58 protein-coding genes and 1 tRNA gene (2 of these 59 cut by a window edge) are annotated in these 54,832 nt (G+C 62.0%); 34 read left to right on the top strand and 25 right to left on the bottom strand.

What is annotated here, in order from left to right; all coding sequences use genetic code 11:
- The 19 genes from GA0061103_RS22485 to GA0061103_RS22395 form a co-directional block, all read left to right on the top strand.
- A protein-coding gene (locus tag GA0061103_RS22485) for an AraC family transcriptional regulator (RefSeq protein ID WP_342587990.1) crosses the window boundary here: on the top strand, nt 1–316 show its 3' end. 674 nt of this gene lie to the left of the window's left edge; the window shows 316 of its 990 coding nt (coding positions 675–990); its start codon lies beyond the left edge, outside the window; it ends in the stop codon at nt 314–316.
- A gap of 146 nt (nt 317–462) precedes the next feature.
- Nucleotides 463–1,440, top strand: a complete 978-nt coding sequence (locus tag GA0061103_RS22480) for a LysR family transcriptional regulator (protein WP_245304841.1) — start codon at nt 463–465, stop codon at nt 1,438–1,440.
- A gap of 124 nt (nt 1,441–1,564) precedes the next feature.
- Nucleotides 1,565–3,547 carry a conjugal transfer protein TraG gene (locus GA0061103_RS22475; RefSeq protein ID WP_092715067.1) on the top strand — a complete coding sequence of 661 codons (1,983 nt, stop codon included), beginning with the start codon at nt 1,565–1,567 and terminating at the stop codon, nt 3,545–3,547.
- A 10-nt stretch (nt 3,548–3,557) separates the two neighbouring features.
- Nucleotides 3,558–4,022 carry a ribbon-helix-helix domain-containing protein gene (locus GA0061103_RS22470; RefSeq protein ID WP_092715065.1) on the top strand — a complete coding sequence of 155 codons (465 nt, stop codon included), beginning with the start codon at nt 3,558–3,560 and terminating at the stop codon, nt 4,020–4,022.
- 142 nt (nt 4,023–4,164) lie between these two features.
- Nucleotides 4,165–5,148, top strand: coding sequence for a P-type conjugative transfer ATPase TrbB (gene trbB / locus GA0061103_RS22465; RefSeq protein ID WP_092715064.1), 984 nt, complete (start codon nt 4,165–4,167; stop codon nt 5,146–5,148).
- The gene (locus tag GA0061103_RS22460; protein ID WP_092715062.1) at nt 5,145–5,477 is read left to right on the top strand and encodes a TrbC/VirB2 family type IV secretion system protein; all 333 of its coding nucleotides are present in this window, start codon (nt 5,145–5,147) and stop codon (nt 5,475–5,477) included. The genes trbB and GA0061103_RS22460 overlap by 4 nt, the downstream gene beginning before the upstream one ends.
- A complete protein-coding gene (locus GA0061103_RS22455) occupies nt 5,477–5,755 on the top strand; it encodes a VirB3 family type IV secretion system protein (RefSeq protein ID WP_092715060.1) in 279 nt (92 codons plus the stop codon). Before GA0061103_RS22460 ends, GA0061103_RS22455 begins: the two co-directional genes overlap by 1 nt.
- 13 nt (nt 5,756–5,768) lie before the next feature.
- Nucleotides 5,769–8,219 carry a conjugal transfer protein TrbE gene (gene trbE / locus GA0061103_RS22450; protein ID WP_092715059.1) on the top strand — a complete coding sequence of 817 codons (2,451 nt, stop codon included), beginning with the start codon at nt 5,769–5,771 and terminating at the stop codon, nt 8,217–8,219.
- Entirely contained in the window at nt 8,216–8,986 is a 771-nt protein-coding gene (gene trbJ / locus GA0061103_RS22445; RefSeq protein ID WP_092715057.1) for a P-type conjugative transfer protein TrbJ, read from the top strand. Before trbE ends, trbJ begins: the two co-directional genes overlap by 4 nt.
- Before the next feature lie 10 nt (nt 8,987–8,996).
- A complete protein-coding gene (gene trbK-alt, locus GA0061103_RS22440; protein ID WP_020011486.1) occupies nt 8,997–9,284 on the top strand; it encodes a putative entry exclusion protein TrbK-alt in 288 nt (95 codons plus the stop codon).
- 3 nt (nt 9,285–9,287) lie between these two features.
- Nucleotides 9,288–10,652 (top strand): P-type conjugative transfer protein TrbL, encoded by a 1,365-nt coding sequence (gene trbL, locus GA0061103_RS22435; protein ID WP_092715055.1) that lies wholly within the window; start codon nt 9,288–9,290, stop codon nt 10,650–10,652.
- Nucleotides 10,649–11,338: a conjugal transfer protein TrbF gene (trbF, locus tag GA0061103_RS22430; RefSeq protein ID WP_092715054.1), complete on the top strand. Its 690-nt coding sequence runs from the start codon at nt 10,649–10,651 to the stop codon at nt 11,336–11,338. Before trbL ends, trbF begins: the two co-directional genes overlap by 4 nt.
- On the top strand, nt 11,335–12,291 hold the full coding sequence (trbG, locus tag GA0061103_RS22425; RefSeq protein ID WP_092715052.1) for a P-type conjugative transfer protein TrbG: 957 nt from the start codon (nt 11,335–11,337) through the stop codon (nt 12,289–12,291). The genes trbF and trbG overlap by 4 nt, the downstream gene beginning before the upstream one ends.
- Nucleotides 12,288–13,436, top strand: coding sequence for a TraB/TrbI/VirB10 family type IV secretion system protein (locus tag GA0061103_RS22420; RefSeq protein WP_092715051.1), 1,149 nt, complete (start codon nt 12,288–12,290; stop codon nt 13,434–13,436). Before trbG ends, GA0061103_RS22420 begins: the two co-directional genes overlap by 4 nt.
- A gap of 2 nt (nt 13,437–13,438) precedes the next feature.
- A complete protein-coding gene (locus tag GA0061103_RS22415) occupies nt 13,439–13,654 on the top strand; it encodes a DUF2274 domain-containing protein (RefSeq protein ID WP_092715050.1) in 216 nt (71 codons plus the stop codon).
- A 153-nt stretch (nt 13,655–13,807) separates the two neighbouring features.
- Complete coding sequence (locus GA0061103_RS22410) at nt 13,808–14,131, top strand: hypothetical protein (RefSeq protein WP_092715213.1); 324 nt, start codon at nt 13,808–13,810, stop codon at nt 14,129–14,131.
- Nucleotides 14,128–14,481, top strand: coding sequence for a toxin-antitoxin system TumE family protein (locus GA0061103_RS22405; protein WP_092715049.1), 354 nt, complete (start codon nt 14,128–14,130; stop codon nt 14,479–14,481). Before GA0061103_RS22410 ends, GA0061103_RS22405 begins: the two co-directional genes overlap by 4 nt.
- Nucleotides 14,478–14,867 carry an HVO_A0114 family putative DNA-binding protein gene (locus tag GA0061103_RS22400; protein WP_092715048.1) on the top strand — a complete coding sequence of 130 codons (390 nt, stop codon included), beginning with the start codon at nt 14,478–14,480 and terminating at the stop codon, nt 14,865–14,867. Before GA0061103_RS22405 ends, GA0061103_RS22400 begins: the two co-directional genes overlap by 4 nt.
- Nucleotides 14,864–16,519, top strand: coding sequence for a recombinase family protein (locus GA0061103_RS22395; protein ID WP_092715047.1), 1,656 nt, complete (start codon nt 14,864–14,866; stop codon nt 16,517–16,519). The genes GA0061103_RS22400 and GA0061103_RS22395 overlap by 4 nt, the downstream gene beginning before the upstream one ends.
- Here GA0061103_RS22395 and GA0061103_RS22390 read toward each other — a convergent pair.
- The 3 genes from GA0061103_RS22390 to GA0061103_RS22380 all read right to left on the bottom strand — a co-directional run bounded on the left by GA0061103_RS22390 (nt 16,490) and on the right by GA0061103_RS22380 (nt 20,391).
- Nucleotides 16,490–16,566: transfer RNA gene (locus tag GA0061103_RS22390), tRNA-Arg, on the bottom strand. The genes GA0061103_RS22395 and GA0061103_RS22390 overlap by 30 nt on opposite strands.
- A 125-nt stretch (nt 16,567–16,691) precedes the next feature.
- Nucleotides 16,692–18,212, bottom strand: a complete 1,521-nt coding sequence (locus GA0061103_RS22385; RefSeq protein WP_092715046.1) for a sensor histidine kinase — start codon at nt 18,210–18,212, stop codon at nt 16,692–16,694.
- 172 nt (nt 18,213–18,384) lie between these two features.
- Nucleotides 18,385–20,391, bottom strand: a complete 2,007-nt coding sequence (locus GA0061103_RS22380; protein WP_092715045.1) for a HAMP domain-containing methyl-accepting chemotaxis protein — start codon at nt 20,389–20,391, stop codon at nt 18,385–18,387.
- A gap of 419 nt (nt 20,392–20,810) precedes the next feature.
- Between GA0061103_RS22380 and rpmH the strand changes: the two genes are divergently transcribed.
- From rpmH to yidC, 3 genes are read left to right on the top strand one after another with little or no spacing between them, the layout of a single operon-like run.
- Nucleotides 20,811–20,945: a 50S ribosomal protein L34 gene (gene rpmH / locus GA0061103_RS22375; RefSeq protein WP_041677194.1), complete on the top strand. Its 135-nt coding sequence runs from the start codon at nt 20,811–20,813 to the stop codon at nt 20,943–20,945.
- A 25-nt stretch (nt 20,946–20,970) separates the two neighbouring features.
- Nucleotides 20,971–21,372 (top strand): ribonuclease P protein component, encoded by a 402-nt coding sequence (rnpA, locus tag GA0061103_RS22370; RefSeq protein ID WP_092715044.1) that lies wholly within the window; start codon nt 20,971–20,973, stop codon nt 21,370–21,372.
- Nucleotides 21,372–23,174 (top strand): membrane protein insertase YidC, encoded by a 1,803-nt coding sequence (gene yidC / locus GA0061103_RS22365; RefSeq protein WP_092715043.1) that lies wholly within the window; start codon nt 21,372–21,374, stop codon nt 23,172–23,174. The genes rnpA and yidC overlap by 1 nt, the downstream gene beginning before the upstream one ends.
- A gap of 59 nt (nt 23,175–23,233) precedes the next feature.
- On the opposite strand, the gene GA0061103_RS22360 is transcribed toward yidC, so the two are convergent.
- The 3 genes from GA0061103_RS22360 to GA0061103_RS22350 form a co-directional block, all read right to left on the bottom strand.
- Complete coding sequence (locus GA0061103_RS22360) at nt 23,234–24,208, bottom strand: alpha/beta hydrolase family protein (protein ID WP_208603551.1); 975 nt, start codon at nt 24,206–24,208, stop codon at nt 23,234–23,236.
- A 103-nt stretch (nt 24,209–24,311) separates the two neighbouring features.
- Complete coding sequence (locus GA0061103_RS22355) at nt 24,312–25,139, bottom strand: AraC family transcriptional regulator (protein ID WP_092715042.1); 828 nt, start codon at nt 25,137–25,139, stop codon at nt 24,312–24,314.
- Nucleotides 25,140–25,254: 115 nt separating this feature from the next.
- The gene (locus GA0061103_RS22350; RefSeq protein WP_092715209.1) at nt 25,255–25,542 is read right to left on the bottom strand and encodes a hypothetical protein; all 288 of its coding nucleotides are present in this window, start codon (nt 25,540–25,542) and stop codon (nt 25,255–25,257) included.
- Nucleotides 25,543–25,661: 119 nt separating this feature from the next.
- On the opposite strand from GA0061103_RS22350, the gene yihA reads away from it, so the two are divergent.
- Nucleotides 25,662–26,321, top strand: a complete 660-nt coding sequence (yihA, locus tag GA0061103_RS22345; RefSeq protein ID WP_092715041.1) for a ribosome biogenesis GTP-binding protein YihA/YsxC — start codon at nt 25,662–25,664, stop codon at nt 26,319–26,321.
- 73 nt (nt 26,322–26,394) lie between these two features.
- Here yihA and GA0061103_RS22340 read toward each other — a convergent pair whose 3' ends face one another.
- The 3 genes from GA0061103_RS22340 to GA0061103_RS22330 all read right to left on the bottom strand — a co-directional run bounded on the left by GA0061103_RS22340 (nt 26,395) and on the right by GA0061103_RS22330 (nt 28,311).
- Nucleotides 26,395–26,952, bottom strand: coding sequence for a fasciclin domain-containing protein (locus GA0061103_RS22340; protein ID WP_092715040.1), 558 nt, complete (start codon nt 26,950–26,952; stop codon nt 26,395–26,397).
- Between the two features lie 109 nt (nt 26,953–27,061).
- The gene (locus tag GA0061103_RS22335) at nt 27,062–27,775 is read right to left on the bottom strand and encodes an anti-sigma factor (protein WP_092715039.1); all 714 of its coding nucleotides are present in this window, start codon (nt 27,773–27,775) and stop codon (nt 27,062–27,064) included.
- Nucleotides 27,772–28,311 (bottom strand): sigma-70 family RNA polymerase sigma factor, encoded by a 540-nt coding sequence (locus GA0061103_RS22330; RefSeq protein ID WP_092715038.1) that lies wholly within the window; start codon nt 28,309–28,311, stop codon nt 27,772–27,774. Before GA0061103_RS22330 ends, GA0061103_RS22335 begins: the two co-directional genes overlap by 4 nt.
- A gap of 285 nt (nt 28,312–28,596) precedes the next feature.
- Between GA0061103_RS22330 and argB the strand changes: the two genes are divergently transcribed.
- A complete protein-coding gene (argB, locus tag GA0061103_RS22325) occupies nt 28,597–29,484 on the top strand; it encodes an acetylglutamate kinase (RefSeq protein WP_069611182.1) in 888 nt (295 codons plus the stop codon).
- Between the two features lie 66 nt (nt 29,485–29,550).
- On the opposite strand, the gene GA0061103_RS22320 is transcribed toward argB, so the two are convergent.
- The gene (locus GA0061103_RS22320; RefSeq protein ID WP_092715037.1) at nt 29,551–30,321 is read right to left on the bottom strand and encodes an isocitrate lyase/PEP mutase family protein; all 771 of its coding nucleotides are present in this window, start codon (nt 30,319–30,321) and stop codon (nt 29,551–29,553) included.
- A gap of 215 nt (nt 30,322–30,536) precedes the next feature.
- Between GA0061103_RS22320 and GA0061103_RS22315 the strand changes: the two genes are divergently transcribed.
- Entirely contained in the window at nt 30,537–31,241 is a 705-nt protein-coding gene (locus GA0061103_RS22315; protein WP_092715036.1) for a pyrimidine 5'-nucleotidase, read from the top strand.
- A 173-nt stretch (nt 31,242–31,414) separates the two neighbouring features.
- On the top strand, nt 31,415–32,128 hold the full coding sequence (locus GA0061103_RS22310) for an EF-hand domain-containing protein (RefSeq protein WP_092715035.1): 714 nt from the start codon (nt 31,415–31,417) through the stop codon (nt 32,126–32,128).
- A 69-nt stretch (nt 32,129–32,197) separates the two neighbouring features.
- On the opposite strand, the gene GA0061103_RS22305 is transcribed toward GA0061103_RS22310, so the two are convergent.
- A complete protein-coding gene (locus tag GA0061103_RS22305; RefSeq protein WP_092715034.1) occupies nt 32,198–33,070 on the bottom strand; it encodes an LOG family protein in 873 nt (290 codons plus the stop codon).
- 215 nt (nt 33,071–33,285) lie between these two features.
- Here GA0061103_RS22305 and dapD point away from each other — a divergent pair, with 215 nt between their 5' ends.
- From dapD to GA0061103_RS22290, 3 genes are all read left to right on the top strand, one after another.
- Nucleotides 33,286–34,143 (top strand): 2,3,4,5-tetrahydropyridine-2,6-dicarboxylate N-succinyltransferase, encoded by an 858-nt coding sequence (dapD, locus tag GA0061103_RS22300; protein WP_092715033.1) that lies wholly within the window; start codon nt 33,286–33,288, stop codon nt 34,141–34,143.
- A gap of 159 nt (nt 34,144–34,302) precedes the next feature.
- On the top strand, nt 34,303–35,496 hold the full coding sequence (gene dapE / locus GA0061103_RS22295) for a succinyl-diaminopimelate desuccinylase (RefSeq protein WP_092715032.1): 1,194 nt from the start codon (nt 34,303–34,305) through the stop codon (nt 35,494–35,496).
- The gene (locus tag GA0061103_RS22290) at nt 35,483–36,082 is read left to right on the top strand and encodes a hypothetical protein (protein ID WP_092715031.1); all 600 of its coding nucleotides are present in this window, start codon (nt 35,483–35,485) and stop codon (nt 36,080–36,082) included. Before dapE ends, GA0061103_RS22290 begins: the two co-directional genes overlap by 14 nt.
- 15 nt (nt 36,083–36,097) lie before the next feature.
- Here the strand turns inward: GA0061103_RS22290 and truA are convergent, their stop codons facing one another.
- The 5 genes from truA to def form a co-directional block, all read right to left on the bottom strand.
- Complete coding sequence (truA, locus tag GA0061103_RS22285) at nt 36,098–36,901, bottom strand: tRNA pseudouridine(38-40) synthase TruA (protein WP_092715030.1); 804 nt, start codon at nt 36,899–36,901, stop codon at nt 36,098–36,100.
- Nucleotides 36,901–37,848: a methionyl-tRNA formyltransferase gene (gene fmt, locus GA0061103_RS22280; protein WP_092715207.1), complete on the bottom strand. Its 948-nt coding sequence runs from the start codon at nt 37,846–37,848 to the stop codon at nt 36,901–36,903. Before fmt ends, truA begins: the two co-directional genes overlap by 1 nt.
- 72 nt (nt 37,849–37,920) lie before the next feature.
- Nucleotides 37,921–38,343: a type II toxin-antitoxin system VapC family toxin gene (locus tag GA0061103_RS22275; RefSeq protein ID WP_092715029.1), complete on the bottom strand. Its 423-nt coding sequence runs from the start codon at nt 38,341–38,343 to the stop codon at nt 37,921–37,923.
- Nucleotides 38,340–38,621 carry a plasmid stabilization protein gene (locus tag GA0061103_RS22270; RefSeq protein ID WP_141694455.1) on the bottom strand — a complete coding sequence of 94 codons (282 nt, stop codon included), beginning with the start codon at nt 38,619–38,621 and terminating at the stop codon, nt 38,340–38,342. Before GA0061103_RS22270 ends, GA0061103_RS22275 begins: the two co-directional genes overlap by 4 nt.
- A 65-nt stretch (nt 38,622–38,686) precedes the next feature.
- Complete coding sequence (gene def / locus GA0061103_RS22265; RefSeq protein WP_092715027.1) at nt 38,687–39,202, bottom strand: peptide deformylase; 516 nt, start codon at nt 39,200–39,202, stop codon at nt 38,687–38,689.
- A gap of 186 nt (nt 39,203–39,388) precedes the next feature.
- On the opposite strand from def, the gene GA0061103_RS22260 reads away from it, so the two are divergent.
- The 3 genes from GA0061103_RS22260 (at nt 39,389) to GA0061103_RS22250 (ending at nt 44,107) form a co-directional block, all read left to right on the top strand.
- On the top strand, nt 39,389–40,567 hold the full coding sequence (locus tag GA0061103_RS22260; protein WP_092715205.1) for a DNA recombination protein RmuC: 1,179 nt from the start codon (nt 39,389–39,391) through the stop codon (nt 40,565–40,567).
- Nucleotides 40,568–40,668: 101 nt separating this feature from the next.
- Complete coding sequence (locus tag GA0061103_RS22255) at nt 40,669–41,568, top strand: ribokinase (RefSeq protein ID WP_092715026.1); 900 nt, start codon at nt 40,669–40,671, stop codon at nt 41,566–41,568.
- A gap of 193 nt (nt 41,569–41,761) precedes the next feature.
- Nucleotides 41,762–44,107: a methyl-accepting chemotaxis protein gene (locus GA0061103_RS22250; protein ID WP_092715203.1), complete on the top strand. Its 2,346-nt coding sequence runs from the start codon at nt 41,762–41,764 to the stop codon at nt 44,105–44,107.
- Between the two features lie 69 nt (nt 44,108–44,176).
- On the opposite strand, the gene GA0061103_RS22245 is transcribed toward GA0061103_RS22250, so the two are convergent.
- On the bottom strand, nt 44,177–45,121 hold the full coding sequence (locus GA0061103_RS22245; protein ID WP_092715025.1) for a nucleoside hydrolase: 945 nt from the start codon (nt 45,119–45,121) through the stop codon (nt 44,177–44,179).
- A 231-nt stretch (nt 45,122–45,352) separates the two neighbouring features.
- Here GA0061103_RS22245 and GA0061103_RS22240 point away from each other — a divergent pair, with 231 nt between their 5' ends.
- Nucleotides 45,353–45,784, top strand: a complete 432-nt coding sequence (locus tag GA0061103_RS22240) for an Hsp20 family protein (protein WP_092715024.1) — start codon at nt 45,353–45,355, stop codon at nt 45,782–45,784.
- A gap of 158 nt (nt 45,785–45,942) precedes the next feature.
- Nucleotides 45,943–46,200, top strand: a complete 258-nt coding sequence (locus tag GA0061103_RS22235; RefSeq protein WP_075855396.1) for a BQ00720 family protein — start codon at nt 45,943–45,945, stop codon at nt 46,198–46,200.
- 161 nt (nt 46,201–46,361) lie between these two features.
- On the opposite strand, the gene trmB is transcribed toward GA0061103_RS22235, so the two are convergent.
- From trmB to miaB, 8 genes are all read right to left on the bottom strand, one after another.
- Complete coding sequence (gene trmB / locus GA0061103_RS22230) at nt 46,362–47,063, bottom strand: tRNA (guanine(46)-N(7))-methyltransferase TrmB (protein WP_092715023.1); 702 nt, start codon at nt 47,061–47,063, stop codon at nt 46,362–46,364.
- A complete protein-coding gene (metK, locus tag GA0061103_RS22225; protein ID WP_092715021.1) occupies nt 47,060–48,313 on the bottom strand; it encodes a methionine adenosyltransferase in 1,254 nt (417 codons plus the stop codon). Before metK ends, trmB begins: the two co-directional genes overlap by 4 nt.
- Before the next feature lie 187 nt (nt 48,314–48,500).
- Nucleotides 48,501–48,920: a helix-turn-helix domain-containing protein gene (locus GA0061103_RS22220; RefSeq protein ID WP_092715201.1), complete on the bottom strand. Its 420-nt coding sequence runs from the start codon at nt 48,918–48,920 to the stop codon at nt 48,501–48,503.
- Nucleotides 48,921–49,071: 151 nt separating this feature from the next.
- A complete protein-coding gene (gene lnt / locus GA0061103_RS22215; protein ID WP_092715019.1) occupies nt 49,072–50,673 on the bottom strand; it encodes an apolipoprotein N-acyltransferase in 1,602 nt (533 codons plus the stop codon).
- Nucleotides 50,674–50,751: 78 nt separating this feature from the next.
- Entirely contained in the window at nt 50,752–51,924 is a 1,173-nt protein-coding gene (locus GA0061103_RS22210; RefSeq protein WP_092715017.1) for a hemolysin family protein, read from the bottom strand.
- A 25-nt stretch (nt 51,925–51,949) separates the two neighbouring features.
- Entirely contained in the window at nt 51,950–52,456 is a 507-nt protein-coding gene (gene ybeY, locus GA0061103_RS22205; protein WP_092715015.1) for an rRNA maturation RNase YbeY, read from the bottom strand.
- Nucleotides 52,457–52,474: 18 nt separating this feature from the next.
- Nucleotides 52,475–53,527, bottom strand: coding sequence for a PhoH family protein (locus GA0061103_RS22200; RefSeq protein WP_069611161.1), 1,053 nt, complete (start codon nt 53,525–53,527; stop codon nt 52,475–52,477).
- 30 nt (nt 53,528–53,557) lie between these two features.
- Nucleotides 53,558–54,832, bottom strand: partial view of a tRNA (N6-isopentenyl adenosine(37)-C2)-methylthiotransferase MiaB gene (gene miaB / locus GA0061103_RS22195; RefSeq protein ID WP_092715013.1) — the 3' portion only. Its footprint extends 138 nt past the window's final position; the window shows 1,275 of its 1,413 coding nt (coding positions 139–1,413); its start codon lies beyond the right edge, outside the window — the gene reads right to left on this strand; it ends in the stop codon at nt 53,558–53,560.

Here is a 54,832-nt window from a genome sequence, read left to right as displayed (position 1 = left end):
AACCGGCATGTCGTTCATTCGCTGGCGCCAGCAACTGCATATCGGTCTGGCGCTGCAGCGCCTCGCGCAAGGCGAACTGGTTACGAACATCGCCATCGATCTCGGCTATGAGAGTGTCAGCGCTTTCATCTCGATGTTCAGGCGAATGCTGGGAACAACACCCGCGCGGTATTTCGGTGAAGCCGTTTCGGCGGCCTCGGATCGCGGTGACCGAAAGACGCTCGCCCGCGACGAACGTGATCACGACATCGCGAAAGCGGCCAAAACAGCGCCGAATGTCGTCCCGCTAAGATCGCAGCCGCTTCAGCACAAATAGCCCGGAGGAATCATACCGGCGGCGAATGACCGGCGCTGCATGTGATCATTCGGCTCGCGGGTCCATCCCTAGAGAGGATCGCGCCATTACAATTCTTTCAGTAGGGACTAGAAATGCGCCGTCGGAAACTGAGCAAGATGCCTCAAATGCCAGCAAACCCATTGCTGCTTGGCGGTCGTATTCCGATGATGTCACTTGTACAGACACTCGCTGTCGCTGAGCATCTGAATTTCCGTCACGCGGCCAATGCGCTTGGAGTTACTCAATCGAGTGTCAGCGAGCGCGTGAAAATGCTGGAAGAAGAACTTGGTATTCTTCTCTTCGAACGCCACACGCGAGGCGTGCGCATCACACAAGCGGGCCGGCACTTTATCGAAGGCGTTGCTTTGGCAATCGATCAACTCGACCAGACTGTTAGAACCGCCGGCATGTTCTCGCGCGGTGAGCAGGGGCGTCTTCGAGTCGGTATTCACGCTCTGATCCCTGGCGGCTTCCTCGCTACTCTTTTGCAACATTATCGAGAGCGGCATCCAGGCATTGAGATAGAGATCACCGAAGGCACTGCGCGCGAGGCGGTAATGCAGCTCCGCGCTGCCCACTTGGACATAGCATTCGTAGCAGGAACACCCGACCCTCCGGATTGCCACTCACGACAGATATGGACCGAAGCGCTGATGGCAGCGCTACCAACAAACCATCCGCTTGCCGAGCGCTCCTACGTCACGTGGTCAGATCTGGCAGCGGAGACGTTCCTCGTCCGATACAGTGGCGCCGGGCCGCAAGTTTATGACCATATCGTGGCGCGCCTAGCCGGTCGCTGGTCCGCCCCCTCAATCCTCCGTTTCGATGTCGGGCAAACCACGTTGCAATCAATGGTCGAGCAAGGATTCGGCATCACCATTGTCGGGCAGGCCGCGTCGCTTTTGCCAACTTCCGGCTTGGTCTTTCTTCTCATTGCAGACGAACCTGTGTCGGTTTCATTTTCCGCAGTCTGGTCGCCGCATCACCGCGGCGCGGCGCTGCGGAACCTACTTGCACTCGCTGACGAAATGGGGCGCTCAGCCCAGCTCACTCAGGTTCTCAGCGGCTCGACTCCACAATCCCGCGAACAAACCAAGGCATAACGCAAACCTATCCGATTTGTACGCCAGAGTATCCGACCGCCCTCCCGTTTCATCTTTTTTGTTGCCTGTCCCGAAAACACCCATTCTCTGATCGGCTCCGACATTTTTGCCGATTGGAGCCTGTATGCGTGGCGGCCGAATCCTCTGGGGTCAGATCACCGTCGTTCTGACCATAGTTCTCGTCATGACCTGGGCGGCGACGCAATGGACCGCGTGGCGGCTCGGCTTTCAGCCGCAACTCGGTCAGCCTTGGTTCGAGCTGGCGGGCGTTCCGATCTACTACCCGCCGGCCTTCTTCTGGTGGTGGTTTTCCTACGACGCCTATGCGCCGTCGATCTTCACCGAAGGCTCGATCATCGCCGCATCCGGCGGCTTCATCGCCATCGCCGCCGCGATTCTCATGTCCCTCATCCGCGCGCGCGAAGCCCGCAACGTCGCGACCTACGGTTCGGCGCGATGGGCCGAGAAGGAGGAGGTGCTTGTGGCGGGCCTGCTCGGCCTTGATGGCGTCGTGCTCGGAAAATACGAACGGGACTATCTGCGCCATGACGGCCCGGAGCATGTCCTGTGCTTCGCGCCGACGCGATCCGGCAAGGGCGTCGGCCTCGTCGTACCGACGCTGCTGACCTGGCCGGGAAGCTGCATCGTCCACGACATCAAGGGTGAGAACTGGACGCTGACGGCGGGCTTTCGCGCCAGGCACGGCCGCGTGCTGCTGTTCGATCCGACCAATGCCCGATCGTCGGCCTACAATCCGCTGCTCGAAGTTCGGCAGGGGGAATGGGAGGTCCGCGACGTGCAGAACATCGCGGACATTCTGGTCGATCCCGAAGGCAGTCTCGACAAGCGCAATCACTGGGAAAAGACCAGCCACAGTCTGCTTGTCGGGGCGATCCTGCACGTCCTCTACGCGGAGAAGGACAAGACGCTGGCGGGCGTCGCCAATTTCCTCTCCGATCCGCGCCGCCCGGTAGAAGCCACCCTGCGGGCGATGATGGACACGCCGCATCTCGGCGAAGCCGGCGTCCATCCCGTCATTGCATCGTCGGCGCGCGAGCTGCTGAACAAATCCGACAACGAACGCTCCGGCGTGCTCTCGACCGCCATGTCGTTTCTCGGCCTCTACCGCGATCCCGTCGTGGCCCGCGTCACGGCGCGCTGCGACTGGCGCATCGCCGATCTCGTCGGCGGCAAGAAGGCGGTCAGCCTCTACCTCGTCGTGCCGCCATCCGACATCAATCGCACCAAGCCGCTCATCCGCCTCATTCTCAACCAGATCGGCCGCCGGCTCACCGAGGAGTTGACCGCGACGACGAAGCGCCACCGGCTGCTCTTGATGCTCGACGAGTTTCCGGCGCTGGGTCGCCTCGACTTCTTTGAATCGGCGCTCGCCTTCATGGCGGGCTACGGCCTCAAGGGCTTCCTGATCGCCCAATCGCTCAACCAGATCGAACGTGCCTATGGGCCGAACAACGCCATCCTCGACAATTGCCATGTGCGCGTCAGCTTCGCGACCAACGACGAGCGCACCGCCAAGCGCGTGTCCGATGCGCTCGGCACGGCGACCGAAATGCGCGATTCCACCAACTATGCCGGCCACCGGCTTTCGCCCTGGCTCGGCCACCTGATGGTCTCGCGGCAGGAGACGGCGCGGCCGCTCATGACGCCCGGCGAGATCATGCAGCTCCCGCCGTCCGAGGAAATCGTCATGGTTGCGGGCACGCCGCCGATCCGCGCCACCAAGGCCCGCTATTTCGAGGATGCGCGTTTGCAGGAGCGCATCATCACGCCACCCGAGCTGGCGAGCGCTCCCGCGAACACCGCCACGTCCGACGACTGGTCGGGCCGCGTCGTCGCGGCGGCAGGTCAGACGAGCGCGACGGGCGCGGGCGAAGACGGCGGCGATCCGGCCAATGCCGGTATCCGCCGTGAGCCGGAATTGCCCGAGCACGAAGAGATCACCCCGCCGCCGTCGCCAGCACAGGAGTTTGAGCTTCTGGACGACGACCCCGATGTCGACGCCGCCAAGGCCAACGCCATGCGCAGCCGCATGCGGATGGTCGCGCGGCAAGCCTCGCTCGACCCCGGCGACGGCATCGAACTGTAAGGACCGCGCCATGCCGACCCGCACCCGCAGGAATGTCTATTTCGATCCCACCTTGCTCAAACAGGTCGACGCCCTGGCGATGCGCCGCAAGGTCTCGGCATCAGCCATCGTGGAGGCCGCCGTCGCGTCGTTCCTCTCCGGCGACACGACCGAGAAGCTGGAGGCGGCCATGTCGCGCCGCCTCGACAAGCTCGGCCGCCAGATCGACACGCTCGACGAAGATCTCGCCGTGCTCGGCGAGACACTCTCGCTCTTCGTCCTGATCTGGCTCTCCTCTACGCCGCCGCTGCCGGAGAACGCTCAGGCCGCCGCACGCGCGAAAGGCGCCGAGCGGTTCGAGGGCTTCATGCAGAATCTCGGCCGCCGTCTGGCGAGCGGCGACAGGTTCCTGAAAGAGCTTTCGTGCGACGTCGAGTCCATCCCCGAAGGTCCGGCAACAGACCAGAAAGATACGAACGGCGTATCGCAAGAATAATCGACCCGTCCTATTCACCGCCGATAGCCGTCGACCGCCGCACGGCTCTCGATACTTGTTGAACAGGACCGATTTCGGGCTCTTTTAATCATCCCCGATCGGGGAACTGTCTGTTGCGTCCCCTTCAAATCTTGGGGACGACATGACTTCTTCTCACCAGAAACCGGAGGCGATCCAACGCGGCGCGCGAATGCTCCGCACCGCGCTCGGCCCGGCCATCGCACGCTTTCTGGAAGACCCCGCCGTCGTCGAGGTGATGCTGAACCCTGACGGGTGCATCTGGATCGACCGGCTCTCCGAAGGACTGTCCGACACCGGCGAAATCCTGTCGCCCGCCGACGGTGAGCGCATCGTGCGCCTGGTCGCCCATCATGTCGGCGCGGAGGTTCACGCCCGAAGCCCGCGCGTCTCGGCCGAGCTGCCCGAAACGGGCGAGCGGTTCGAGGGCTTGCTTCCCCCAGTCGTGGCATCGCCGGCCTTCGCGATCCGCAAGCCGGCCGTCGCTGTCTTCACCCTCGCGGACTACGTGGCCGCCGGGATCATGACCGCCGATCAAGCCGCGACGCTGCGCGAAGCCGTCGCCGCGCGCGCCAATATCCTCGTCGCGGGCGGCACCTCGACCGGCAAGACCACGCTGACCAACGCGCTGCTCGCCGAGGTGGCGAAGACGCAGGATCGCGTCGTCATCATCGAGGACACGCGCGAGCTGCAATGCGCCGCGCCCAACCTCGTCTCCATGCGGACCAAGGATGGCGTCGCGACGCTCTCCGATCTCGTCCGCTCATCGCTGCGCCTGCGCCCCGACCGCATCCCTGTCGGCGAGGTGCGCGGCGCCGAAGCGCTCGATCTCCTGAAAGCCTGGGGCACCGGCCATCCCGGCGGCATCGGCACCATCCATGCCGGAACGGGCATCGGCGCGCTGCGCCGGCTCGAACAGCTCATCCAGGAAGCCGTCGTCACGGTCCCGCGCGCCCTGATCGCCGAGACCATCGACCTTGTTGCCGTCCTCTCCGGCCGCGGGTCCGCGCGCCGGCTCGCCGAACTCGCCCGTGTCGAAGGGCTCGGGCCGGACGGTGACTACCGCATCACCCCAGCCACCCCCAGCAGCACAGGAGAACCTTCATGATCCGCATCCCCATGCGCGTGCGCCGCACCGTCGCGACGGTCGCCGCCGTCGCCTATGTCAATCTCGTCCTCGCGCCCGCCGCGCACGCTTCCGGCTCTTCCATGCCGTGGGAAGCGCCGCTCCAGAAAATCCTTCAGTCGATCGAAGGCCCGGTCGCCAAGATCATCGCGGTCATCATCATTATCGCGACCGGCCTGGCGCTCGCCTTCGGCGACACGTCGGGCGGCTTCCGCAAGCTGATCCAGATCGTGTTCGGCCTATCGATCGCCTTCGCGGCGTCGAGCTTCTTCCTGTCGTTCTTCTCGTTCGGCGGCGGGGCGCTCGTCTGATGGCGACGGCGTTCGAACAACTGGACGTGCCGGGCTTCACCGTGCCGGTCCACCGCGCGCTGACCGAGCACATCCTGCTCGGCGGTGCACCGCGCTCCATCGCGATCCTGAACGGGACGCTGGCCGGGGCCGTGGGCCTCGGCCTGCGCCTCTGGCTCGTCGGCCTCCTCATCTGGGCCGTCGGACATTTCGCGGCGGTCTGGGCCGCCAAGCGCGATCCGCTCTTCGTGGAGGTCGGCCGCCGACATCTGCGCATCCCCGGTCATTTGTCGGTTTGAGGGAGGCGCAACCATGATGAACCTCGCCGAATATCGCCGCTCTGCCAGCCGCCTTGCCGACTATCTGCCCTGGGTCGCGCTCGTCGCGCCGGGCGTCGTGCTCAACAAGGACGGCAGCTTTCAGCGCACCGCGCGCTTTCGTGGCCCCGATCTCGACAGCGCGGTCGCAGCCGAGCTGGTCGCGGTCGCCGGTCGCATCAACAACGCCTTGCGTCGTCTCGGCTCCGGCTGGTCGATCTTTGTCGAGGCGCAGCGCTCGGAAGCCGCGACCTATCCCGACAGCCAATTCCCCGATCCGGCCTCCGGTCTGGTCGATGCCGAGCGCAAAGCCGATTTCGAAGAAGCCGGCGCGCATTTCGTGTCCGGCTATTTCCTGACCTTCCTCTATCTGCCACCGGCCGAGGAAGCCGCCCGCGCCGAGACCTGGCTCTACGAGGGTCGCGAGCGCAGCGGCGTCGATCCCCACGAGATCCTGCGCGCTTTCACCGATCGCATCGACCGCGTGCTGGCTTTGCTCGACGGCTTCATGCCCGAATGCGACTGGCTCGATGACGGCGAGACGCTGACCTATCTCCATTCGACCGTCTCGACGAACCGGCATCGCGTCCGCGTGCCGGAAACGCCGGTCTATCTCGATGCGCTGCTCGCCGACCAGCCGTTGACCGGCGGGCTCGAACCCCGCCTTGGCGCCGAGCATCTGCGCGTCCTCACCATCATCGGCTTTCCGACTGCGACGACGCCCGGCCTGCTCGACGACCTCAACCGCATGGCGTTCCCGTATCGCTGGAGCACCCGCGCGATCCTGCTCGACAAAACCGACGCGACGAAACTGCTGACCAAGATCAGGCGCCAGTGGTTCGCCAAGCGCAAGAGCATCGCCGCGATCCTCAAGGAAGTCATGACCAACGAGGCATCCGCCCTCGTGGACACGGATGCGGCGAACAAGGCGGCCGATGCTGATCTCGCCTTGCAGGAACTCGGTCAGGATGTCGCCGGCATGGCCTATGTCACGGCGACGATCGTGGTGTGGGACGCCGATCCCCGTCTTGCCGATGAGAAGCTCCGCCTCGTCGAGAAGGTGATCCAGGGCCGCGACTTCACCGCGATGATCGAGTCGGTGAACGCGGTGGACGCCTGGCTCGGCTCGCTCCCCGGACATGCCTACGCCAATGTCCGTCAGCCGCCGGTCTCGACGCTCAATCTCGCCCACATGATCCCCCTCTCTGCCGTGTGGGCGGGGCCGGAACGGGACGAGCATTTCGGTGCGCCCCCCTTGCTGTATGGCAAGACCGAAGGCTCGACTCCGTTCCGGTTATCCCTTCATGTCGGAGACGTTGGCCACACGTTGGTCGTCGGCCCGACCGGCGCGGGCAAGTCCGTCCTGCTCGCGCTCATGGCGCTCCAGTTCCGCCGATACGAGCAAGCCCAAGTCTTCGCCTTCGACTTCGGCGGATCGATCCGCGCCGCCGCGCTCGCCATGGGCGGCGACTGGCACGATCTCGGCGGCGGCCTGACCGAAGGCTCCGACACCTCCGTTTCGCTTCAGCCGCTCGCGCGCATTCAAGACACCTATGAACGCGCCTGGGCCGGTGACTGGATAGCGGCGATCCTGATGCGCGAGGGCGTGCCGATGACGCCCGAAGCCAAGGAGCATATCTGGACGGCGCTGACTTCGCTCGCTTCCGCGCCAGTCGAGGAACGCACCATCACGGGTCTCAGCGTCCTGCTCCAGTCGAACGATTTGAAGCAGGCATTGCGCCCGTATTGCGTTGGCGGGGCCTATGGCCGGCTGCTCGATGCCGAGGCCGAACACCTTGGCCGCGCCGCCGTGCAGGCATTCGAGATCGAGGGGCTTGTTGGAACCGGCGCGGCTCCGGCCGTCCTGTCCTACCTGTTTCACCGGATCGGCGACCGGCTCGACGGCCGCCCGACGCTGCTCATCATCGACGAAGGCTGGCTGGCGCTGGACGATGAAGGCTTCGCCGGCCAGCTCCGCGAATGGCTGAAGACGCTGCGCAAGAAGAATGCGTCGGTCATTTTCGCCACGCAGTCACTCAGCGACATCGACGGCAGCAATATCGCACCGGTCATCATCGAGAGTTGCCCGACGCGGCTGCTCCTACCGAACGAGCGCGCGATCGAGCCGCAGATCACCGCGATCTATCGCCGCTTCGGTCTCAATGACCGCCAGATCGAAATTCTCGCGCGGGCAACGCCCAAGCGGGACTATTACTGCCAGTCGCGGCGCGGCAACCGGCTCTTCGAGCTGGACCTCAGCGAAGTCGGCCTCGCGCTCTGCGCCGCTTCTTCAAAATCCGACCAGACCCTGATCGCCAACCTCGTCGCCGAACATGACCGCGACGGTTTTCTTGGCGCCTGGCTTCAGGCCCGCGACGCCGGCTGGGCTGCCGATCTCATCCCGACTTTCCCGATCCCCCACGCAGAAAAGGAGACTGCATCATGAAGACCCGCCTTATCCGTTCGCGCACCCTGGCGCTCGCCGCAACCATGCTCGCCGCCGCGCCGATCGCCCTGTCACCGATGATGGCGACGCCGGCCCATGCCTGGCGCATCGTCTATGACCCGACCAACTATGCGCAAAACGTGCTGACGGCAGCGCGTTCGCTGGAACAGATCACGCACCAGATCACCTCGCTTCAGAACGAAGCGCAGATGCTCATCAATCAGGCGAAGAACCTCGCCAGCCTGCCGTTCTCGGCGCTCCAGCAGATTCAGCAGTCCGTCCAGAAGACGCAACAGCTCTTGCAGCAGGCGCAGGGCATCGCTTTCGATGTCCAGCAGATCGACCAGATGTTCAGCCAGAAGTACGGCAACGTCTCGATGTCGGCGACCGACCAGCAGCTCGTCGCCAATGCCCGTTCGCGCTGGCAAAACACCGTCGGCGGCTTGCAGGACGCGATGCGCGTGCAGGCCGGCGCTGTCGGCAACATCGACAGCAACCGCGCGCAGATGTCGGCGCTGGTCGGCCAGAGCCAGGGCGCGACCGGCGCACTTCAGGCGACGCAGGCCGGCAACCAGCTTCTCGCCCTCCAGTCGCAGCAGCTTTCCGATCTCGTCGCGTTGCTCGCCGCCAATGGGCGCGCTGGCGCTTTGACGGAGGCGGAGCGTAGCGCCGCTGCCGAACAGGGCCGCGAACAGCGCCGCCGGTTCCTGACACCGGGCGGCGGCTACACGCCCGGCAACGCGCAGATGTTCAACAACGGCAACTGAGGCGCGGGCGATGGATGGCAAGATGCTGGCCCGGCTGGGCGCAATCATATTCGTCGCCGTCGCAGTCACCGCGACGGCAATCGAGATGACCCGCAAGGAACAGGCTGCGCCATCCTCGCCCGTGCGTCTTCATGAGCCCTCGCGCGATCCGCTGCGCGAGGGCCAACGTCGGTGCCAGCAGCTTGGCCAGAAAGCGGCCGAGGATACGGGGTGCCTGCGCGTCTGGGCCGAGACCCGCGACCGCTTCCTTGGCCGCACGCCTGCGCCGGCCGTGCCGTCCGCCAACGAAGGGCGGTGAGCCATGGGCGGCGCAAGCGTCATCGACAACTTCCTCGGAACCTTCACCCGCTACATCGACTCAGGGTTCGGCATTCTGTCCGGCGAAGTGGCCTTCATCGCCACGACGCTGATCGTCATCGACGTGACCTTGGCCGCGCTGTTCTGGTCTTGGGCTGCCGATGACGACATCATGGCGCGGCTCGTCAAGAAGACGCTGTTCGTCGGCATCTTCGCCTACCTGATCGGCAACTGGAACAACCTCGCGAAGATCGTCTTCGACAGCTTCGCCGGCCTCGGCCTCAAGGCGAGCGGCACCGGCTTTTCCACCGCCGATCTGCTCCGCCCCGGCAATGTCGCACAGACCGGCCTCGACGCGGCCCGGCCGCTGCTCGAATCCATCTCCGACCTGATGGGCTGGGTCGCCTTCTTCGAGAACTTCATCCAGATCGCGTGCCTGCTCTTCGCCTGGGCGCTGGTGATCCTCGCCTTCTTCATCCTCGCCATCCAGCTCTTCGTCACACTGATCGAGTTCAAGCTGGCGACGCTCGCCGGCTTTGTCCTGATCCCGTTCGGCCTGTTCGGGAAAACCGCCTTCATGGCCGAAAAGGTGCTCGGCAACGTCATCTCGTCCGGCATCAAGGTTCTGGTTCTCGCCGTCATCATCGGCATCGGCTCGACGCTGTTCAGCCAGTTCACCCAAGGCTTCGGCGGTCAGACCCCGAGCATCGACGACGCCATGGCCGTCGTGCTCGCCGCACTCTCGCTGGTCGGTCTCGGCATCTTCGGCCCCGGCATCGCCAATGGCCTCGTCTCCGGCGGCCCGCAGCTCGGCGCGGGCGCAGCGGTCGGCACCGGCCTTGCTGTCGGCGGCGCTGCCATGGCCGTCGGCGGCGGTGCGATGCTTGCCGCCAAGGGCGGAGGCGCCATGCTCTCCGGTGGCGCGGCAGCAGCACGTGGCGGCGCGACCGCGGTGGGTGCGGCATCGTCTGCCTATTCGCTCGGATCGCTCGGCAAGTCCGGCGCCTCCGGCGTCGCATCGGGCATCGGCGGTGTGGCCCGCGCAGCCGGCAGCACCGCGGGCAACGCCGCGTTCTCACCGCTTCGCCGTGCGGCCTCCAGCCTCAAATCCAGCTTCAGCGACGGCGCGAAGGCCGGCTTCGGGGCAACCGGCGGCTCATCGACCATGGGAACGGTCGGCGGCGAAGCTACCGCTGCCGCACCCACGCCATCGGCCACGACGGACGGCACGCCGCCCGATTGGGCCAAGCGCATGAAGCGCGGCCAGACGGTCAGCCACGGCGTCAGCGCTGCCGCTCATGCCGTCCGCTCCGGCGACAGCCACGGCTCCGGTTCTTCCATCAACCTCTCTGAAAGCGACCGCTCATGAACCTCTTCAATCGACCCGCCGCGCATTACGGCAAGACAGTCCAACCCGAAACGCCTTATCAGAAGGCCGCCCAGGTCTGGGACGAGCGCATCGGCTCGGCCCGTGTGCAGGCCAGGAACTGGCGCTATATGGCCTTCGGCGCGCTGATCCTTTCGGCGGGCTTCGCGGGCGCACTGGTGATCCAGTCCGCGCGTGGGACCGTCGTGCCGTGGGTGGTACAGGTCGACAAGCTCGGCCAGGCGCAAGCGATCGCGCCGGCCACGGCGGATTTCCGCCCGACCGATCCGCAAATCGCCTGGCATCTCGCCCGCTTCATCGAGCAGGTCAGGAGCATTCCCGCTGATCCGATCATCGTCCGGCAGAACTGGCTTCGCGCCTATGACTGGACCACCGATCGCGGCGCGGGCGCGCTCAACGACTATGCCCGCACCAACGATCCCTTCGCCAAGGTCGGCAAGCAGCAGATCGCCGTCGACGTCTCCAGCGTCATCCGCGCATCGCCGGATTCGTTCCGCGTCGCCTGGACGGAACGGCGCTTCGAGAACGGCGTGCTCGCCGCGACGGAGCGATGGACGGCGATCTTGACCATCGCCGTCCAGCCGCCCCGAGACACTGAGCGGCTGAAAGCCAATCCGCTCGGCATCTACGTCAACGCCATCAATTGGTCGCGGGAGATGGGCCAATGAGGAGCACTTTCCGCACGCCTGCCGCCATCGCCCTTTTGCTGTCCGCCTCGGCACTCGCCGGCTGCGCGACCTTCAAGCCGCCCGAGATCAACTACGACGCCAGTGTGCCGCCGCTGCCCGTCGTGCCCGTCACCGTCACGGACGAGCGCCCCAAGCCGCTCCACACGCCGCCGGCCTGGACCGTCGCGCGCGGCGGCGAGACCGCCGGCACGCCCACGGTGCGCGTCGAGAACGCCAATGCCGCGGCGCGCGTGCAGCCGCGCCGCGAGGGCTATTACAACGCCATCCAGGTCTATCCATGGTCGGAAGGCGCGCTCTATCAGGTTTATGCCGCGCCCGGCCAGATTACGAGCATCGTGCTCGAACCCGGCGAGAGCCTGACCGGCTCCGGGCCGATCGCGGCGGGCGACACCGCCCGCTGGATCATCGGCGACACCGAATCCGGCTCCGGCGTCGGCCGCCGCGTCCTCGTGCTGGTGAAGCCGTCGCGCGCCGACATCACCACCAATCTCGTCATCACGACCGACAAGCGCACCTACATGATCGAGCTGCGTTCGGGCGAGAAGCCCTATATGCCGGCCGTCGCCTGGGCCTATCCGCCGCCGGCAGGCGGCGGCCAGCAGGCACTTCCGGCAACGCCGGTCATTCCGGCCGTTGCCGCGCGCAACTATCGCTACGGCCTCACGGGCGACAATCCGCCGTGGAAGCCCGTCGCCGTCTATGACGATGGCCGCCGCGTCTATGTCGAATTCCCGCGCGGCATCGTGCAGGGCGAGATGCCGCCGATCTTCGTCATCGGCCCCAACGGCAAAACCCAGATCGTCAACAGCCGCATCTATCAACACATCCTGATCGTCGACCGCCTCTTCGGCGCGGCCGAATTGCGCCTTGGCGCTGGCGACCGCCAGCAGACCGTCAGGATCGTCCGCACCGACGGGAGGCCGCAATCATGACCGAGACCCCAGACACCAACGCCGAACCCATGCGCCTGCGCAGCGAGCCGCCGCGCGTCACCCGCCTGTCGCGCAAGATGCTCGCCAGCGTCGCCGCCGTCGCTATGGTCGGGATCGGCGGGGCGCTGATCTACGCGCTCCAGACCCGCGCGCCCGGCGATGGCAGCGAGGAGCTTTATTCGACCAACAACCGCCAGACCGCCGATGGTCTCGCCGGATTGCCGAAGGACTATACCGGCCCGGTCCTGGGACCGGCGCTGCCCGGCGATCTCGGCCGACCGATCCTCGACGCCCAGAACAACGGCCAGCCCGTCGTGACACCCGCGGTTCCGACGCCCGGCGTCAGCGAGGCCGAACAGCGACGCCGCGCCGAGGAAGAGGCCGCCCGTCTCAGCACCGTCTTCTTTCAGTCGCGGCAGGGCTCGACGGCGGCAACCGCATCCGGTGCGATGCCCGGTCTCGCGGGCCTCGACCCGGCCGGCGCAGCGGGCCAGCCCGCCACCAGACAGGACAAGCAGCTCGCCTTCCTCAACGCGGCGGCCGACCGCCGCACCGTCACGCCCGATCGCGTCACGCCGCCGGCTTCGCCCTTCGTGCTTCAGGCCGGCGCCGTCATCTCGGCGGCGCTCATCACCGGCATCCGTTCCGATCTTCCCGGCCAGATCACTGCGCAGGTCACGGAGAACATCTACGACAGCCCGACCGGGCGTATCCTGCTCGTGCCGCAGGGCACGCGCCTGATCGGCCAGTATGACAACAACGTGCAGTTCGGACAGCGCCGCGTGCTGCTTGTCTGGAACCGGCTCATCATGCCGAATGGCCGCTCGATCGTTCTCGAGCGCCAGCCCGGCGCCGACACGCAAGGGTACGCCGGCCTTGAGGATGGCGTCGATTATCACTGGTGGGACCTCGCCAAGGCCGCTGCGCTCTCGACCCTGCTCGGCGTCGGCGCGGAACTCGCCACCGACGACAATGACCGCCTGATCCGCGCCATCCGAGACGGCGCACAGGATACGGTCAACCAGGCCGGTCAGCAGATCATCCAACGACAGTTGCAGGTCGCACCCACGCTGACCATCCGGCCCGGTTTCCCGGTCAGGGTCATCGTCACGCGCGACATCGTGTTCGAGCCCTATAGGAGCTGACCATGACCAAGCTGAAACTCGGTCCCATCGCTGACGACAAGCCCGTCAGGATCGCGCTGGAGCTACCCGCCGCACTCCACCGCGACCTGATCGAATACGGCCGCCTCCTGGCCGAAGGTGGCGCACCGATCGAGCCGGCCAAGCTGATCGTGCCGATGCTGGAGCGCTTCATCGCCACCGATCGCGGCTTTGCGAAAGCACGGCGGACGCCAAGCTGATCCGCCGCCGCGGCCCCCCGCTTTCTATGCTGGGGTGCCGCTGGCGCGCGAGCGCAAATGCGGCACGCTACCGGCCGCCGATCTCCCTCCATGCTTCGCATAAATCCGGGCCTCCTGACGCTCGGTTTTCAATCGCGAACCACGGAGGATTCAATGTCCGCGCAAGATTCCCGCGCCCGCAGGGGGCGGCCACAACGGCCAGCCCCGCAAGCACTTCCTGACGACCTTTACAATTATGGCGACGATCTCGCGCCGTCGCGCGCGCCACGCCGCCGCAACCCGTGGTCTGGCACTTTCGATGTCGAGAAGCTGCCCGTCATCGACGATTGGCCGGAGCGTGTGCCGGTCACCGAAGCCGAGGTGGACATTTTCGAGCGCTATTTCGGCGATGTTCTCGACCGGCTGTTCGGCCCTCTTGATGCCGAAGGTAATGAGGGCTTGAATAAGTTAACATCAGATGTTAACAATAAGCCATGAGCGAGGATCGTGACCCGAGCCTCGACACGCTACTGGACCTTGACGGTCAGGTGCTTGTTGTCGATCCCGAGGGCGGTCATTGGGTGAAGTTCGTCGTCACCCGCATTCCGGTCTCACCGGAAAAGCCGCACGGCCTCGATTACTCGCTCACGCTTCACGGGCCTTCGGGCGAACGGCTGGTCGGCTTTGACAACGCCCATCCGGTCGGCCGGGGCAGAAGGGGAGAGCCGATGGACCATCGCCACCGCCTCCAGACCGTGAAGCCATACGCCTGGGAGGACGCGGCCACGCTACTGGCCGACTTCTGGCAGGCGGTGGACGCGGTGTTGAAGGAGCGAGGCGTGTTATGACCACCTTGAAAGTCGGGATTGCCGACTACGACGAGATGAAGGCCCGCACCATGCGGATCGCGCGCGGCGAGGAAAAGTCGGCGGCGGACGATCCGAAGGTGTGGTTCACCTCCACTGAATCTTTCGCGCAGGTGCTCTCCAGCGGAAATCGCGAACTGCTGCGCGTCATCGACGAGCAAGCACCCGGTTCGCTGGAGGAGCTGTCGCAGATCACCGGGCGGGCGAAGTCGAGCCTGTCTCGAACCCTCAAGACCATGGCGGGCTACGGTCTCGTCAGTATGGAGCCTGGCAAAGGCCGGAAGATCATGCCGAAGGTATTGCACGATCGGGTGGCCCTGGAACTGCCCTTGCTCGAACGGCGCGAAGCGAAGGGAGGCCGCCCATGAACATTCAAAGTCCGCATATCGTGCAGCGCGCGGCGCTCTATCTGCGCGTCTCGACGACGCGGCAGGCCGAGCATGACGTGTCGATCCCGGATCAGCGTAAGCAGGGTGAAACCTATTGTGCTTCGCGTGGATACCAGCTTGTCGAAACCTTCGTGGAGGCTGGAGCTTCCGCCACCAATGACCGCCGCCCGGAATTCCAGCGCATGATCGAAGCCGGCACATCGAAGCCTGCGCCGTTCGATGTCGTCGTGGTTCACAGTTTCTCGCGCTTCTTCCGCGATCACTTCGAGCTGGAATTCTATGTCAGGAAGCTGGCGAAGAATGGCGTCAAGCTCGTCTCCATCACGCAGGAGATGGGCGACGATCCCATGCACGTCATGATGCGGCAGATCATGGCCCTGTTCGACGAGTACCAATCGAAGGAGAACGCCAAGCACGTCCTGCGCGCCATGAACGAGAACGCCCGTCAGGGTTTCTGGAACGGCGCGCGACCACCCATTGGCTATCGCGTCGTCGCGGCCGAGCAGCGTGGATCGAAGATCAAGAAGAAGCTGGAGATCGATCCGCTGCACGCGGAAACGGTCAGGCTCATTTATCGCCTGTTCCTCGAAGGCGGCGGTACGTCTGGCCCGAAGGGCGTCAAGGCCATTGCGACCTATCTCAACGAACGCCGCATGTTCACCCGTGACGGCGGGAAATGGGGCCTGGCGCAAATCCACGCGATCCTGACCCGCACGACCTATATCGGCGAGCACCGATTCAACACACGCTCTTTCAAGAACCGCGAGAGGAAGCCGGAGAACGAGGTCTCGATCATGGCGGTGCCGCCGCTGATAGAGAGGGAGACGTTCGACGCCGTTCAGGCGCGTCTCAAATCGCGCAATCCGATGTTGGTGCCCGCACGAGTTACGAGTGGTCCGACGCTGCTCACCGGCATCTGCTTCTGCGCGAAGTGCGGCGGTGCGATGACGCTGCGTACCGGCAAGGGCAATGGCGGGCAGTACACCTATTACTCCTGCTCGACCAAAGCGCGGCAAGGCAAGGTCGGCTGCGAAGGGCGTTCGATCCGAATGGATAAGCTCGATCATCTGGTCGCGCGCCATCTTGAAGAGCGCCTTCTCCAACCGAAGCGGTTGGAGACGATCCTGTCGAGCCTTCTCGATCGCCGGCAGGAACGAGCCGAACGCCGGCGCGAACACCTGGCTGATTTAAATCGGCGAATCACCGAGACGGATCAGCGATTGGGTCGTCTCTACGATGCGATCGAAACGGGTGTGGCCGCGCTGGACGACATGGGACTGAAGGACCGGATCGCCAATCTCAAAGCGATCCGCGATCAGGCGGCGGCGGACGCCGAGCGGATACGGGCGACACTTGACAGCTCCGGGCACCGGGCCGTTACGCCAGACATGATCGACGCGCTTTCGGAAACCGCACGCATCAGCCTGCGGATCGAAGGAGGCGGCTATCGGCGGGACCACCTGCGCGCCTTTGCCCAGCGCGTTGAGGTCGCCGATGACGAGGTTCGCATCATGGGGAGGAAATCGGACCTGCTTCAAAGCCTCGTCGCTGCTTCGAGCGGGGAATCGGCGGCGTTTGCGGTTCGCAGTTCTGTACTGAAATGGCGCACCCGAAGAGATTCGAACTCCTGACCCCCAGATTCGTAGTCTGGTGCTCTATCCAGCTGAGCTACGGGTGCGTGGCCGAAACGGAAGAAACCGTTGGCGTGGGCGGTTCTCTAAAGCCTCCCTTGAGGGAATGCAAGTGGATTTCTGAAAAAGATCGCGATTTTCGTGCATATTGACGTCAAGTTACTGAAAAAAATCAGTTTTCTTGGAGGCTTCTGCTGCGGTAATCATCGAGCGATACCGGGCGGTCGGGAATTTCGATGCGGAACTGCGTGCCGGCCGCCGGTTTTTCGACGAGCGCAATGGTGCCGCCATGGGCAAGGACGAGCTCACGGGCGATCGCCAGGCCAAGGCCCGTACCGCCGGAGCGGGCCGAGCCGCGGAAGGCCGTGAACAGGTTCTCCCGCGCCTTTTGCGGCATGCCCGGGCCGGTATCGTCGACGGTGATGCTGACGACACTGCCGATCCGGTGCGCCGAGACCGTGATCCGCCTGACGCTATCGGGCGCCGCCTCGCCGAAAGCGATCAGTGCCTGATGGGCGTTGCGGCAAAGGTTATGAATGACTCGGAACAGCTGCTCGCTGTCGGCATCGACCTCCAGGTCCGGGCTGAGTTGCTCGATGAACTCGATGCCGCTATCCGGATCGATCGCCAGAATATCGCGCACCTCTTCGATAAGCTCGAATATGCGAATCTTGCGCCGGCGCGGCGCCGACTCGGAGGTCTGGCCATAGGAGAGCACTTCGGTCGTATAGCCGACGGCCCGATCGATGGTGCGCAACAGCTTCGGAGCAAAGCGCTTGACCATCGGGTCATCGACATCGACCAGACGATCCGACATCAGCTGCGCGGCCGAGAGGATATTGCGCATGTCATGATTGATCTTCGACACCGCCAAGCCAAGGGCAGCCAGATTCTTCTGCTGTTTCAAGGTCTTCTGCAATTGCGACTGCATCGCGGCGAGATGCCGGCCGGCCACGGCCAGTTCGTCCCGTCCCCTCTCCGGTGCAAGAACACGGCCGGGATCCTCCGGATCGTCAGAATAGGCCTGCATGCTGTCCGTCAGCCGGCGGATGGGGCGGATCATCATGCGGTTGATCGCAAAGAAGATCAGCGTCGCGGTGAACAGCGAGATGAGGATGGAGACGAAGAAGACGCTGCGTGAATAGGCAAGCATCGCATTGCGCAGCCGTGTATCCTTCAGCACCACCTCGATACCGGTGTTAGCATCGCCGCCGACGGGGCCGAAAACGCGGATGATGCGGTTGCCGCCGAACAGCAGCGTATCGAGCGCATCCTTGATCGCGGTCAGCTGAGACACGTCGCTGAGATCGTATTTCTCATCGACGGAGGCCGGCATCTCGGCCGTTGCCAGCAGGCGCGACGTGCCGTCCTTGCGCAGAACGATGGCGCGCGTGCCAGTCGCCATCAGCGTTTCCTTCTGCAAGGCACGCGGCAACTCGGCCGGCTGCAGACCATCGATGACGATAGCGGCGGCAGCGGCGGTGTTCAGCCGATCCTCCAGCCAGCGCAGCCGCATATTGGCAACCGACGGCACGAAGATCAGCACTTCCGCCAACGAAATGAAAACGACGGTGAGAATGAGAAGCTTGCCGGAAAGGCCGCCGAAAATGCCTGTGGGACGGCAAAACTGGGACAGGCGGCCTTTCTCGACCTTGCCGTCCTTTACGGCGCCCTTGTCCTGCCCACTGTCCATTTCAATTGTCCCGCTTCGCCGCAAAGCGATCTGATGCGACCTGATCGAAACTAGATAATAGGCGATTGTGGGCTTTTTTCCAATCGGCTCCGGATTTTGGCAGAAGGAAAAGGCCGGCTACGACGCCAAGGCGCCACAACCAGCCTCATATCGATGGGATCGATCGGCAGGATCAGAACTCTTCCCAGCCCTGCGCCGCGGCGGCTGGAGCAAGCGCTCCTCCGCCAAAGGCAGTCGCGACCCTGTCGATCATGCGCCGTGCCGGCGAAGCCGCCGGGCGATGCGTTTCCGCGCGCGCTGGAACGGGTGCGGAAACATTGGCCGCATCGACCTTGAAGCGGGAGACGAGATGGACAAGGCCATCCGCCTCGGCCGCCAATCGATGGGTCGCGGCCGATGTTTCCTCGACCATGGCGGCATTGCGCTGCGTGACTTCATCCATCTGGTTGACGGCGTTGTTGACCTCGGAGAGGCCGGTTGCCTGCTCGCGCGCCGCTGTCGCGATCGAGTGGATGTGGTCGTTGATCTTGAGGACGCGCGCCTCGATGGACGACAGCGCCTCGCCGGTCGCCTGCACGAGCTTGACGCCGATCTGCACCTCGCCACCGGACTTGCCGATCAAAGCCTTGATATCCTTGGCAGCTGTCGCGGAGCGCTGGGCAAGCTCGCGCACTTCCTGGGCAACCACCGCGAAGCCCTTGCCCGCCTCGCCGGCGCGCGCGGCCTCGACGCCTGCATTCAACGCCAGAAGATTGGTCTGGAAGGCGATATCGTCGATCACGCCGATGATCTGGCTGATCTCGCCGGATGCCTGCTCGATGCGTCCCATGGCATCGATGGCATTGCGAACGACCGTGCCGGAGCGCGCGGCATCGTCCTTGGCTTCGCTGACCATGACACTGGCCTCGCGCGCCCGCTCCGTTGAATTCTGCACGACGGATGTGATCTCGTCGAGCGCCGCCGAGGTCTCTTCCAAGGCAGCCGCCTGCTGTTCGGTGCGCTTGGAGAGGTCGTCGCTGGCGTGACGGAGCTCATTGGTGTTGGAGTTGATCGAACCTGTGGTCTCGCGCACTTCGCTCATGGTGCTCTTCAGCGTCGCGAGCGTCGCATTGACGTTCTGCTGCAGCTCGGCAAAGGCGCCCTGGAATTCGCCCTTCATTGCCTGGGTCAGATCACCGTCTGCCAGGCTTGCAATGACGCGGCGGACCTCGCCGATCCCGGTGTCGACGCTGATCAGGAGCTCGTTGACGTTGCGCGCGAAGCGGTTGAGATTGACGTCGCCATAGTCCTTCTCGATGCGTTGGCTGAAATCGCCGGCTGCCGCGGCAGAGACTGCGAGAGACATGCTCGACTGAAGCTCGTCGCTCTTGGCGCGCATGGCCGTCTCCTCGGCATTCATGCGGCGCACGGCATTGCCGTTTTCCTTGAAGACGTCGACGGCTGCCGCCATCTCGCCGATTTCGTCCTGACGGCCGGCAAACGGCACCTCGATATCAAAATGGCCGTTGGCAACATTCTTTATCGCATCGGTCACCTTGCGGATCGGGCGGCTCAGGTGGACGGTTCCGATATAGGCTCCGAGGCCGACGCCCGCCACGATACCGGCGATCATGATGCCGAGAACGACCCACAAGACGTTGCTGTGAAAGGTTGCAATCTCGGCTTCGGCTTTCGCAAGCTCCGCCTTGTCGGTCTGGACGATCGCATCGATCTCGGCCTGGAAAGCCTTGCGGTTGGCACGGTTCGCCTCGTTGTTGCCCTGCTTGCCGGCGGCATCCGGGCCATCGGTTACGCCCAGCCTGGCCGTTTCGGTGCGAAAGACGCGAAACTCCTGGGCGCGGGCCTGCAGCTTGGTGAATTCCGGCTTCTGCGTATCCGGCACCAGAGGCGCCCAGTCCGTCAGCACCTTGTCGATTTCGTCGAGATCGGCCATCAGCCCATCGGCAAAGGGTTTGGAATCCTTTGCCGCGGCAGCGGCATAAATGCCGCGCGCTTCCATGACCACCGCGGTCACGTAGCGATTCAGGCGCTCACCCATGTAAGCACGGCTCGCCGTCTGCTCGTAGCTCTGTAATTTCTGGTCATATTGATGCAACGCATAGAGGGCGGTGGCGCCAATCAGAAGCGCCGCCCCGGCCATGACAGATACAAGCAGATTTATTTTGCCGCGAATTTTCACAATACCCCTCCGGCGCAGATCCCATCCCCCATAAATCGATGGGTTTTACGACATAGAGCTAGATATCGGTTAAAATCATTAATGTTATATTGAAGTATTTTTAATCTAAACGTACTGCATTCCCAACTATACTTCTTATATATTTTAGGACATCCGCAATCTATATTTAAGGTTGTGCACACATTCCACCGAGCACTGCCGCCAAATGCGCGTTGCTGCGGTCGGTAGCGCGAATTTGCCTGATATCAAGGAATCTGCGCTCCTATAATTGACTTCCGGGGCCTTGATCCGTATAAGCCCGCGCACGTCCGGTCATGGAGCCTGCTTTTGCGGGCCAAGTCCGTTCGCCATAATCAACAACGCTCCTTGCTATCAAAAGCAAAGCTCAAGAAGGGCCGCACTCCGCGGTGTTTAAATAAATGAAGCGTACCTACCAACCATCCAAGCTTGTCCGCAAGCGTCGTCACGGCTTCCGTGCGCGCATGGCCACCAAGGGCGGCCGTGCGGTTCTTTCCGCTCGCCGCAACCGCGGCCGCAAGCGTCTTTCGGCCTAAGGGCCGAAGTGCCCGATAATCCAGGATGGCGGGCAAATTGACGAATGAACGACCAAAAAAGACTGTCGGGCGGCTGAAAAGCCGGCCGCAGTTTCTTGCAGTCCGCGAGGGCGAGAAGCGCAGAGGCAGCTTCTTCCTCATCGAAATGCTGGACCACAAGACCGCCGACGCCGAACCCCGCGTCGGTTTTACCGTCACCAAAAAACATGGCAACGCGGTGGAGCGCAACCGCATGCGGCGCAGGCTGAAAGAAGCCGTGCGGCTTCACGCCGGATTTGCAATGCAGCCCGGACACGACTATGTGGTTGTCGCGCGACGCGAGGTGCTGACCGCGCCTTTCGAAAAACTGGCGAGCGAACTCGTAAGCCGCATCGAAACCAGGCCGAAACACCGGCGGTCGGAAATGGACCGCTCCAGGAAAGTATGATGGAAAACAACCGCAATTACTTCATTGCAATTGCACTGTCTGTGCTGATTGTTCTCGGCTGGCAGTTTTTCTACATGAACCCGCGCCTCGAAGCGCAGCGCCAGGCCGAGCAGGCCGCCAAGGCCCATCAGCAGGCGCAGCAAGCCCAGACGACGCAGCCAGCTGCTGCGGGCACTGCCGTCAACGGTTCGCTGCCGGCGAACGGCCAGACGACGCCGACGGTCCTCACCCGTGACCAGTCCGTCGAAAAGACCGCATCCGCGCGCGTTATCATCGATACGCCGGCCCTTGCCGGCTCCATCAACCTGGAAGGCGCTCGCCTCGACGATCTCCGCCTCAAGAGCTATCACGAGACGGTCGACAAGAGCAGCCCGATCATCACGCTGTTCAGCCCCGCTGACACCAAGGACGGCTATTTCACCGAACTCGGCTATGTCGGCAGCGATGCGACCGGCGTCGTCCCCGGCCCTTCGACCCTGTGGAAGCTTACAAGCGGCGACAAGCTGACCGACAAGACGCCGGTGACGCTGTCCTATACCAATGACAAGGGCATCACTTTCACCCGCACCATCTCGGTCGACGATCGCTACATGTTCACGATCAGCGACAAGATCGCCAATAGCGGCCAGGCGCCGGTTGCGCTGTCGAGCTACGGCCGCGTCACCCGCTACAACAAGCCCGAGACGCCGTCGGCTTACGTCCTGCATGAAGGCTTCATCGGCGTCATCGGCGATGACGGCCTGATCGAGACCAAATATGCGTCTACCGAAAAGGAAGCCACGACGCCCGCCAAGGCAACCGGCGGCTGGCTCGGCATGACGGACAAATATTGGGCCGCAACGATCGTACCGCCGCAGTCGACGGCATATGACGCCCGTTTCTCGCACTTCACCGACGGTACACCGCGCTATCAGGCCGATTACAAGGAAGATGCCGTAACCGTCGCCCCCGGCCAGTCGATCGAGCTGAAGAATCTCGTCTTCGCCGGCGCCAAGGAAGTCCCGGTCATCGACCGTTACGAGACCAGCTACTCGATCCCGCGCTTCGACCGCCTGATCGACTGGGGCTGGTTCTATTTCATCACCAAGCCGATGTTCAAGCTGATGGATTTCTTCTTCCGCTACTTCGGCAATTTCGGCGTCGCCATCCTCTGCACCACCATCGTCGTCAAGGCGCTCTTCTTCCCGCTCGCCAGCCGGCAATATGCCTCCATGGCAAACATGAAGCGCGTGCAGCCGAAGATGGAGGAGCTGAAGGCCAAGTTCGGCGACGACCGCATGGCCCTGCAGCAGGCGACCATGCAGCTCTACAAGGAAGAGAAGATCAACCCGATCGCCGGCTGCTGGCCAGTGCTTTTGCAGATCCCGATCTTCTTCTCGCTCTACAAGGTGATCTACATCACCATCGAGATGCGCCACGCGCCGTTCTTCGGCTGGATTCAGGACCTTTCCGCTCCCGATCCGACCTCGATCGTCAACCTGTTCGGCCTGCTGCCGTTTGCGGCTCCGACCTTCCTGCATCTCGGCGTCTGGCCGCTGATCATGGGCGTCACCATGTTCTTCCAGATGCGCATGAACCCGACGCCGCCCGACCCGACGCAGGCGATGATTTTCAACTGGATGCCGCTGGTGTTCATGTTCATGCTGGCAAGCTTCCCGGCCGGCCTCGTGATCTACTGGGCCTGGAACAACACGCTCTCGGTCATCCAGCAGTCGATCATCATGAAGCGCCATGGCGTGAAGGTGGAACTCTTCGACAATCTGAAGGGCCTCTTCAAACGAAAACCGGCACCATCGAAATGACGACAAAAGCCCCGCCTCGGCGGGGCTTTTCTTTTGTCGCAGCCATTTCGCCTTAGCTTTCAGCTTTTGCGCTCCGGCGCGAGATTCTGGCGAAAGAATTCGAGAACGTCAGCATCGAGCGACTTGTGAAACGCGGCCCGGTCAAATCCCGCCTGATCCGTGCAGATCTCCGGCTGCGACCTGGCCAAGCCGGGCGAACATGGCGCCAGGAAGGCGAAATGGGCCGAACCGGGCACGACGTGGAAGTCCGGCTTGTCAGGCAGATTGGCGGCCAGTGCCGCGACATTTTCCGGCAGCACCCCATCACCACCATGTTCTGACCCCCAGAGCTGGATCGGAGCGCCGACTGCCTTGAGGCTCTCCCTCGTCGAGAAGAAGCTCAGCGGATCTGCAAGGACGAAGGCCTTGATGCGCGGATCACGGGCCAGCGGTTCGGCCGGTATTTCGTTGCGGCGGATTTCGCCGCAGATCGGAGCCGGCTCCGGACAGGGAACCGTGGCATCGCGAAAGTCCGGAACCGCGCCGGCAAGCACCAGGCCAGTGTAGCCGCCACGCGAGAAGCCGAAGAAACCAATGCGATCGCGATCGATTTTTGCTGCTTGCGGCCAGCTGGTAAGCAGGAAGTCGATCAAACGCTTTATGTCTCTAGGCCGCTGAAACATGATCGAGATGTCGCCCGACCGGCTGAGATCGGAAAAATTGTCACCGGGATGGTTGAGCGCGACTACCAGGAAGCCGGCATCGGCCAGCATTTCCGCTACATCGTGATGGTTGAGGGCACCGCCGCCGTGCCCATGCGAGATGACGACGAGCGGCAGCTTGCTTCCGGCGATCGGGCAATTGCGGGCGGCAGTCACCGTCATCGGTCCAAGCTTCACCTCCTCCGGCGGCGTCGCGCAGGGCGACCAGACGAAGGCGCTCAGGGCCGGATTGTCTGCCGTTGCAGGAACCTGAATGGACGTCAGACCGGCCGCTCGAGCCGATGAGGCAGCCAGACCGAGGGCCAAGAGAATTCCAATCTTCATGAAGCGCATTTTCTTCTCCGGGAACGGGATCAAGGGAGGCAAGGACGAGTGATATCGACACGCCGACCCTGATGGCCGGCATGTTCCATTCGGAAGTCCGATCTCGAACAGTTCAGGCTACGGTGCGACGCAACGGGATCAGCAGATCGGTGGCTATTTCGTGCTCCATCACCTTGGCCGGATGATTGAGGTAGAGCTCGACTACAGGGCGGTCGTCAGGCTCGTAACCGCTCTGCGGCAGCCAGCCGCCGAAGAGCGTCTGAAAGGTCGGCGAAATAAGGGTATATGAACCCATGAGCCGATAGCAGGCGTAGAGGCCGCCGGGCAGATCGCGCTGCTCCAGTCCCTCGGCCGCAGCATCGTCCGGCGACAGCATGACAGCGGCGAAATACCAGAACCCTGCCCCTTGTTCAGGATCGCCGGAGCCGATGCCGATGCGTGTCATATCATGCCAGGCACGCCCGCGCTCCGCCAGCCTTTGCGCGAGCCGGCGATAGGTGTGCGGTATCGTCTGGGCCGGCCCTTCGTGACGCAGCCCGAAGAGTGTTGCGGGAAGTCGGTCGTCGACCGTAACGGTGGGCAGATTTGCAGTGATCGCCTGCTGTTGCAGCTGGAATGCGGTCGGGGTGAGGCCGGTCATGCCGCGAAAGGCGCGGGCGAAGCTCTGCGAACTGTCGTAGCCTGCCTCGAGCGCCGTTTCGGTGACCGAGGCAGGGCTCGCGGCCAATTGATTGGCCGCCTGCGCAAGCCGCACCCGGCGGATCGTAGCGGCTACGCTTTCGCCTGTCATCGCCCGATAGAGCCTGTGGAAATGGAACGGCGAGAAATGGGCGACCGCCGCCAGGCTTTCGACGGAATGGGGTGCTGCGGGATCGACCATGATCGCCTCGATGACCCGGGCAATGCGCCGACGATAGTTTTGTTCTGTAGCGGCTTTCATGGCATCGAGCCTTAGCACGACTTGTGCGGCGCCGTGGTGCAGCAATTGCGGATTTTACGGGATCACCATCTACAGCAGATCAAAATTCCGATCTAAGTCGACGGTTTAGAAGAGTTCAGCCGCGGAGGGTCGGATCATTCCACCGCCCCGCCAGGAAGCTGCGGGCATCGGCGAGAATCTGCCTGTATTCGGGCTTGAACGGAGCAGCGAGCTGCTTTTCGAGATCCCCGAGCAAACCGTTCAATACCGCACATTCGGCAGGGCTTTCGAAACACAACTTGTCGGGGGTGTGCGTTGCCTTCGGATCGGACCAGCGGGAAAGAAGCTCGAATAGAACGACGGCTTCCTTCGCATCGAGGCGTATTTCTGCGATATCGTCGTCTTTCGAGGCATCCTGCTCCATGCGCGCAGCATGACAGGGTCCGTGCAGGTCCGCAACATGGCACATACATCGATCAAAACTTGACTTTCATGGACAAAACCCCGAAGCCAGACCATCAAACCAGGCAAAAGACTGAGCAAATGGCAGATCAGACGACAAAAGACGACAAGCCGCTTTTCGGGCGTCCGTGGATCTTCATCCGCGGCGTGCCGTCGATGAAATTTCTGCCGCCGGAAGGGCCGCCGGAAATTGCCTTTGCCGGCCGCTCCAATGTCGGCAAGTCGTCGCTGATCAATGCCCTGGTCGGGCATAAGGGGCTGGCGCGGACCTCGAATACGCCGGGACGCACGCAGGAACTCAATTATTTCGTCCCCGATGGCTTTTCCGGCGAGAGCGGCGATCTGCCGCCGATGGCTCTGGTCGATATGCCGGGCTATGGCTATGCCGAAGCGCCGAAGGATCAGGTCGATGCCTGGACGAAGCTGGTGTTCGACTATCTGCGCGGGCGCACGACGCTGAAGCGCGTCTACGTGCTGATCGACAGCCGCCACGGTATCAAGAAGAACGACGCCGAGGTTCTGGACCTGCTCGACAAGGCCGCCGTTTCCTATCAGATCGTGCTCACCAAGACCGACAAGATCAAGGAAGCCGGCCTGCCGAAGCTGCTCGCCGATACCGCCGAGAAAATCCGCAAGCGCCCCGCCGCCTATCCCGGCATCCTCGCCACCTCCTCGGAAAAAGGCGCTGGCCTTCAGGAATTGCGCGAGGCCATCGGCCTGACGGTCGGCATCCAGGTCTGAAGACCGACCGGTGGAATGAGGCCGCCGCTCCCGACCCCGCATGGGGAAACGGCGGCCGTGTTGCCGCTAAGGATTACATCTTCGGCAACAACACCTTGTCGACGACATGGATCACGCCGTTCGACTGCTTGACGTCGGCGATGGTGATATGGGCGGTGCCGCCGGCCTCGTCGGTCAGCATCAGCTTGCCGCCCTTGTCCATGGCCTTGATCGTGCAGCCGCCGACCGTCTTCAGATCGTATTCGCCGCCCTTGCTCATCGCCCATTTCCTGATGGCGGCTGCCATATCGTCGCCGGCGACGACATGGCAGGTCAGCACCTTGACGAGCTTCTCCTTGTTCTCAGGCTTCAGCAGGGTTTCGACCGTGCCCGCCGGCAACTGCTTGAAGGCTTCATTGGTTGGCGCGAAGACGGTGAACGGGCCTTTGCCTTCAAGAGTATCGACAAGGCCTGCCGCCTTGACGGCTGCGACCAGGGTCGTGTGATCCTTGGAATTGGCGGCATTCTGGATGATGTTCTTGCTGGCATACATCGCAGCACCGCCCACCATCGGATCCTTGGCATAGGCTAGGCTGCTTGCGGCCGACAGCATTGCGGCAGCAGCAGCAATGCGAAACACGGTCTTGATCATAACGTCTCCTCTTCCTCTGTGTTGCCCCGATCAGGCGGGGTCGGAAGAAGATACGGAGCACGCGGATAAAGAGTTTCAGCCGCGATCGTTTTTCGCGAGCCGAAATTCCTCAGGGCAAATGGATCGTACCGGAAGCAACCACATCGCCCGTCGGTTTGCCGGTCGGTGAGCCGCCAAAGGGCTCGACACTAACGGCGATGATGGCGCCCTCAGTTAATTTGGCGTGAAGTTCCGGCGACAAGACGATTTCGCCATCGCCGGTCGGTGGCAGGATGCCCAGCGCCTCGGCGGGATCGCTGCCGCGAATCAGCCAGAGCTCCAGCGATTTCTCCTCGGGCTTACCAGCGGCGACCGGCGTAATTTTCAGACGCCCATTGGCGACGTCGTAATTGGCAAGGAGATTGAAGGGACTGTTCTGGCCGGAAAGGGATGCGGTGAGCTGCTTGCCCGGACTCGTGCGCAAGCCGCCTTCATTCGTGATGGCGAAGACGAGTACGCCGGCGGCCAAGAACAGCGAGCCGAAGGCGACCGAGCGCCACAGCATCAGCGAATTCCAGAGATGGGCGCCGAACGCCGCTTCGCCGAAAATCCGCTTTTCTATCTTTGGAAATACAGCGGCCGCAGGCGTCACCGCCTCATATTCCTCATTGAATTCCGAGAGGTTCTGCTCCCAGCGGCTGACGATGGCGGCAAACTGGCGGTCGCTGCGCATGCGGCGCTCGACCTTCTGCCGGTCCTCCAGGGAAAGCACGCCAAGCACATATTCTCCGGCCAGGACTTCATCGCGGGAGCGGCCTCCCTTGCTTTGATCGGGCGTACTCATCGGTCCATGCACTCTCTCAGTCTGATCAGGCTTCGGCGCAGCCAGGTGCGCATAGTATTCAGTGGCACAGCGTGTTGGTCGGCGAGCTCTTGGTAGCTCAAGCCCTCGACATAGGCGCTGCGAACAGCCCGCGCACGATCAGCTTCCAACTCTTCCATGCACCTGTCAATCCGCCTCCCCTCTCCCTTCACGATTGCTTGCTCTTCGGGGCCGGGTTCCAGGTCGGCAAGATCGTAAGCGCTATCTATTTCGTCGGCCACGGGCTTGCGGGCGCGGATGAAATCGATGGCGCGATGGCGCGCGATCGTCATCAGCCAGGGCATGGCCGGCCCTTCCGCAACGGCAAACTGTTCGGCTCGCTGCCAGACCTTGATATAGACCTCCTGCAAAACCTCTTCCGCATCCGCCTTGTTGCCGACGATACGCAGGCAAACACCGAGGAGTTTCGGGCTGGTACGCTTGTAGAGTGCGGCAAAGGCCTTCTGGTCGCGCATGGCGATGCGGCCGATCAGCGCTTCCGTCTCCTCGCTCGCCATCCAAATCCCCGGGGTGCGACGCCTGCATCATCTTTAGAAGAAAACTTCGCTTCGGCAAACGTGTCTACGCCATCAATTTCGGCGACGCTAATGTGACATAGCGTCAACGAAAGCGCAGCGCGATCTTTCAGATACGCTTTTCGCGCTTTAGGTCTTTGATTTTACGCATATCGTTGCCGCAAAACCGCTGCAGACTTTTGTGCGACATGCTTTAATCCCGAGATCATTATTCCCTCTGTCAAAAACTTGAGATAAAAGGCCGCGATCAATTCCGAAGGGTGCACCATGTCCGAAGCCCAAAGCGAACTCCAAGCCAACCTGCTCGCACAGGCGCTGCCCTACATGCAGCGTTATGAAAACAAGACCATCGTCGTGAAATACGGTGGCCATGCCATGGGCAATGTCGAACTCGGCAAGGCCTTTGCCGCCGATATCGCCCTGTTGAAGCAGTCGGGCGTCAACCCGATCGTCGTTCATGGCGGCGGCCCGCAGATCGGCGCCATGCTGACGAAGATGGGCATCGAATCGAAATTCGAAGGCGGCCTGCGCGTCACCGATCAGAAGACGGTCGAGATCGTCGAGATGGTGCTCGCTGGCTCGATCAACAAGGAAATCGTCGCGCTGATCAACCAGACCGGCGAATGGGCGATCGGCCTTTGCGGCAAGGACGGCAACATGGTCTTCGCCGAAAAGGCGCACAAGACCATCAAGGACCCGGATTCCAATATCGAGCGTGTGCTCGATCTCGGCTTTGTCGGTGAAGTGGTCGAAGTCGACCGCACGCTGCTCGACCTGCTTGCCAAGTCCGAGATGATCCCGGTCATCGCTCCAGTCGCCCCCGGCCGCGACGGTGCGACCTACAACATCAACGCCGATACTTTCGCCGGCGCGATTGCCGGCGCGCTCAGCGCCACCCGCCTGCTGTTCCTGACAGATGTTCCGGGCGTCCTCGACAAGCAAGGCCAGCTCATCAAGGAGCTTTCCGTCGCCCAGGCCCATGCCCTGATCGCCGACGGCACGATTTCCGGCGGCATGATCCCGAAGGTCGAAACCTGCATCGACGCCATCAAGGCCGGTGTTCAGGGCGTCGTCATTCTGAACGGCAAGACGGCCCATTCGGTCCTGCTCGAAATCTTCACGGAACGCGGTGCAGGCACGCTGATCGTTCCCTGACAGGGCGCGTTCATCGAGAAAATTCAGGCGCTCCGCAAATGTGATTGCGAAGCGTCGAGAGGCTCGTCAGGAGGGCCGATAGATCGCTTCGGCCTCGCTTTTCAACATTCCCATGACCGAACGATAGGGAGCCGGCCCGTAGCTGATGCGGCTGACGCCCAGCCTTGCCATGGTCTCATTGTCGGGGGTCGTCGGGCGCACCATGATGTTGACCGGCAGAGGCGAGCGTTCGCAGAGGGCGCCGATCAATTCCGGCTCGACCAGGCCTGGCGCGAAGAAGCCGCTGGCACCAGCCTCGGCAAAAGCATCGGCGCGCTGAAAGGCGTCGTCCAGCAGGAGCTGATGATGTGCCGTATCGCTTTCCTGCAGGAAAAGATCGGTGCGGGCGTTGATGAACAAGGGTATTTCCCGGCGATCGGCCATTTCGCGGATGGCGCGAATGCGTGCCGCCTGCGTTTCGATGGGATGAACGCCTTGACCGCCGATCACCTGATCTTCGAAATTGATGCCGATGGCGCCGTGATCCATGATCTTTTCGACATTGGCGGCGACCTCTTCAGGCTCGACGGCATAAGCGCCTTCGAAATCGACTGAGAGAGGCAACGGGCTCGTCACCGAAATCAGCCTGGCGGTCACCGCCAGCAGCGATAGCGGGATTGCCTGGCCGTCTCCGAAACCATTGGCGGCGGCGACCGACCAACTCCCCGTTGCCAGCGCCTTGGCGCCGGCTTCCGTGACAGCCTTGGCAGAGCCCGCATCCCAAATATTGAATAGGATCAGCGGCTCGCCCTTCTTGTGCAGCCGCGCAAATTCCTGCGCCTTTTCGACCTGACTCATCGCATCCCCTCCGAAAAGCCCTAACGGGTGATCTCCGCTCCTCGACCCGAAGAGCGTAAGCCCTCCCTCACACGGCAGATAGAGTAAAACCCCGGAAATCAATAGTAAAATCATAGCCGGCATTGAATCATCCGGCAATCTCGTCGTCGTGACCTGCATGTCGCGGCATGAATATTTTCCTTCCCCTTTCAGGAAAGGGCATGCGATAAGGCCCTATGAACCAGACAAAAACCTTATCCGAGCCATCCGATTTCTCCGATATCCGCGATTGGGTGTTCGATCTCGACAACACGCTCTATCCGCATCATGTCGATCTCTTCGCGCAGATCGACAAGAACATGACGGCTTACGTCTCCGCCCTGCTGCAGATGGAACGTGAAGACGCCCGCAAGCTACAGAAGCAATACTATCTCGATCACGGCACGACGCTGCAGGGTCTGATGATCCACCACGGCATCGACCCCAACGACTTCCTGGAAAAGGCGCATGCGATCGACTATTCGGCGCTGATGCCGCAGCCGGAACTGGCCGCCGCCATCAAGGCGCTGCCGGGGCGCAAGTTCATCTTCACCAATGGCAGCGTCAAACACGCCCAGGCAACCGCCGGTGCGCTTGGCATCCTCGATGGCTTCGACGACATTTTCGATATCGTCGCGGCCGACTACGTGCCGAAGCCGGCGGGTACGACCTACGACAAATTCATGAGCCTGCATCGCGTCGACACGAAGAGGGCCGTCATGTTCGAAGACCTGCCGCGCAACCTCACCGTACCCAAGGCGCTTGGCATGAAGACGGTGCTGCTCGTGCCGCAAAATCTCGAGACGACGGTCGTCGAATGGTGGGAGCGAACGACCGGCGAAGACGATCACATCGACTATGTGACCGATGACCTCACCGCTTTCCTGAAAGCGCTGGTTTAACCGTCCATTTGAGCACTTCCAGGAAAAGTGCGCAGCGGTTTTCCGTTCGGAATGCGGAAACGCACACCCAAGGCGGGGTTACGAAAGTTTCATGCGCCTTACAGAGGTTTAATTGGTCGTTTTCGACCGCCAGCCGTATCGTTTGACCATTCCTCGACACGAAAGGAAAAGCGATGAACGGGAAAAAACTTCTTCTGGCTGGACTTTCCGCAACCCTGCTTCTCAGCGGTGCCGCGCAGGTAGCGCTCGCCGCTTCGCATGATGGCGATGGCGGGGGCAGACATCATCACGGCCGCTGGCACAGACCACATTTTTCGCCTGAAGTCCTTTACGTGCGCATGCTGAAGGAATTCGGCAATCCCGGTGACACGAAGCTCACCAAGGATGAGGTGAAGGCGGGCGTCGACAAGATCTTCGACCAGATCGACGTCAACCATGATGGCGAAATCACCCCCGGCGAATATCGCGCCTACCGCCAGGAGCAGTTCAAGCAGTGGCGAGCCGAGCATGCCAAGGCCGATGGCGATCAGGCTCAAAATGGCCAGGCGCAGGGCGGCGACCAGGCTCAAAGCGATCAAGCCCAGGGCAATCAGGCGCAGGGCAATCAGGCTCCGGCCGACCAATCCAAGAACGACCAGGCCCAAAACGACAATGACAACGGCAATGGCGGCGAAGGCCATCGTCATCACAGGCCGCATGGCCGCTTCATGCACGAAGGCGGTTTCATGCGCGGCGCGATGATCTTCCGCTTCGCAGATACTGACCAAAGCGGCCAGATCAGCAAGAAGGAAGCCGAAGACGCCATGAACAAGCTCTTCGACCGGCTGGACCGCAACCACGACGGCGTGGTCAACCTGGACGACATGCCGGGCCGTCCGCTGCTGTAAGCTCGTCGCTTCGACAATATCAACGATCGAAAGCCCGCCGTCGCCCAAGCGAAGGCGGGCTTTTCACTGTCAGTGGCCGTTATCGTGCTCGTAGAAATCGGTGACGATCTTCCAGGCCTCGTCGGCGGTATCGACGAAGCTGATCAGGTTGACATCATCGGGCGCGATCGTACCGAATTCGGCAAGCGCCTCGAAGTTGATGATGCTGCGCCAGAACTTTTCGCCGAAGAGAATGAGCGGCAGGCGCTCCATGCGGCCGGTCTGGATCAGCGTCAGGCATTCAAACAATTCGTCGAGCGTGCCGAAGCCGCCTGGAAACACTGCGATCGCCTTGGCGCGCACCATGAAGTGCATCTTGCGGATTGCGAAATAATGGAAATTAAAGCTGAGCTCCGGCGTCACGTAGGCGTTCGGCGCCTGCTCGTGCGGCAGCACGATGTTGAGGCCGATCGACGGCGCACCTTCTTCGGCCGCACCGCGATTGCCCGCTTCCATCACACCCGGGCCGCCGCCGGTGACGACGACATATTCGTGGTAATCGAAGCCGGCGGAATAGCGCGAGCAGAGCCTGGCGAACTTGCGCGCCTCCTCGTAATAGACCGATGCTGCCTCGAGATTGGCGCGCTGCACGTCGTTGCGGGCAGCCCAGGCATTGGTGCCGGGGGCGGGAATGCGCGCGCCGCCGAACATCACGACGGTCGACTTGATGCCGCGCTCGGTCAGCGACATTTCGGTCTTCAGCAATTCCAGCTGCAGGCGGATGGGCCGCAATTCCTCACGGCACAGGAAATCCTCATCCGCATAGGCAAGCCGGTAGGAAGGCGACATCGACTGCGGCGTGCGCGGCACCGACTCGGCTCGCTGCTTGTCTGCCGAGCTCGTCTTCAACGGGTCCCAAACCCCATCCTTGCGCCTCAGCCTGCCGTTCTTCCCCTTGCTCATCTATTCATGCCTTTCGAATCGATCATGACGGGTCTTTCCTGCCGAAGGACAGGAATGCCCAAGCTCTTGCATATGCCCCTACAACGCCTTGAATCCAAGCTCAATCGGCGCGGAAAAGACATTCCATTTTCGGCATCCATGCTATAGGACCAATCGACCGCTTCCGGACCTTTAGCCGGAAATCACGATAGGCCCTGACGTTGTAAGGAATTCCCATGAGCGCTACCGACCTCGCCTCCCTCGAAAAGTCCATCGAGGCTGCCTTCGACAATCGCGACAATGTGAACACGTCGACGCGCGGCGAAGTCCGCGATGCCGTCGAAACCGCGCTCAATCTTCTCGATAGCGGCAAGGTTCGCGTGGCCGAACGTGGCGCCGATGGGAACTGGACGGTCAACCAATGGCTCAAGAAAGCGGTTCTGCTCTCCTTCCGCCTGAACGATATGAAGATCGTCGAAGGCGGCTCCGGCGGCGCCACCTGGTGGGACAAGGTTCCCTCGAAGTTCGAAGGCTGGGGCGAGAACCGCTTCCGCGAAGCCGGCTTCCGCGCCGTACCGAACGCAGTCGTGCGTCATTCCGCCTATATCGCTCCCAACGCGATCCTGATGCCGTCCTTCGTCAATCTCGGCGCCTATGTCGGCGAAGGCACCATGGTCGACACCTGGGCGACGGTCGGCTCCTGCGCCCAGATCGGCAAGCATGTGCATCTCTCGGGTGGCGTCGGCATCGGCGGCGTACTGGAGCCGATGCAGGCCGGCCCGACCATCATCGAGGACAATTGCTTCATCGGTGCCCGCTCCGAAGTCGTCGAAGGCTGCATCGTGCGCGAAGGATCGGTGCTCGGCATGGGCGTCTTCATCGGCAAGTCCACCAAGATCGTCGATCGTGCCACCGGCGAGATCACCTATGGCGAAGTGCCGCCTTACTCGGTCGTCGTCGCCGGCGCGTTGCCGAGCGGCAATACCATGGCCAATGGCCAGCCGGCCCCCAGCCTCTATTGCGCCGTCATCGTCAAGCGCGTCGATGAAAAGACCCGCTCGAAGACCGGCATCAACGAGCTGCTGCGCGACTGATTTTAGAATTTTTTGGAAGCGCGGTTGCCATATCGCGCTTCCCTCATGCTTGCCGGGTGAGCATGCCTGTGCGATTGCTGGAATCGCGGCAAGGATTTTCGACTCATCGCCGATCCTTTGCCATCGCTTTGCCATTTCCCGCCGGATAAGTTGCCTCCGATGACTGTTACGAATCCCATCACGAATCTGCAGACCCTGATCCGCTGCGCCTCCGTCACCCCAGCCGAAGGCGGCGCGCTGACCGCGCTTGCCGACATGCTCGCGCCGCTCGGTTTCAAGGTGGAGCGCATGACTGCGAGCGAGCCGGGAACGCCCGATATCGAAAATCTCTATGCCCGGCTCGGCACGGATGGGCCGCACCTGATGTTTGCGGGGCATACGGATGTCGTTCCTGTCGGCGATGCTGCCTCTTGGAGCCACCCGCCCTTTGCCGCCGAAATCGCCGATGGCGAGCTTTTCGGCCGTGGCGCCGTCGATATGAAGGGCGGCATTGCCTGCTTCGTCGCAGCGGTTGCGCGTCATATTGAAAAGCACGGCAAGCCGGCCGGCTCGATCTCCTTCCTGATAACAGGCGACGAAGAAGGTCCGGCAATCAACGGCACGATCAAGCTGCTGCAATGGGCAGCCGAACGCGGCGAGACATGGGATGCCTCCCTCGTCGGCGAACCGACCAATCCGGACAGGCTCGGCGACATGATCAAGATCGGCCGCCGCGGCTCGATCTCCGGCACCATCACCGCCCACGGCGTCCAGGGCCACGCCGCCTATCCGCACCTCGCCGACAATCCGGTGCGTAGCATCATCAAGCTGACGGAAGCGCTGCTCGATCCGCCCTTCGACGCCGGCACGGACAATTTCCAGCCGTCGAACCTCGAGGTGACGACGATCGATGTCGGCAATGCCGCCACCAACGTCATTCCCGCCAAGGCAACCGCCACCTTCAACATCCGTTTCAACGATACGTGGACGGCCGACACGCTAAAGGCTGAAATCCTGGCCCGTCTGGATGCTGCTGCAGCCGACCAAACGCTGCGCCCCGGGCGTCCGCCGGCAAAATACGACATCGCCTGGTCGGAGCGCCCGAGCCAGGTGTTCCTGACGCGCAACAACGCGCTGATCGCCTCGCTCTCTGCCGCCATCGAGAACGTCACCGGCCAAAGGCCGGCACTTTCGACCACCGGCGGCACCTCCGATGCCCGCTATATCAAGGACTACTGCCCCGTCGTGGAGTTTGGTCTCGTCGGCCAGACCATGCACATGGTCGATGAGCGTGTGGCAATCTCGGATCTCGAAACGCTGACCGGGATCTACCAGACCTTCATCCAGCGCTGGTTCGAGAATGCCGACCTTTAGGGAAGTCCAATATTACCTGTCCGGCCTCTGGCTGCTGATCCGGATGGATGCGCGCGGATTCCAGTATCTGGACATAACGGACCGCGGCATGATGCGCTCCTTCTGGGCAATCTTCTGGTGCCTGCCGTCGATCGGCATTTCCTGGTTGTGGTGGCAGAAGGCCTATCTGACCGCCATGCCGCCGGAGACATCGACGGGTCTTGCTTTCTTTCTGCGCCTGGCCTTAGTCGAACTTGCGAACTGGTTGATCCCGCTCGTGCTTGCTGGCGTGTTGCTGCTGATTTTCCGTTTCGGCGACAAGTTCACGCCGATCGTCGTCGTCGTGAACTGGCTTGGCGTGCCGACATCCTATCTGAATGCGTTGCTCATCGCCTTGATCGCCTTCGTTCCCGGCTCCAGCGGGTTGGCGGCGTTGCTGTGGCTGGCGCTGATGATGGCGATCATCTTTTCGCTGGCGCGCATGCTCAGAATGATCTGCGGCATGCACCCGCTCTTCATCGGCACGCTGACGCTGGTGCTGCTCATTCCGACCATGCTGCTGACGGACTTCCTGCAGCGCTTCCTCGGCGTTTATCCGCCGGGCTGAACCAACAGGCGCGGATCAGGACGGATCCTCGCCGTCGTCGATATTTTCGCCCTCGCCGGGTAAACCGGCCCCGTCACGATAATCCACCTGCATGAAATAGAGCCCGTCCGGCGGAGCGACAGGGCCGCAAGCCTTGCGATCCTTAGCCTCGAGCGCCGCGCGCACGTCATCGGGCGTCCATTTGCCCTCCCCCGCCAGCTTCAGCGTGCCGGCGAAGGAGCGGATCTGATTGTGCAGGAAACTTTGCGCCGTGGCGCGGATCTCGATCAGCTCGCCGCTGCGCGTCACATCCAGCCGGTCGAGCGTACGCACCGGGCTGTTTGCCTGGCAATGCGCCGACCGGAAGGTGGTGAAATCATGCCGTCCCACAAGGGTCTGGGCCGCGGCATGCATCACCTCATGATCCATATCCTTCGGCACCCACCACGCGCGTCCGGCTTCCAAAGCCAGAGGCGCGCGGCGGGCGATGATGCGATAGAGATAATGGCGGCGGATGGCCGAGAAGCGCGCGTCGAAGCTTTGGTCGACCTCGACGATGTCGAGAATGGCGACGCGGTCGCTGGCGAGCCTCAGATGGGCATTAAGGGCGTTGCGGAGCGTATAGACCTTCCATTCCTTGGAAAGATCGGCATGCATGACCTGTCCCATGGCGTGCACGCCGGAATCGGTGCGCCCTGCGCCGCGGATCGAAACCGTTTCGCCGGTCAAGGACAGGATGGCGCCTTCGATCGCGCCCTGCACGGAAGGGCCGTTCTCCTGGCGCTGCCAGCCGACATAGGGAATGCCGTCATATTCGACGGTCATTTTATAGCGTGGCATCAGCCCTGCTCCGAGGCAAGCACGGTGCCCGGCGCGATCGGCGTGCCACGCAGGAAATCAGCTGCGGCCAAAGGCTTGCCGCCAGCCTTCTGCAGCTTCGTCAGCCTGACGGCGCCGGAGCCGCAGGCAATAACGAGATCGTCCGTCAGAACTTTTCCAGGCGCACCATCGCCCTCAGCCAGCTCCGAGCCAAGCACCTTGATGCGTTCCGGCCGGCCTGCGATCTCGGCTTCGAACCAGGCGCCGGGGAAAGGCGACAGGCCGCGAATGTGATCGTGAACATCGGCCGCCGGCTTGCCGAAATCGATGCGGGTCTCGCCCTTGTCGATCTTTGCAGCGTACAGAACACCTTCTGACGGCTGCGCGGTCAGAGAAAGTTCATCATGCTCCAGCTTGTTCATGGCCTCAGCCATGGCTTTCGCGCCGACGAGCATCAGCCTGTCATGCAGTTCGCCTGCGGTCATGGTCTCGCCGATCTCGACTTCACGTGTCAAAGCGACCGGCCCGGTATCGAGCCCCTTGTCCATCTTCATCACCATCATGCCGGTCTTGGCGTCGCCGGCCATGATCGCCCGCTGGATGGGCGCGGCACCACGCCAGCGCGGCAATAGCGAGGCATGGCCGTTGTAGCAGCCAAGACGTGTCCCGGTGAGGATCGCTTCCGGCAGCAACAGACCATAAGCGACGACGACGGCGACATCAGCATTCAGATCGCGAAAACGCTGACGCTCGTCGGGATCCTTGAAATTGACCGGCGTGAAGACCGGCAGGCCCAGCAACTCGGCTGCCTGATGCACCGGTGACTTCTGCAGGTCCAGTCCACGCCGGCCACCTGGGCGCGGCGGCTGCGTGTAAACGGCGCGAACCCTATGCCCCGCATCGATCAAGGACCGCAGCGTCGGTACGGAAAATTCGGGCGTTCCCATGAAAATGATGTTGAGCGACATGCGATCCATCCGGCTGAGATATCAAACTTGGAGTGACCCGGCATCGACGGCACGTGCCGTCGGGGTCGGGCGTTAGCCGCCTTCAAACGGGTTTATGAGCTTCAGATCAAGCCCCTCGAAGTCTTTTGTGTTGCGCGTCGCCAATGTCGCGCCATTCGCAAGACAGATGGCGGCGATCATGGCGTCCTGCACGGAAATCTGATGGCCCGAACGTTCGCGACGGGCGCGAATGCGGCCCGTTAACAGCGCACTGTCTTGATCCAGTTGCAAGATGCGCCCCATAAAGTGATGTCCCATGAGAGAGTCGAGGCCCTCGAAAAATCGTTCTGATCGATCCCTCAACAGCACCTTTTCTGCACCATAGGACAGTTCCATTAGAACGGGAGAGCAGAGATACAGGGTTTCCATCTCCTGCCGCTCAAACCATTCACCGACGTTTGGAGATAAATTCTCCTTCGTGATTTCCGACACCACATTCGTATCGAGAACAATCATTCAGAGCCACGGCGCTCCGCCTCTCTGCGGCGGGCCTCATCTGTGGCAGACATGAAGTCACGATGTTCTTCGTCGCTCAATGCAAGGCCGGCGAAGGCAGAACGCAGCTGGCCGAGCGTCGAGCCAGCCTTTGCAACATTCTCCAATCGCGTAGCATTGAGGCCCTTACGAACCTGAATCTTAATTTCTTCCGAAAGACTGTGGCCGGCGCGCTTCGCCTCGTCGCTAAGCTCTCGCTTCAAGCTTTCGGACATGTCTCTGACTAAAATATCAGCCATCCGCGCCTCCATTTGATATCAATGATATCATAGGCGTCTCAAGCCGAGCTTTCAATGGCCGGAGATCAGAGAGCCTTCGACTTGGCAGCCTTGGTGAACTTCTTGATCACCATCTCCCGCTTCAGGCGCGAGATATAGTCGATGAAGAGTACACCGTTCAGATGGTCGATCTCGTGCTGCACGCAGGTCGCAAGCAGGCCGTCGGCCTCGGTGAGCTGCTCCTTGCCGTTGCGGTCGAGATGCTTGACGGTGACGCGTGCCGGGCGCTCCACTTCGGCATAGTAATCCGGAATGGAAAGGCAGCCTTCCTCGTAGACCGAACGTTCGTCCGAGGACGCGACGACCTCCGGATTGATGAACACCAGCGGCTTCTTCTCTTCACCTTCGCGCGCGACGTCGATGACGAGCATGCGGCGGGGAACGCCGATCTGGATCGCCGCAAGGCCGATGCCCGGCGCGTCGTACATGGTTTCCAGCATGTCGTCTGCGAGACGCTGAATTTCGGTATCGATCTGCTCGATGGGCTTGGAAGCCTGGCGGAGCAGCGGGTCGGGCAAAATGATGAGTGGCTTGATCGTCATGACGTTTCCCTTAACGCATCTTGTCGTGCGATGGAATCGCCAAGATGGCGATGGAGCGGTGTTTTTTCGCCAGCAGCGATCCGAACAGCAGCGGCTGGCCTCGAAATTTTGTTCACGGTTTGATCTGGATATTCACAACAATTTTGCTATGCTTGTGTGAAGAACTTCATCAGCGCGCCAGGTTTCATGTCCTTCATCATCTTCGGCCAAGCCATTTCCACGGTCCAGGTTCTGACCGGCCTCGTCATCCTGCTTATGATCGCAGTGATCGTCCTTTTCGTCCGCGGCAGGGTGCAAGCAGAGGACGATGAGCTTGATGCCGAGCATACGATGGCGGCACTGCTGCGGTCGCAGGCTGAGATGCAGGGGCGGCTTGCCACCATGGCCGAGGTGTTCGGCTCCAGGCAGGCGGAGCTCAATCAGGCGATCGGCCAGCGCCTGGACGGCATGTCGCAACGGGTGACGGCGACGATCGGCGAGCAGACGCGCTCGACGCACGAAAACTTGCGCCGACTGCAGGAAAGGCTCGCCGTCATCGATGCCGCGCAGACCAATATCCAGACGCTGGCGAAGGATGTCGTCGGCCTGCAGGCCATTCTTTCCAACAAGCAGACGCGCGGCGCTTTCGGCCAGGCACGGATGGAGACCATCATCGCCGATGGGCTGCCGATAGGCGCCTACGCCTTCCAGCCGACACTGTCGAACGGTTCGCGGCCGGACTGTACCGTTCGCATGCCGAACGGTTCGCCGCCGCTGGTCATCGACGCGAAGTTTCCGCTGGAAGCCTGGAACGCCATTCGCGCTGCCGCCAGCCCCGAACATGGCAGGATCGCCGCGCAGCAGTTCCGCCGGGATCTGGAGCTGCATATCCGCGACATTTCGGAGAAGTATCTGATCCCCGGCGAGACGCAGGACACGGCTTTCCTCTTCGTGCCGTCCGAATCGATCTTCGCCGAGATCCACGAGAATTTCGAAGCGATCGTGCAGAAGGCCCAGCGCGCCCGCATCGTCATCGTCTCACCCTCGCTGCTGATGCTGTCGATCCAGGTCATCCAAGCTGTGCTGAAGGACCAGCGCATGCGCGAGCAGGCGCATGTCATCCAGAGCGAAGTGGCGCATCTGATGGACGACCTCTCGCGCCTCGATGAGCGGGTGCGCAAGCTGCAAGGCCATTTCGCCATGGCGCAGAAGGATATCGACATGATCGTCACCTCCGCCGACAAGCTCGCAAGGCGCGGAGAGCGCATAGAGGCACTGGAATTCGAGGCCGTGAAAGAGCCTGCCAAGGCGCGGCCGGAAGAGCGGCCCAAGCCTGTCGACAACCGCACGAGCCAGCTCAAGCTCAGGGTGGTTGACGAAGACTGATCGCTTCGGCAGTGTCGCGCCCAATCGATGCATGATCCGAAAAGACAACGGCAGCCTTCGGGCAGGATCGTGCAGGCGCAACACCCAGGGCAGGATATCGCATGATCACTATTTTCGGCTCCATCAACATGGACCTCATCGCCACCACGGATCGTTTGCCGAAGCCGGGAGAAACCGTTGCCGGCAACGGCTTCTCCACCGCTGCCGGCGGCAAGGGCGCCAATCAGGCGCTGGCCGCGCGCCGCGCCGGCGCAACGGTGCGCATGAATGGTGCTGTCGGCAATGACGGCTTTGCGGAACCCGCAGTCGATCTGCTGCAGGCAGCAGGCACCGATCTTTTCACCGTCCGGCGCGTTTCGGAACCGACCGGCACGGCTCTGATCCTCGTCGGCGGTGACGGCGAGAACATGATCGCGGTCGTTCCCGGAGCCAACGGCACGAATACGGCCGAACACGCAACGGCTGCCGTGGCGGCGCTCAACCCCGGCGATACGTTGATGCTGCAGTTCGAAATTCCGGTCGAGGCTGTCGAAACGGCGCTCAACGCCGCAAAGGCAAAGGGCGTGCGCACCGTGCTCAATCTTGCTCCTTTGATCCCGGAAGCGGCCCGCCTCGGCCGCCTTGCCGATATCGTCATCGCCAACGAGACGGAATTCGAGAGACTGGCTGGCCAGGACAATATGTCGGCCTCCGAGCGCGAGGCTGCCCTCGTCCGCCTGCACGGCGAAACCGGTCAGACCCTGATCGTCACGCTTGGCGGCGACGGCGTCATCGCCATTCGTGACGGCGAGGTTTCACGCGCCAAGGGCCTCGTGATCGAGCCAGTCGATACGGTCGGCGCCGGCGACACCTTCTGCGGCTATTTTGCCGCCAGCCTCGATCAGGGCCTGGATTTCCACGCCAGCCTGCGCCGCGCCGCCGTCGCCGGCTCGCTTGCTTGCCTGAAGCCGGGCGCGCAGCCGTCGATTCCGGTTGCCAGCGAAGTCACCGATAAGCTTTAACGCTAAAATTTCATAAGCATTGCGAAGCGCAATTAATTAAATTTTTGCGCTTCCACATCATTCTCCTCTGGCCTGGCGCATATGGCCTTCCGGCTGCGGCAGGAATTTAACGGCGGCTCCATGACAGGGCCATCCTGCGCCGACCTTGCATCTGGATAATGTGTATCCGACGCATCGCTTTTTCGAGGAAATGATGTTCATCTTTCGTATGAAGTCGCTTGCGGCCAAGCTGATCTTGGTCACTGGGCTGGCGATTGCACTCGTCTTGCTGGTTTCCAACTATTTGCTGATTTCCCAGACCCGTGATCGCGTCGAGACCTTGACAATGGACCAGGCCAATACCGAGGCCAAATCCATTTCCAACGAAATCGCTGCCAATGTCGGCGAAATGGCGAGCGCCGCCCGCTCCATGGCCGCCATCATCGGCCGCGGCCACGAAGGTCATACCTTCGACCGCAAGGGCATCATCAACATCCTCAAAGCAAACGTCGAACAGAATGCCTTTGCCTTCGGCAGCTGGTTCTGCGAGCAGCTCGGCGCATTCGACGGCAAGACGACGGAGCTTGCCAATAACAAGGATCAGGGCGTCAACGACAAGGGTGCCTTCACGCCCTATTGGTCAAAGACCAAGGACGGCGGCATCCAGTTTTCCACCTTCGACAATGATTACACCGCAGCCTGGTGGAAGCTTGCCGCCGACAGCGGCAAGGGCGCGATCACGCCGCCCTACCTTGCACAGGGCACCGACGTTCCGACGACCATGAGTTCGATTGCCTATCCCGTCATGTCGGGCGGCAAGCTGATCGGCATTGCGGGCGTCGATATCTCGCTCGCCTCGCTTTCCACCAAGCTGCAGAAGCTGCAGCCATTCGGCACCGGCCGCGTGCTGCTGGTTTCCCAGGACAACAAGTGGCTGGTCGCACCAAGCGCGAACCTGCTGATGAAGGACTATAATGGTTCGGGCGCCGATGCCATCAAGGCGGCGCTGACCTCCTCGTCCACGAGCATCCTCAAGAACCTCTCCGAAGACGGTGGCGAAGAGTTCGACCGTGTCGTCTATCCGTTCGCCGTCCCCGGCCTCAATGCCACCTGGGTCGTTCTGATCGACGTTCCGCACAGCGCGATCGCAGCGCCTGTACGCGATCAGACCTATACGATGATCGTTGCCGGACTTTTGGTACTCGCCGCCGTCATGTTCGCTCTTTACGCCGCCGTGCGCAGCTTCGTGCAGAAGCCGCTCGCCGGTCTTGTCACAAGCGTCAATCGCCTGAGTGCGGGCAATTATGCCGAACCGGTCGCCGGGCAGGCAGGTGCCGATGAAGTGGGTTCGGTCGCCAAGGCACTGGAAGGTTTCCGCTTCGCGCTCGCCGATACCAAGCGCCTCGAGGGCGAAGCCTATGACCAGCGTCAGGCCGCCGAGGGCGAACGCCGCCGCTCCGAGACCGAACGTAACGAGAGCGTTTCCCTGCAGCGCCATATCGTCGGCATTCTCGGCCATAACCTTGCCGAGTTGTCGAAGGGCAATCTCAGCCAGCGGATCACAGACGATTTCCCTGGCGAGTACGCCCAGCTCAAACAGGACTTCAATGCTGCGCTGGCAAGCCTCGAAGAGACGGTCCACACCGTCAATGTCAGCGTCGGCAATATCGGCAGCGGCACCGGCGAAATCAGCAACAGCGCCTCGGACCTCGCCCGCCGTACCGAGCAGCAGGCAGCCAGCCTCGAAGAGACGGCCGCAGCACTTAACGAGCTCACCGCGCAGGTTAATTCCAGCGCCGAGAATGCCCGCACGGCAGCAAGCAGCGTAAACGCAGCGTCTCAGGATGCCGAGCATTCCGGTGAGATCGTGCAAAAGGCTATAGCCTCCATGCATGGCATCGAGCAATCCTCGCAGGAGGTGTCGCGCATCATCGGCGTCATCGACGAGATCGCCTTCCAGACCAATCTTCTGGCGCTCAACGCCGGCGTCGAGGCCGCCCGTGCCGGCGAAGCCGGCAAGGGCTTTGCCGTTGTCGCGCAGGAAGTGCGCGAGCTGGCCCAACGCTCGGCCAACGCCGCCAAGGAGATCAAGACCCTGATCAATGCCTCGGCCGGACAGGTCAAGGAAGGCGTCGATCTGGTCGGCCGCACGGGCGATGCCCTGCACAAGATCGCCCAGCAGGTGATGGAGATCAACGGCCTGATCCGCCAGATCTCCGCCTCCGCGAGCGAGCAGGCTATCGGCCTGAAGGAAATCAACTCGGCCATGAACCAGATGGATCAGGTAACCCAGCAGAATGCTGCGATGGTCGAGGAGACCACGGCCTCCAGCGTGGCGCTTGCCGAGGAAGCCCAGTCGCTGCGGACGCTCGTTGCACGCTTCCGCACCGCGCGTGCCGCCCAGGAGAATGCCAGCGCATTGCGGGCGACCGCCCAGCAGATGCGGGCTCCGGCAGCCTCGCGTCGCGCGCCTGCGCCCGTAGCTGCACCGGCACGCAAGTCAGTTCCGCAGACCCAGGGCGCCAATGCGCTCGCCCAGGACGACTGGGAAGAATTCTGAGCCGACCTTGGCTCGATGAAATACAAAAGGCCGCCGGAGCGATCCGGCGGCCTTTCTCATGGAGTCTAGTCAGATGCGGGCGAAGCGTTCCGTCAGCAGCGCGAAGAAGCCATCGGCATCGACGTCGCGCATAACCTTGGCGTTGCGCTTGCGGTCGGTGACGTGCCACCAGTCGACGACGGTCATGCCGACCGTCAGTTCTGACGTCACCTCGATCTCGACATTGCATTCGCGGCCCTTGAAGAGCTCTGGCTTCAGAAGATAGGCGATAACAGTCGGATCGTGCAGCGGGCCGCCGTCCGAACCGTATTTCTCGATATCGAAACGCTCGAAGAACTGCAGCATTTCGACCATGGCTTTGGCCGGCGGCGTGCCGACGGCGGCGATGCGCTCGACGCGATCCTTGCGCGTCAGCAGCTTGTGGGTGACGTCGAGCGGCATCATGACGATGGGAACGCCCGAACGGAACACGACGTCCGCCGCCTCCGGGTCGACATAGATGTTGAACTCGGCCGCCGGTGTGATGTTGCCGCCCTCGAAGAAGCCGCCGCCCATCATGACGAGTTCGCGTACGCGTCCAACGATGTCAGGCGCCTTCTGGAAGGCCATTGCGATGTTGGTCAGCGGGCCGAGCGTGCAGAGCGTGACAGCGCCTTCCGGCTCCTTGCGCAGCGTATCGATGATGAAATCGACGGCATGGCCCGGCTGGAGTTCCATGGTCGGTTCGGACAGGTCCGGACCGTCGAGGCCGGTCTTGCCATGCACATGCTCCGCCGTCACCAGCTTGCGCTTCAGCGGCGCATCGGCGCCGGCAAACACCTTGACGTCGCGGCGATCGCAGAGTTCGCAGACGATGCGGGCATTGCGGCTCGTCAGGCTCAGCGGCACGTTGCCGGCAACCGCCGTGATACCGAGCACCTCGATCTCCTCGCGGCTGCCGAAGGCAAGAAAGATCGCCGCGGCGTCGTCCTGACCAGGGTCGGTATCGATGATGATTTTTCTAGGTTCGGTCATATCTGTAACTTTCCTCCGGTGCAGATCGACAGGCTTTGTCGCGGGTCCGGTCCGGCTTTGTCAAGCGCTCGCTCGCCATGTCGCAAAACGATTCTTCACCATGGATTTCGATCTCGCAAATGCGAAGACGCCATGGCTTGCACTCACAGGCGCGTACTCCCATATTAGGGACAACCGGGTGCTGAAGATCAGGTCCGGAACGGTCGCTTGACACCCAAGGACTTTGAGACGATGAGCCGGACGACTCCCTTTGCCAGCCCGCTGCTTCTGGGCTTCGATACTATGGAAAAGACGCTTGAGCGGATTTCCAAGGCCAGCGACGGTTACCCTCCCTACAATATCGAACGGATGCGTGCGGACCGCCTTTCCGGCGAGCCGGAACGTCTGCGTATCACGCTGGCTGTCGCCGGCTTTTCCGAAGACGAACTCGATGTCACCACCGAGGAAAACCAGCTGCTGATCCGCGGCCGCCAGATCGAACAGGGCGAGCGTGACTATCTCTACCGCGGCATTGCCGCCCGGCAATTCCAGCGCGTTTTCGTTCTTGCAGACGGCATGCAGGTGCTCGGCGCCGCGCTGAAGAACGGCCTGCTCTCCGTCGATCTCATTCGGCCGGAACCCGACCGCATAGTAAAGAAAATTAACATTTCGGTCTCACAGTAGGACAACGGCCTAGAGCCGGATGATTTCAGGCCGAATCGATCTGAAGTCTGAATCGGCTCTAGAATCAAAGAACTAGAGCACGATGTCGCCCGAAAGACACTCACACTTTTCGGCATCATGCTCCGGAGCCGTTGGTCCCTCATACTGGAGGTACGAGCATGTTGTTGAAAGAAGCTACCGCCCGCCTGACCGCATCCGAACTTGCCAATATCGGCACCGGTGAGGTCGCCTACATCAGAAAAATGGATTGGTCCGAAGTATCCCGCTGCTTCCCGGAAGCGCCGGATATTGACCCGGATGTCGATCTCTGGGCGCTTTTCGGCGCCGACGGCACCCCGATCCTTTTGACGGACAATCGCTCCAGCACATTCTATCGTGCTGCCGAAGACGAATTGAAGACGGTCAGCCTGCACTGACCACGAGCGCCGCCCGACGGTGAACGTCACCGTCCGCAAGGACCGCATCGAACCGGCCCCACCTGGCAACGCGCGCGCATGATCCAGACCGCCTCAAGCGGCGGTCGTCACGGGATGATGCGACTATCTCAATCTGAAATTCTCGCCCGTAGTCGGAGCGATCAGACCCTCTTGAAGGTCAGATAGGCCGACGAGCGCCCTTCGCGCCTGGCCTTGGCCTCGTAGCGCGTGCTCGGCCAGCCCTCATAGGGCGTCAGCCAGTCGGCGGCATTCCGCGCGGTCCATTCGAAGCCGCCATGCGCCTGGCAATGCTGCAGCGTCCAATTGATATAGGTGTCGATGTCGGAGGCGAAACAGAAGAGCGCGCCGGGCTTCAGGACGCGATGGAAGCGAGCAAGATTCACCTGCGAAACGAAGCGGCGCTTCCAGTGCTTCTTCTTCGGCCAGGGATCGGGATAGAGCAAGTCGATCTGATCCAGGCAGCCATCCGGCAGCCAATCCAGCACCTGCGTCGCATCATCATTGTAGACGCGGATATTATGCGCACCAGCGTCGTCGACGCTGGCAAGCAGCTTCTGCATCGAATTGACGAAGGGTTCTACGCCGATGAAGCCGGTCTTCGGCTGCTCCAGCGCCCGGTGGATCAGATGCTCTCCACCGCCGAAACCGATCTCAAGGCGCAGACGCTCTGTCGGCACCGGGAAGAGATCGTTCAGCGGCTGCGGCGCCGGGGCGGAGAGGTCGATGATGAACCGCGGCAGCAATGCTTCCAGCTTTTCAGCCTGCTGGCCGCGCAAGGCTTTGCCCTTGCGCCGGCCGAAGAATGCTTCCGTCGCCCGCGACCGGCGCTCGGTATCGATCATGCGGCTTCCCGGAGCTTCACGGCTTCCTTGAGGGCCTTCACCAGGTCAGTACGCTCCCAGGAGAAGGAGCCGTCACGGCCGGCCTTGCGGCCGAAGTGACCGTAAGCCGAGGTCTTGGCGTAGATCGGCTTGTTGAGGTCGAGGTGGCGGCGGATGCCGGTCGGCGAGAGGTCCATGTTCTTGCGGATGGCCGCTTCGACCTGGTCCTCGGTGACGCCCTTGCCCGTGCCGTGCAGGTCGACATAGATCGACAGCGGCTGGGCAACGCCGATGGCGTAGGAGAGCTGGATCGTGCAGCGATCGGAAAGACCGGCGGCAACGACATTCTTCGCCAGATAGCGGGCAGCGTAGGCCGCGGAACGGTCGACCTTGGTCGTATCCTTGCCGGAGAATGCGCCGCCGCCATGCGGGGCTGCGCCGCCATAGGTGTCGACGATGATCTTGCGGCCGGTGAGACCGGCGTCGCCGTCCGGGCCGCCGATGACGAATTTGCCCGTCGGATTGATGTACCACTTGCAATCGGAAGCGATCTTCAGGTCGCCGAGCGCTTCGACGATATAGGGCTCGACAACGGCGCGAACCTTCTTCGAATCCCAGTTCTCGTCGAGATGTTGTGTCGAGAGCACGATCGAGGTCACTTCGGACGGCTTGCCATCGACGTAACGGACCGTCACCTGGCTCTTGGCGTCAGGGCCGAGCTTGGCGACTTCACCATCGCCCTTCTTGCGGGCGGCAGCGAGCAGCTGCAAGATCTTGTGCGAATAGTAGATCGGCGCCGGCATGAGGTCAGGCGTTTCCTTGCAGGCATAGCCGAACATGATGCCCTGGTCGCCGGCACCTTCGTCACCCTGCTGGTCGGCGGCATTATCGACACCCTGGGCGATATCTGCGGACTGCGAGTGCAGGAGAACGTCGATGCGGGCCTTCTTCCAGTGGAAGCCGTCCTGCTCGTAGCCGATGTCCTTGATGGCGCGACGTGCGGCAGCCTTGAACTTCGAAGGATTGATGACGTCGTTGCCGTCCTTGTCCTTCTTCATCAGGCTCGGCGGCAGACGCACTTCACCGGCGATGACGACGCGGTTGGTGGTGGCAAGGGTCTCGCATGCAATGCGCACGGTCCAGGGGTTTACGCCGGTCTTTGCAGCCTCGCGGTAAACCAGATCGACAATTTCATCGGAAATGCGGTCACAAACTTTATCCGGGTGACCTTCGGCAACAGACTCACTCGTAAACAGATAATTCGCGCGCATGCGGGATTCCCCTCAAAGAACAAATCTCTGCTTTTGATATTCGTCTCCGCCTCGAAAAACAAGCCGCACAAGGACATAAATATATCTTTATATCCCCGCTCAAGTGATAAAATTTTGCCGTAAATAGCGAAAAGGCGGCCAAAATGACCGCCTCTCGACTTTGTCGGTTTAACCCCGCTTCGAAGGGTTACTCGGCATCCGCCTCGGCGGCGAGCGCCTTGACCAGCTCGACAACCTTGCGTCGGACCTTGCCATCGGAAATTTTCACGAAGGCGCGGTTGAGCTGCAATCCTTCGGAAGACGACAGAAAGTCGACGACGTAGTTGGAGCTGGATGCCTCGGCCATGCCGCCCGCGCCGGTCGAGTGCTCGCCCGGTGCATCCTCGAAAAAGAAGGAAACCGGGACATTGAGGATGCTGGAGATATTCTGGAGGCGGCTGGCGCCAACGCGGTTGGTGCCTTTTTCGTATTTCTGGATTTGCTGAAACGTAATTCCGAGGCTTTCGCCGAGCTTCTCCTGGCTCATGCCAAGCATCGTGCGGCGGAGGCGTATGCGGCTACCGACATGAATGTCGATGGGGTTCGGCTTCTTTTTATTCTCAATCATCATTTTACCCTAACATAGGTTGAATTCAGGACCTGCCACCCGGTACCCTTCACCACCCCTATAACGCCACGTTGCAGCCGACGCCCCCAAGGCCTCCAGTCTACGTTCGAAAGGCGGACATCTAGCACTATGCAATTTTAGGGTTTTTTGGTCAATTCACCCTGAAAATAAAACCCATGCGCGAAATCACGGCAATCATGCCGACTGCTCCGATGATCAACCAAAAGTATGTTTTTCTGGCTTTATCGTCGATGCGCGATACGGTTGCGCCACCTAAAGTGGTATCTATGAAGCCTTGTTGGTTATAATCGATGCCGGAAAGCATACGTCCGTGTGCATCAACAAATGCTGAAATGCCGGTATTGGCGCTTCGAATCAGCGGCAGTCCCTGCTCCACCGCCCTCACCCTTGCCTGCTGGAAATGCTGGTATGGGCCAGGCGTATCGCCAAACCAGCCGTCGTTGGTGACGTTGAGGATAGCATCGGCCTGCCGGATCGCCGACGTCATCTCATTCGGGAAGATGATCTCGTAGCAGATCAGCGGATAGAATTTGACGCCGTCGGGCATGGTCAGCAATTGCCGCTTTGTCGCCGCGGAGAAGCCGCCCGGCAGTTCCACCACATTCTCGATGCCGAGATAGCTCAGAATGTGCTCGAAGGGTACATATTCGCCGAAGGGGACGAGATGGGTCTTGTCGGACGCACCGATGATCTGGCCGCGGCCGTCGATGACATAGATCGAGTTGTAATAGCGAGGTTCGAGACCCGGCCCCATGTCTTCAACGCGAACGGCGCCGGTGATCAGGATCTGATCGTCTTCGAGCTGATCCGCAATACGGGCGAGCGCATCGCGATTGTCGGTCAGAATGAAGGGCACGGCCGTTTCCGGCCAGACGATGATGTCGGGCCGCTTGCCGCCATTGGCGGGTGGCTGGACGGAGAGCGCCAAATGCTTGTCGAAGATGGCGGTGCGATCGGCGGCCGTATCCATCTTGGTTTCCTGGTCGATGGACGGCTGGACGATGCGCACGACCGGCGCGGTCTTGGCATCGGTGAGCGGAGCTTCCGGCTGGCCGAGCGCGTAATAGCCATAGCCGAAATGGGCGGCGGCGATGAGGACGGCAAGGCCGATCCCCGGCACCCGCCCCTGGCGCGTGCCGAGCAGCGCAGGTGCGGCGAAGACAAAGACGGCAAGCGCGGTCACCCCGAGCACGCCGACGACGTGCGCCGACTGCATCATCAGCGGAATGGGCATGGCGCCATAGCCGATGGCATTCCAGGGAAAGCCGGTGAAGAGAAAGCTGCGCAGCCATTCCAGCATACCGAAGCTGAAGGCAAGCGCGGCGATGCGCCCCATGCCGTCGGACCAGAGGATGCGGGCAAGCACGGTCGCAACGCCGTAGAAAACAGCCAGAAAGGCCGGCAGGCCGAGGATTGCCAGCGGCAGCGCCCAGGCGAACTCATCGGCATCGATGAGCAAGGCATGACCAAGCCACCAGAGGCCGGCAACGAAATAACCGAAGCCGAACAGCCAGCCGGTGAAAAAGGCCGGCCACAGCCGCCCGAGCAGGCCGCTATCCGGGCTGGCAGCAACGCCATCCAGCAGCCAGACGAGCAGCGTGAACGAGACAAACATCGCCGCGAAGAAGCCGAAGGGAGGCAGCGCCAGCACGCCGATGGCACCGGCTAAAATCGTAAGCAACGCACGTTTGAAACCCCAGACGAGGATCACCCTGCCCGAAAGCCATTCCATGCGCCAGCTCCGTCCAATCGCGAATCAACTGGGCGCAGTCTTTCAAAAATGCAGCGATTTGTCCCGCTGGAGCGCCTATTAATGGCTGGTCGCGTTACGTTCTGCCGAGGTTTCTTCGGCAATCGCTTCCGGCGCCGGCAAATCACGCTCCGGCGCACCCGCCTCACCTTCCAGCTTGACGGTCGGCCGGCGACGGGCGGCATGACGCTTGCGCGTGATGCGCACCCGCTTGATGCGGCGCGGATCGGCGTCGAGAATATGGAATTCGAAGCCTGGAAGCGCCTGCACGACCTCGCCACGCACCGGAATGCGGCCGAGAGCGGAGAAGATCAGACCGCCAAGCGTATCCACTTCGTCCACCTGCTCGGCAATGTCGAAATCCGGACCGATCGCGGCTGCGATCTCCTCGAGCTCGACGCGAGCGTCGGCCACGAAGACGTCTTCGGAGACGCGCTTGAACATCACTTCTTCGTCATCGTGCTCATCGTCGATGTCGCCGACGACCATTTCGACGATGTCCTCATGCGACGCCAGGCCGTCCGTGCCACCGTATTCATCGATAACCAAGGCCATCTGCGTGCGGTTGACCTGCATGCGGCGCAGGAGATCGGAGGCAAGCATCGAAGGCGGCACGAACAGGATCTTGCGGATGATGCCGGCCTCGACCAGCGTCTTCTGCAGGTCGACGCGCGACAGATCGAAATTCGGCTTGGCCGAGCGCGCCGGCTTTTCGGCCGCAGGTACTGCCGTTGCAGCGGCCGCCGTCTTGGCCGTGCCGGCGCGGCGCTTGTTGCGGGCCTGTTTGGCGACGTAGGAGAGCAGGTCGCGGATATGCACCATGCCGCGCGGATCATCCAGCGTGTCGGCATAGACGGGCATACGCGAACGGCCGCTTTCCTCGAAGAGGATCATCAGTTCGCCGATGGTGATGTTCTGGTCGACGGCCTCGATGTCGGCGCGCGGCACCATGACATCCTCGACGCGCACCTCGCGGAAGCGCAGGATGTTGTGCAGCATCGCCCGCTCATCCGCGGAGAAGGTATCGTCGCCGGCCGCGTTGGTCATCAACGCATCGGCAAGATCCTCGCGCAACCGGGCGGAATCCTGTGCCGGGCGCAGAATGCGTGCAGCACGTGCCCAGAATGAAGATTGGGATCGCTTGCCGTTGCTACTACTGCCTACCTCGTCGGAGGAGGCTGCATCGGCGCCGTCTTTGGCCTCGGGGGCCGATCTTGTCGTAAAGTCGCTCATTGTTCCTGGTCAGACAGGGTTCAAATCAAATGGGGTCTTGTCCCGCATAGGGATCAGATAGGCCAAGACCAGCCAAAATGCGAGTCTCCAGCCCCTCCATTCTTTCGGCTTCGCTATTATTCATATGGTCGTAGCCGAAGAGATGCAAGAAACCATGCACCATCAAATGCGTCAGATGGTCGTCAAAACTCTTTTCGAGATCGACGGCTTCGCGCTCCACGGTTTCCCTGGCGATGATGATATCGCCAAGCATCGGGCCGGGCTTGCCGCCGGGCTCAAGTGGAAAGGCGGGGAAGGAAAGTACGTTCGTCGCCTTGTCCTGCGAGCGCCATTCCGCATTGATCTCACGGATCGAGGCGTCGTCGGTGAAGACCAGCGACAATTCGGTCGCCATTTTTGGAAATGGCTGCTTTTCGTGTTTCTTGAGATAATCGGCAGCTTCACCCAGCACCCGCTCGGCAAGCGACTGCAATATCTCTTCGGAGGGCCAATCGCCCTCCTCCACGCTTATCTGTATATCGAGTTCGGCCATGAGTTTTCGCACCGCAGATCAGATCTGCGGATCGCTTTCCTCTGCCTTTGCGGCATAGGTGGAATCGTAGGCCCGGACGATGCGCGCCACCAGCGGATGACGGACGACGTCCGTATCCTTGAAGCGGACGATGGTGATGCCTTCGACACCGTCCAATAGCTGCAGCGCTTCCACGAGGCCGGATTTGACACCGCGCGGCAAATCGATCTGGCTTGGGTCGCCGGTTACGATCATCCGCGAGTTTTCGCCGAGACGCGTCAGGAACATCTTCATCTGCATCGACGTCGTGTTCTGCGCCTCATCGAGGATGACGGCGGCATTGGAGAGTGTGCGGCCACGCATGAAGGCGAGCGGCGCAATTTCGATGACGCCTGCGGTGATGGCACGTTCGACCTTGTCGCCCGGCATCATGTCGTAAAGCGCGTCATAGAGCGGGCGAAGATAAGGATCGACCTTTTCCTTCATGTCGCCGGGCAGGAAGCCGAGGCGCTCGCCGGCTTCGACGGCCGGGCGCGACAGGATGATCTTTTCCACCGCACCGCGCTCCAGGAGCTGGGCGGCGTGCGCGACGGCGAGATAGGTCTTGCCGGTACCGGCAGGACCTACGCCGAGAACGAGCTCGGAGCGCTCCAGCGCCCGCATATAGGCATCCTGGGTCGGCGTGCGCGCGATGATCGTCTTCTTGCGCGTCGAAATCTGCGCCATCGTCAACTTGGCTTTTCTCTCCATGGTCGGCAGCGTCAATTGGTCGTCGGCGGCAACCGCCATGCGGATTGCCCCTTCCACGTCGGAACGCTCCACATTGCCGCCTTTTTGCAGCTTGTCATAGAGGTAATCGAGCGTGCGGCGCGCCTGATTGGTGGCGAGCACGTCGCCGGTGATGACGACGGAGTTGCCGCGGGCGCGAGCATCGATGCCGAGGCGCTCCTCAAGCAGCTTCAAATTCTGGTCGAATTGTCCGAAAAGCTCGCTGGCGAACCGATTATTCTCGAACGTCAGGGTGAAGTGATTGGCGTCGCTCGCGGTGCGGGGCTGGCGCGATGAAGAAGAAACCAATTCCTGTCCGTTCAAGCGGTGCGGCTCCCTTGGCTCGTCCGGACCCTAGAGCAACTCAGCAAAAAGGCTGTTGGTGCTGGTTCCGGTGATTCGTACGTTAATAATGTCACCGATTTGCGATGCTTTTGCATCAATATTCACAGATTGCAGCCAGGGAGAGCGTCCAATCAACTGGCCCGGCATCCGGCCCGGCTTTTCCAGAAGGATATCCACTGTTTTGCCCACGCAGGCTTCCGCAAAAGCATGTTGCTGCCTCAGCAACAACGCCTGCAACCGCTCCAAACGCTCGGTCTTGACCTCTTCGGGCACCTGGTCCTTCAGCTCCGCACCGGGCGTGCCCGGCCGCGTGGAATATTTGAACGAGAAGGCCTGTGCATAATTCACCTCCTCGATCAGCTTCAATGTATCCTCAAAATCCTGATCTGTCTCCCCCGGGAAGCCGACGATGAAGTCGCCCGACAGGGCGATATCAGGCCGTGCAGTGCGGATTCTCTCGATGAGAGTGAGGTATTCCGCCGCCGTATGGCGCCGGTTCATCGCCTTCAGGATGCGGTCCGAGCCGGCCTGAACCGGCAGATGCAGATAGGGCATCAGCGTCCGCAGATCGCGATGCGCGCCGATCAGGCGATCGTCCATGTCACGCGGGTGGCTGGTCGTGTAGCGCAGTCGTGCCAAGCCGGGAATTTCAGCAAGCCGATAAAGGAGATCACCGAGGCTCCAGGCTTCGCCCGTAGGACCGGCACCATGCCAGGCATTGACGTTCTGGCCGAGCAGCGTGATTTCACGCACGCCGCCATCCACCAGCTTCTCGGCCTCTTCGACGATCTGGGCGACCGGGCGGGAGACTTCGGAGCCGCGGGTATAGGGAACGACACAGAAGGTACAGAACTTGTCGCAGCCTTCCTGCACTGTCAAAAAGGCGGTGACACCGCGGGCGCGGATCTTTGTCTTTTCAGCGATCGGTAGATGCTCGAACTTGTCCTCGATCGCATATTCGGTATCGACGACACGCTGGCCTTCCTTGGCGCGGCGAAGCGCGTCCGGCAGGCGGTGATAGGTCTGCGGGCCAATGACGACATCGACGGCAGGCGCGCGCCGCAGGATTTCCTCGCCCTCGGCCTGCGCGACGCAGCCGGTGACACCGATCATCATCTCGCGGCCGTCGGCAGCCTTGCGCTTCTTCATCTCGCGCAGACGGCCAAGCGCGGAATAGACCTTTTCCGCTGCCTTCTCGCGGATATGACAGGTGTTCAAAAGGACGAGATCGGCCTCTTCCATGTCCTCGGTCGGCTCGTAGCCGTCGCGCGACAGCGCATCGCT

It is taken from the genome of Martinezella multihospitum, assembly GCF_900094585.1.
In the GTDB taxonomy this organism is placed as follows: Bacteria; Pseudomonadota; Alphaproteobacteria; order Rhizobiales; family Rhizobiaceae; genus Rhizobium; species Rhizobium multihospitium.
This window is presented reverse-complemented; position numbering and strand designations above follow the sequence as displayed.

Excerpts from the sequence above, each read along its gene's own strand:
- GA0061103_RS22480 (WP_245304841.1), top strand. The coding sequence starts at position 463 with ATGCCAGCAAACCCATTGCTGCTTGGCGGTCGTATTCCGATGATGTCA.
- GA0061103_RS22475 (WP_092715067.1), top strand. The coding sequence starts at position 1,565 with ATGCGTGGCGGCCGAATCCTCTGGGGTCAGATCACCGTCGTTCTGACC.
- GA0061103_RS22470 (WP_092715065.1), top strand. The coding sequence starts at position 3,558 with ATGCCGACCCGCACCCGCAGGAATGTCTATTTCGATCCCACCTTGCTC.
- trbB (WP_092715064.1), top strand. The coding sequence starts at position 4,165 with ATGACTTCTTCTCACCAGAAACCGGAGGCGATCCAACGCGGCGCGCGA.
- GA0061103_RS22460 (WP_092715062.1), top strand. The coding sequence starts at position 5,145 with ATGATCCGCATCCCCATGCGCGTGCGCCGCACCGTCGCGACGGTCGCC.
- GA0061103_RS22455 (WP_092715060.1), top strand. The coding sequence starts at position 5,477 with ATGGCGACGGCGTTCGAACAACTGGACGTGCCGGGCTTCACCGTGCCG.
- trbE (WP_092715059.1), top strand. The coding sequence starts at position 5,769 with ATGATGAACCTCGCCGAATATCGCCGCTCTGCCAGCCGCCTTGCCGAC.
- trbJ (WP_092715057.1), top strand. The coding sequence starts at position 8,216 with ATGAAGACCCGCCTTATCCGTTCGCGCACCCTGGCGCTCGCCGCAACC.
- trbK-alt (WP_020011486.1), top strand. The coding sequence starts at position 8,997 with ATGGATGGCAAGATGCTGGCCCGGCTGGGCGCAATCATATTCGTCGCC.
- trbL (WP_092715055.1), top strand. The coding sequence starts at position 9,288 with ATGGGCGGCGCAAGCGTCATCGACAACTTCCTCGGAACCTTCACCCGC.
- trbF (WP_092715054.1), top strand. The coding sequence starts at position 10,649 with ATGAACCTCTTCAATCGACCCGCCGCGCATTACGGCAAGACAGTCCAA.
- trbG (WP_092715052.1), top strand. The coding sequence starts at position 11,335 with ATGAGGAGCACTTTCCGCACGCCTGCCGCCATCGCCCTTTTGCTGTCC.
- GA0061103_RS22420 (WP_092715051.1), top strand. The coding sequence starts at position 12,288 with ATGACCGAGACCCCAGACACCAACGCCGAACCCATGCGCCTGCGCAGC.
- GA0061103_RS22415 (WP_092715050.1), top strand. The coding sequence starts at position 13,439 with ATGACCAAGCTGAAACTCGGTCCCATCGCTGACGACAAGCCCGTCAGG.
- GA0061103_RS22410 (WP_092715213.1), top strand. The coding sequence starts at position 13,808 with ATGTCCGCGCAAGATTCCCGCGCCCGCAGGGGGCGGCCACAACGGCCA.
- GA0061103_RS22405 (WP_092715049.1), top strand. The coding sequence starts at position 14,128 with ATGAGCGAGGATCGTGACCCGAGCCTCGACACGCTACTGGACCTTGAC.
- GA0061103_RS22400 (WP_092715048.1), top strand. The coding sequence starts at position 14,478 with ATGACCACCTTGAAAGTCGGGATTGCCGACTACGACGAGATGAAGGCC.
- GA0061103_RS22395 (WP_092715047.1), top strand. The coding sequence starts at position 14,864 with ATGAACATTCAAAGTCCGCATATCGTGCAGCGCGCGGCGCTCTATCTG.
- GA0061103_RS22385 (WP_092715046.1), bottom strand. The coding sequence starts at position 18,212 with ATGGACAGTGGGCAGGACAAGGGCGCCGTAAAGGACGGCAAGGTCGAG.
- rpmH (WP_041677194.1), top strand. The coding sequence starts at position 20,811 with ATGAAGCGTACCTACCAACCATCCAAGCTTGTCCGCAAGCGTCGTCAC.
- rnpA (WP_092715044.1), top strand. The coding sequence starts at position 20,971 with ATGGCGGGCAAATTGACGAATGAACGACCAAAAAAGACTGTCGGGCGG.
- yidC (WP_092715043.1), top strand. The coding sequence starts at position 21,372 with ATGGAAAACAACCGCAATTACTTCATTGCAATTGCACTGTCTGTGCTG.
- GA0061103_RS22360 (WP_208603551.1), bottom strand. The coding sequence starts at position 24,208 with ATGCGCTTCATGAAGATTGGAATTCTCTTGGCCCTCGGTCTGGCTGCC.
- GA0061103_RS22355 (WP_092715042.1), bottom strand. The coding sequence starts at position 25,139 with ATGAAAGCCGCTACAGAACAAAACTATCGTCGGCGCATTGCCCGGGTC.
- GA0061103_RS22350 (WP_092715209.1), bottom strand. The coding sequence starts at position 25,542 with ATGGAGCAGGATGCCTCGAAAGACGACGATATCGCAGAAATACGCCTC.
- yihA (WP_092715041.1), top strand. The coding sequence starts at position 25,662 with ATGGCAGATCAGACGACAAAAGACGACAAGCCGCTTTTCGGGCGTCCG.
- GA0061103_RS22340 (WP_092715040.1), bottom strand. The coding sequence starts at position 26,952 with ATGATCAAGACCGTGTTTCGCATTGCTGCTGCTGCCGCAATGCTGTCG.
- GA0061103_RS22335 (WP_092715039.1), bottom strand. The coding sequence starts at position 27,775 with ATGAGTACGCCCGATCAAAGCAAGGGAGGCCGCTCCCGCGATGAAGTC.
- GA0061103_RS22330 (WP_092715038.1), bottom strand. The coding sequence starts at position 28,311 with ATGGCGAGCGAGGAGACGGAAGCGCTGATCGGCCGCATCGCCATGCGC.
- argB (WP_069611182.1), top strand. The coding sequence starts at position 28,597 with ATGTCCGAAGCCCAAAGCGAACTCCAAGCCAACCTGCTCGCACAGGCG.
- GA0061103_RS22320 (WP_092715037.1), bottom strand. The coding sequence starts at position 30,321 with ATGAGTCAGGTCGAAAAGGCGCAGGAATTTGCGCGGCTGCACAAGAAG.
- GA0061103_RS22315 (WP_092715036.1), top strand. The coding sequence starts at position 30,537 with ATGAACCAGACAAAAACCTTATCCGAGCCATCCGATTTCTCCGATATC.
- GA0061103_RS22310 (WP_092715035.1), top strand. The coding sequence starts at position 31,415 with ATGAACGGGAAAAAACTTCTTCTGGCTGGACTTTCCGCAACCCTGCTT.
- GA0061103_RS22305 (WP_092715034.1), bottom strand. The coding sequence starts at position 33,070 with ATGAGCAAGGGGAAGAACGGCAGGCTGAGGCGCAAGGATGGGGTTTGG.
- dapD (WP_092715033.1), top strand. The coding sequence starts at position 33,286 with ATGAGCGCTACCGACCTCGCCTCCCTCGAAAAGTCCATCGAGGCTGCC.
- dapE (WP_092715032.1), top strand. The coding sequence starts at position 34,303 with ATGACTGTTACGAATCCCATCACGAATCTGCAGACCCTGATCCGCTGC.
- GA0061103_RS22290 (WP_092715031.1), top strand. The coding sequence starts at position 35,483 with ATGCCGACCTTTAGGGAAGTCCAATATTACCTGTCCGGCCTCTGGCTG.
- truA (WP_092715030.1), bottom strand. The coding sequence starts at position 36,901 with ATGCCACGCTATAAAATGACCGTCGAATATGACGGCATTCCCTATGTC.
- fmt (WP_092715207.1), bottom strand. The coding sequence starts at position 37,848 with ATGTCGCTCAACATCATTTTCATGGGAACGCCCGAATTTTCCGTACCG.
- GA0061103_RS22275 (WP_092715029.1), bottom strand. The coding sequence starts at position 38,343 with ATGATTGTTCTCGATACGAATGTGGTGTCGGAAATCACGAAGGAGAAT.
- GA0061103_RS22270 (WP_141694455.1), bottom strand. The coding sequence starts at position 38,621 with ATGGCTGATATTTTAGTCAGAGACATGTCCGAAAGCTTGAAGCGAGAG.
- def (WP_092715027.1), bottom strand. The coding sequence starts at position 39,202 with ATGACGATCAAGCCACTCATCATTTTGCCCGACCCGCTGCTCCGCCAG.
- GA0061103_RS22260 (WP_092715205.1), top strand. The coding sequence starts at position 39,389 with ATGTCCTTCATCATCTTCGGCCAAGCCATTTCCACGGTCCAGGTTCTG.
- GA0061103_RS22255 (WP_092715026.1), top strand. The coding sequence starts at position 40,669 with ATGATCACTATTTTCGGCTCCATCAACATGGACCTCATCGCCACCACG.
- GA0061103_RS22250 (WP_092715203.1), top strand. The coding sequence starts at position 41,762 with ATGTTCATCTTTCGTATGAAGTCGCTTGCGGCCAAGCTGATCTTGGTC.
- GA0061103_RS22245 (WP_092715025.1), bottom strand. The coding sequence starts at position 45,121 with ATGACCGAACCTAGAAAAATCATCATCGATACCGACCCTGGTCAGGAC.
- GA0061103_RS22240 (WP_092715024.1), top strand. The coding sequence starts at position 45,353 with ATGAGCCGGACGACTCCCTTTGCCAGCCCGCTGCTTCTGGGCTTCGAT.
- GA0061103_RS22235 (WP_075855396.1), top strand. The coding sequence starts at position 45,943 with ATGTTGTTGAAAGAAGCTACCGCCCGCCTGACCGCATCCGAACTTGCC.
- trmB (WP_092715023.1), bottom strand. The coding sequence starts at position 47,063 with ATGATCGATACCGAGCGCCGGTCGCGGGCGACGGAAGCATTCTTCGGC.
- metK (WP_092715021.1), bottom strand. The coding sequence starts at position 48,313 with ATGCGCGCGAATTATCTGTTTACGAGTGAGTCTGTTGCCGAAGGTCAC.
- GA0061103_RS22220 (WP_092715201.1), bottom strand. The coding sequence starts at position 48,920 with ATGATTGAGAATAAAAAGAAGCCGAACCCCATCGACATTCATGTCGGT.
- lnt (WP_092715019.1), bottom strand. The coding sequence starts at position 50,673 with ATGGAATGGCTTTCGGGCAGGGTGATCCTCGTCTGGGGTTTCAAACGT.
- GA0061103_RS22210 (WP_092715017.1), bottom strand. The coding sequence starts at position 51,924 with ATGAGCGACTTTACGACAAGATCGGCCCCCGAGGCCAAAGACGGCGCC.
- ybeY (WP_092715015.1), bottom strand. The coding sequence starts at position 52,456 with ATGGCCGAACTCGATATACAGATAAGCGTGGAGGAGGGCGATTGGCCC.